The organism is Corynebacterium striatum ATCC 6940 (assembly GCF_000159135.1).
Taxonomy (GTDB): domain Bacteria; phylum Actinomycetota; class Actinomycetes; order Mycobacteriales; family Mycobacteriaceae; genus Corynebacterium; species Corynebacterium striatum.
In genome coordinates this window covers 330,186-374,189 of the sequence record NZ_GG667520.1, presented here as the reverse complement: position 1 = coordinate 374,189, position 44,004 = coordinate 330,186, and the positions used below count along the sequence as shown (strand labels likewise).

Here is a 44,004-nt window from a genome sequence, read left to right as displayed (position 1 = left end):
GACGACCGCCGCGACCGCCACCACGGAAGCCGCCCGGGCCGCCCTGGCCTGGTCCACCCTGGCCACGCCCACCGCGGCCACGGCCACCGCCGCCACCGTTGGAGGACTTAGACGGCATGGCTGCCGGGTTCGGATGCGAAGGCATCATGGCCGGCGATGGACGGCGTCCCCCGCCCTGCCCCTGGCCTTGACGCTGGTTGCCTTCACCCTGGCCGGAGCGTCCGCCGCCCTTGCCACCACGGTTATCGCCTGGCTTGCCGCCAGGACGTGGGCCCTTGGAACCGCCCGGACGCGGTCCTGGGCGGTCGCCACCGGCACCGCCAGTGGAGAACGGGTTGTTGGCCACGCGGCGGGAGCCGCCTGGCTTCGGCATCGGACGAGGCATGGAGTTACCCGGAGTCGGGCGCTCGCCGCCCGGCTTCGGTGCTGACTTAGCCTCTGCGTTTGCCTGGGACTTCTGTGGAGCCTTCGGAGCCGGCTTCGATGCGCCCGGCTTCGGACCTGGCTTAGCTGCAGAAGCGGCAGGCTTCTGGGAAGCCTCGGCCTTTGCAGTCGGTGCAGCTTCCTTTGGCGCGGACTTTGCAGCACCGGACTTGGCAGCTGCTGGCTTCGGCGCACCTGGCTTTGGTGCAGACGCCGCCGCGCCTGGCTTTGCGGAGGTCTTAGCTGCAGGCTTTGCGGCCTTGTCAGCCGCTGCCGCCTTGGCAGGCTGATCGCCGGATGGCTTCTCTCCGCCGGACTGCGCCTCATAGTGGGCGCGCATCTTCTTCACCACTGGGGGTTCAATGGTCGAAGATGCGGTTTTAACGAATTCGCCCTGCTCCTTGAGCGTGGCGAGTAGTTCCTTGCTGGTTACACCGAGCTGCTTTGCGAGCTCGTGAACACGTAGCTTTCCGGGCACTTGTCTCCTTGTGATTGTGACTAGGAGCCAAGGCCAGTGTGGCTTGACCCCTAGTTAATGGCTATGGACTTTCATCGCTGATGCTTCATCGTTGTGCGCTCATCAGTGTTCGGTCTTCCTTTAACTCTGCCTCGTGGAAGCGCGGTGCCTCCACGAATGCACCTAGGTTGCGCCGGCTTTCGCCTGCGTTTCCAGGTACTCACGTACGTGACCTGTATCCACGTCAGTGGATAACCGAAGCGCGCGTCGAAAGGCTCGGGTGCGCTCCGCCAGCTCTAATGCAGTGAGATCCGGGGTAATCCAAGCTCCCCTTCCGGGAAGCCGGCGAAGTGGATCTGCCACGACACGGCGGCCAGTGGGATCGGCGCTATCAACGACGACCCGCAGTAGCTGCGTGTCAGGAAAGCGGCGGCGCGTAGCGATGCACGTACGGAGTCTTGTGTGTGGTTGTCGAGGTGACATCCAACTCCCTACATAAACGATCACTTGAAAAACGCCCCAGCTTTTCTGCATGTGGGCCGCTATCTAGCTTACGCGAAAATGCGGCAAATCCTTAATTAGGTCTTTTAGTCCTGTGCAGCGTCCGAGTGGATGTCGATCTTCCAACCGGTCAGGCGCGCGGCCAGGCGTGCGTTCTGGCCTTCTTTACCGATGGCCAAAGACAGTTGATAGTCCGGCACGGTTACGCGTGCGACCTGCGCATCTGGGTCAACAACCTCGACGCGAACCACCTTCGACGGTGCCAAAGAATTGCCAACGTAAACCGCAGGATCTTCGTTGTAGTCAATGATGTCAATCTTCTCGCCACCAAGTTCACGCATGATGTTGTTGACGCGCTCGCCACGTGGACCAATGCAGGCTCCCTTGGCGTTAAGCCCCTTGGCATGGCCGATGACGGACACCTTCGAACGGTGGCCAGCCTCGCGGGCAATAGCAACGAGCTCCACGGCGCCGTCGCCCACCTCAGGGATTTCAAGCTCGAACAGGCCGCGCACCAACTCCGGGTGGGTACGCGACAAAGTTATCTGCACCTGTGCACCGTTGCGGGTCACGCCGACAACGTAAGCCTTGATGCGGTCACCGTGCTCAAGCTTTTCACCTGGTAGCTGCTCAGCTGGCAGCAGGATGGCATCCTGCGAATCCAGCTCGGTACCCAGCTGAACCACAACCACGCCACGCTCGTTGGCGCGCACGTCACGCTGCACGATGCCAGATACAACACGGCCGGTCAGCTCGGAGTAGGACTCGTAAGTTACCTCAGCCTCTGCCTCACGCAGCTTGCGGATGATTGCCTCACGCACGGCCTGGGCGCCGACGCGGCTGAAGTTTTCTGGAGTGTCATCATATTCGCTGATGACCTCGCCGGTCTCCGGATCAGATTCGGTGACGATGACGGTGACCGCACCGGTGTCTGCATCGATATCAACGCGGGACTTGGTTCCCTCGGATTTACCCGCAGCCGACTGCTCGCGGTAATCCAGGTACGAATACAACAAGGCACCCGCGATTGCTTCAAGCAGGTCCTTTACTTGGATGCCACGCTCAGACTCAATCGTACGGAGTGCCTCTAGATCAATATTCACTTTTCATCCTCTCGGGTTGCCGAGTTCTGCTCGGCGTATTCAAACGTCTGTTGCGCTGCCTCCTGCTCAACGGCAGAAGGTTTAGCAAACTCAATTTCTACCACCGCGCGGGCAATATTTTCCAATCGCTCGATGCGAAAGTACACGTCCTTCTTCACCGTTGTGATGAGCGCTACGGAAGAAGCGTCGTCGGAAAGTGCGCCAATGCGCGCCACTTCGCTCTTGCCTGGGGTCAGCTCGAAAGCGACCAGACGCCCACGGTTGCGGCGCCAATGACGGGGCGCGGTCAGTGGCAGATCGACGCCAGGCGTGGAGACCTCCAGGGTGTATCCGGCACCGAAGTTCAGTTCACCGGACTCCTCCTTGGCGTCGAAGAATTCAGAAATCTGGTTGGAGACTTCCTCCAAAACGTCCGAGCTTGGGCGCTGGTCGCCGTCGATTCGGATAATAACCTGGGACTTCTTACCAGCCTTGGTGGTCTTTACGTCCTCCACATCGAGTCCGCGGGGCTCCAGCAGTGGCTGGAGTAATTCAGTAAGTTGTGCTGCATCTGGAAAAGCCATGCGTTCTAGCCTAACTGCTGCGCCCAGCTGTTGCGTGTAAGGTCTTTTGAGTGAATCACCGCGCCTTGACCCCCGTCGCAACCCTCACCGCACTTGCAGCACTCGTGCCCGCGTTGAGCGGGTGCCAGGCCGTGGACTCCGTCGTGGATTACTTTGGTCCTCGGCCCGACGAGACTCTAGTAGCCCTCGCCCGCAGCGCGGACAATGATGCCCAGAATCTTGCCGATGTCGACGCCAATGCTTCATCCCTGCGCACTGACCAGGCCGACGCACTTTACGCGGAGGTGAAACGTCTGTGCGGCCTCAATAACGAAGGTAACGCTCCCCGCTCGTGCACGGTAGAGCGCACGACTGACGCGCCGCTTTCCGACGTCGATGTGGCTAAAACCCTCAACGAAGCTGCGCATCGCACCCGTGACGCGTTGAGCGAAGTCAGCTCTGAGTCCCGCGCATTAGTGACTAACCAGGCCATTGTTTTGGATGCCTGGGACGGCGCCGAGTTGCCCGCAATCCCGGAGCTCGAGGCAGCAGATCTGGAAAGCGCTACCAGCTTGTTGAACTGGGAGTACGAGCAAGTCTTCGGCCTCGACTTCGCGCGTAGCTATGCATCACCGGAGATAGAAGCAGACATCGACAACCGTTTGTCGCTGCACGAAAAGCGCATTGAGGCCCTGCAAGGCGCAATCGGGGAAGTCGCTAAGGTTCCGCAACCGGCGGTGGCTTATCAACCGACGGCAGTTGCTGGCGTCGCTCTTCCCACCGACGCTTCTTCGGCCCAGAGCTACGTGGACAAATTGGGGTGGAATGACACTCTGAAGTGGGAGGATGCCGCTTCGAAGGCCGCCGCCCCCACCGCCGAAGGCGAGGAGCGCGTGGCATGGCGCAACTGGCTCATCGCCGTCGCCGCTCAATCACGCGGTCTCTAGAGCATCCAAGCACCCTGTCAGCGCGCTATCTTTTAACCCCGTACATTGGGTAGCTCGTAAAGTGGCGTAAGTGAATTCTCAAAAGATGCGCCACTTTCGGTGGCTAGCGCTCGTCCTCGTCATCCTCGCTATCGGGGCTATCGGCCTGGGCGGCCTCGACCAACCTGAGTCCTCGACTGCCTCGCTGCCCAAGGACATGGACTCCACCACGGTGGCCCAGCTACAGGAGGAGATCTCCAAGCAGGAATCCGAGGGCGAGTCAGCGCAAGCTGCCATCGTCTTTTTTGATTCGGATAAGCCACTCGATGTCAATGCCCTGCGTGGTGTGGCAAAGGAACTCGGCGGCCCGCTCATCCCGAGCGAGGATGGGCAGTCTGCCATCGTCCCGGTTCAGGTAGAGGCGGGTACGCCTACCGAGAATGCTGACAAGGTCACGCAGCTACGCGAGGACGCCGCTGCTGATCTTCCAGAGGGCGTGACCTCCCAGGTCACCGGCCCTGCTGCAATCAAGGCGGACCTCGCGGGTGTCTTCCAAGGCGCCAACTTTATGCTTCTGGCAGTAACCGCGGGCATTGTGGCGGTGCTCCTCATTGTTACGTACCGCTCCCCTGTTCTGTGGCTGCTTCCGCTGCTTGTCATCGGTGTCGCTGACCGTGTGGCCGCGACTGTCTACACTTACGTTCTCGACGCATTCGGCGTGACGTGGAACGAGTCCACCTCGGGCATCTTGTCCGTGCTTGTTTTCGGCGCGGGCACCAACTACGCACTACTGCTTATCTCCCGCTATCGCGACGAACTGACCTCTACCTCGGACCGCTACGCGGCCATGGCGCGCGCATGGGTACCGACGCTGAAAACCGTTTCGGCCTCGGCAGGAACCGTGGTGCTGGGCGTTCTCTGCCTCTTGCTTTCCCTCATCCCAACCACGCAGGGGCTCGGTGCGGCCGCTGCGGTGGGCGTCTTCGTGGCTTGGTTGTTCGCTATGTTCGCGCTGCCTGGCGTTCTGGTTGCTTTTGGCCGCTGGATCTTCTGGCCACGCCGTCCGCGGCAAGGCGATACTCCGGATCACAAGCTGTGGGACAAGATTGGCGGACTCGCGGCCAAGGCTCCGAAGCGTATTGCTGCGGTGTCGCTGCTCATCCTGGCTATCTGCTCCATCGGTTACTTTCAGACCTCGACGGGTCTTACGCAGTCGGACCAGTTCATCGATACCCCTGAATCCATCAGCGCAGGCGAGGCCCTCGAGGAGGCCTTCCCTGATCAGTCCTCTACCCCGCCGCTCGTAGCAACCCAGGATCCGGCTGGCACCACCAGGGACATCGAGGCAATGGGTGCTAGTGCGCAGGAACAAGGCAGCGCTGAGGGATGGAGCCTCCTGCAGGTCTCCGGCGCGGACTTCCTACAGCTGCGTGAGAAGTTCGGCGACCACCAAGGTGAGCGCGCCGATGGCGCCGTGCTCGTAGGCGGTGCCGATGCGCAGCTGGTTGATGAGGAATCAGCCGCGGAGCGGGACCGCAAGATTATCTTCCCGCTGGTCTTGGCCCTCATCTTTGGCGCTCTCGTGATCATGCTGCGTTCTTTCCTGGCACCGGTCATCATGGTCGCTTCCGTGTTGCTGACCAACGTGGCGGCCATCGGCCTGGGGTGGTGGCTCTCCCACTACCTGCTGGGCTTCGACCGCTTCGCGTCCAACACCCCGTTGTTCGCTTTCGTGTTCTTGGTTGCATTGGGCATCGACTACACCATCTTCCTCATCACCCGCGCCCGGGAGGACGCCGGTGAGATTGGCACCCGCCGCGGCATCTTGACGGCGCTTTCAGCAACAGGTGGCGTGATTACCTCTGCCGGTATCTTGCTGGCGGCAGTGTTCGCTGCACTCGGCGTGCTGCCGCTGGTGGTTCTGGCCCAGCTGGGCATCACCGTGTTCATCGGCGTGCTTCTGGACACCCTCATCGTCCGCACTGTCTTGGTCCCATCGGTGGTGCAGATCCTCGGCGAGAAGTTCTGGTGGCCTGCGCACCCATTCGCAGAAAAGCACGATGCGGATTAGCTCCCCCCTCCTTGGAATCCCCTGCACGCGGCCAGCAAAACCTCAGGGGATTCTACGGTGCATTTCATTGCATGTGCACCACCGCAGCTTTTACCTTGGACGGTCATGAACTCACCGGAGATACCGCGTGTAGATCGTGTAGATACCGCGTGGATATTCCGGGTGTTCGGCTTGAGACCTTTAGAAGACACAAAGAGAAGGAGTACTTTCTCAATGCGTTCCAAGAAGAAGTTTGCAACCCTATCCGCTGCCGCCGCAATGGGCGTCGCAGCACTCGCTACCCCGGCAGCCAACGCCGCACCGGTCTCCGCGTGGGACCAGGTGGCAGCGTGCGAGTCCGGCGGCAACTGGCTGATTAACACTGGTAACGGCTACTACGGCGGCCTCCAGTTCAGCGCCCAAACCTGGTCAGGATTCGGCGGACAGCAGTACGCACCGACCGCAGACCAAGCAACCAAGGAGCAGCAGATCGCTGTTGCTGAACAGGTGCTTGCCGCCCAGGGCGCTGGCGCTTGGCCCAACTGCGGTGGCCCAGTCGGCGGCTACTAAAGCCACACCCATACGTGCCATAAGGCCCTGCCCTCTAGCAGGCTTCACGAAAGCAGCTAGAGCGCAGGGCCTTAGTGTGTTCCCAGCAACCCACCGCTTTGTATCCCAGCAACGTACTTCTGTATGCAAATAGGCCCCCTAAAACACGGCAAACAGCTGCCCTATTTACACAGAGCGGTACTCGCCCTCTAACGGCTCGCCTCAACCCCGCGCACCGCACCCAGAAGCAGCACCCCACAAACCGCCCCCCACTCGGAAACGCCCCGCGAACCCGCGCAGCCGGTGAGGCCCCAGCTGCCAGGTACCTATATACGCAAATAAGGCCCCCAAATCACAAGATTGGAAGCCTTATTTACATGCAGCGGTACCTGCGCCTTACCAGCACGCGCTAACAGCGCACCCTAACAGCACGCGCTAACAGCGCACCCTAACGGCACGACTCAACCGCGCACGAGCTCGAGGAGCTTGTCTACGATCTCGTCGGCTGGGACCTCAAGGGTCTCGCCGCCGCGGATGCGCAGCTCAATGATTCCGTCCGCGAAGGAACGGCCGAGAATGGCGATGAACGGCATACCGAGGAGCTCAGCATCCTTGAACTTCACGCCTGGGGAAACCTTGGGGCGGTCGTCGAAAAGCACCTCAATGCCCGCAGCATCCAGATCCTCCACCAGCTTCTGACCTGCCTCAAGTGCAGCGGCGTCCTTGTTCGCAACGGCGACGTGTACCTGGAACGGCGCGACGTCGACAGGCCAGCGCAGGCCCTTCTCATCCGCCTGCTGCTCAGCCAGAACAGCCATCATGCGGGAAACACCAATGCCGTAGGAGCCCATGGTCGGAACGGCGCGCTTGCCGTTCTCGTCCAGAATCTGGACGTCGAAAGCCTTGGTGTACTTGCGGCCCAGCTGGAAGATGTGGCCGAGCTCAATGCCGCGCTCCAGGGTCAAGGTACCCATGCCGCCTGGTGCTGGATCGCCTTCCTTTATCTCAGCTGCCTCAATGAACTCGTCGACCTCAAAGTCGCGGCCAGCCACGCAGTTCACCACGTGGTGGTTCTTCTCATCCGCACCGGTGATCCAGGAGGAGCCCTTCACCACGCGCGGATCCGCATAAACCTTGACGCCATTGGCGTTGAGGCCACGCGGGCCTACGTAACCGCGGACCAGGAATGGGTTTGCCTTGAAGTCCTCATCCGTAGCCAGCTCAAACTCGGCAGGCTCCAGGGAAGCTTCCAAACGCTTCTCATCAAGCTCACGGTCACCCGGGATAAGAACTGCAGCCAGCTCCCACTCCTTCTCGGTCTCGCCGTCGTTGACCGTAGGGTGAGCAACCTTGATGACCATGCACTTCAGGGTGTCCGCGCCGGTCACAGCGCGGCTATTAACCTGAATGCCCTCGGAGTTCGCCCACTCCACCAGGGTGTCAATGGTCTCAGAATCCGGAGTCTCGTAAACCTTAGCCTCAGCAAGGCCCTCCAGCGGGGTCTCCTCCGGAGCTGGAGTCACCACTGCCTCAACGTTGGCCGCATAATCGCCCTCGGTGGCGCGCACGAAGGTGTCCTCGCCTGCCGGGGAAACAGCCAGGAACTCTTCGGAAGCAGAGCCGCCCATGGCACCAGACGTTGCCTTACAGATGGCGTAATCAATCTCCAGACGGTTAAAGATGTTCTGGTAAGCCTTGCGGTGGCGCATGTAGGACTCATCCAAACCCTCGTCCGTCATGTCAAAGGAGTAAGAATCCTTCATCACAAACTCGCGGCCGCGCAGGATGCCCGCACGCGGGCGCTCCTCGTCGCGGTACTTGGTCTGGATTTGGTACAGGGTAACTGGGAAGTCCTTGTAGGAGGAGTACATGTCCTTCACGGCACCCGCGAACATCTCCTCGTGGGTTGGGCCGAGGAGCATGTCAGCGCCCTTGCGGTCCTTAAGGCGGAAGAGGTTGTCGCCGTACTCGGTCCAGCGATCCGTCAGCTCATAAGGCTCGCGCGGCAGAAGTGCCGGGAAGAGCATCTCCTGGCCGCCAATGGCGTTCATCTCCTCGCGCACGATGTTTTCAATCTTGGTCAGGGTGCGCAGACCCAGCGGCAGCCAGGTGTACACGCCCGGCGCGGCGCGGCGCACGTATCCTGCACGAACGAGAAGCTTGTGGCTGAGGACTTCGGCATCTGCCGGATCTTCGCGCAGAGTACGAAGGAAGAGATTTGAAAGGCGAGTAATCATGCTTAGCACTCTACATCGCTAGTATTTACCTATGCTCATTCTCCTCCCACCTTCTGAAACAAAGGCCCATGGCGGCACCGGCGCCCCACTGAATTGGGACGAGCTTTCTTTCCCCGCGCTCAATCCTGTCCGCCAGGACATAGCCGCGGACCTGGCACAACTCGACGTCGACAAGGCGCTCGAGGTGCTCGGTATCTCTGAGAAGTTGCGGCCGGAAGCAGAATCCAACACCGAGCTTTTCGCCTCTCCCACGATGCCCGCGATTGAGCGTTTTACGGGCGTGCTTTACGACGCGCTCGATGCCGCCACGTTGCCGCCTGCCGCACGCGCTCGGCTCGCCATTGGCGACGCATTATTTGGCATTACCCGCGCCAGCGACATGATTCCGCATTACCGCCTCTCCGGAGGAACGAAGCTGCCGACCAAGGACGGCGAAACGCCGACGTTGAAATCGCGCTGGGGGAAGGCCATCACGGAGCAACTCGCTGAGGTTGCGCAATCAGGTGAGCTCGTCGTGGACATGCGCTCGGGCACTTACCAACAGCTGGGCAAGTTTAAACAGGCGGTCACCATTCGCGTGGAGTCGGTCCAGGAGGATGGCTCGCGCAAGGTCGTCTCGCACTTCAATAAGCATTACAAGGGCCAGCTGGCACGAATCTTGGCGCTCTCCCCCGCTGATGCCTACGCCGTTGACGACGTCGCAGCAATCGCCTCGGCGGCAGGCCTCACGGTCGAGGGCCCGCAGCCGGGCAAACTCGAACTCACTCTCGTGGTCTAGCTTTTGACAAGCGGTCTAGCTTTGGCGAGATGAGAGATAGCGCAGGCTGTTGCGCTCCAGCCGGCACTCGGTGGCAATCGCGATGCCCGAAGCCAGCTTCCCGCGCTCGCGCAAGCTGTACATTGAGTCAACGATGCGGTCGCGCAGGTCCCACGGAGAAATGGTGTTGATGTAGACCTTGGTACCGCCCTCGAAACCGGCGAGCGTCGACACGCGCAGCTTAATCATGACGCGCCACGGCTGCGCCACATCAACCGAAGGTGCCTTGTGGTGCCATTCCTCATTGCACGCAACATCTGGGCCCACGGCCGCGTGTGCGGCGTGCATGAGGTCTGACATTCCGCGGATCTCACCCGGGGTTTGCTCCCAGGGGGCGCAGTGTCTCGACTTAGAGAAGAGCTCCAGCGTGGGATAGCGGTGACCAAAGCCTGCGAAGAGCACCGCGTAGTCATTCTCAGCGATAACCAGGTTGTGCTGCGCGGCGTACCCCACGGCCCAATCGTTGTACATATTGGGATGCGAGCGCAGGATGTCATTTTCCCGCATGGCAGACATACTGAGGTCATCGATGGCGACGAGCTGCTTGTGCAGGTGCTCGAAGGACGCTCCGGCGGGTGCCAGCCAGTTCTGAAAGGCCACTACGTAATCGGCATAGCGGTTACGGGCGTAGAGATCCCGCATGGAGTCCGCGGTAAAGGTAGTCAGCAAGAAGTGCTCGTCTGGGCTCAGCGTGCCTGAGGACGCCAGCTGCGAGTCATCCGTAGCGCCGTCGACAAAGTGGCGGGAGCCAATGATGACGTCGTGCCCACCGCCGAAGAAGCAGCCGGCCTGCGCGAGCAGTTCCTCCTCGCTCACCGCAGCGTCCTTGCCCGCGGCTTTCAGCTTGGTGCGTACGGTCTTGAGAACGTGTTCGCGGCCTGCGGGGTCGGCGATATAGGCGTGCATTCGCTCGGCCGACTCGTCATCCATCTTGTACTGGTAGTTCGCGGTCCAGTAGTCATAGGAGACGATCTCGAAGAGATTGGGCACTCGACGAAACGCAGGCTCAGTATGGTCCAGGTCCGCTGCGCCCACGCCACGGAGCACCTCGCCGGAGCTTAGGATGCGTGACTTTTCAGGCGGGGTATCAAGTTTGCGGTCGGAGCAAAACGCACACGTGGAGGTATGCGCCCCTACTGCTAGGGGCTCGGGACTCTCCGGGGCGTGGGAGAACGGACGGTTTCCCCTGCCGGGTACGGTCCACACTTCAGTGCCGGAAAAAGGGTTGACCTGTTTGACGGTTCCGTCAGCCATCACTTGGATCGGTTCGATGCGGCTAAAGAGTGCTTCGCTCATGCCTTTTAGGATAGACCCAGACCCGTATGCTGGTGGCCATGCGTCACGAGTACTTCGAAGTAGATGTCTTTGCCACCACTGCCTTTTCTGGCAATCCGCTAGCCGTCATTGCCGGTGCTGATGAGCTCAGCAGCGAACAGATGCAGCACATAGCCAACTGGACCAACTTCTCTGAAACGACCTTTCTGCTACGCCCCACAACCCCCGATGCGGACTACCGCGTCAGGATTTTCACGCCGCACGAAGAGTTTCCTTTTGCTGGGCACCCAACGCTTGGCACAGCCTGCGTCTTCGCTGAGCTCACTGGCAAGGAAGGCGACTTGGTCCAAGAGTGCGGTGTTGGTTTAGTGCGTATCAAGCAAGAGGATCGCGTCTTCTCCTTCGCCACGCCGGAGCTCCAGCGCTCGGGTGCGCTCGGCGAATCAGAACTCGCGGAGACAGCAGATGCACTGGGGGTGAGCAGCGACGACATCGTTGATGCCGCATGGGTGGACAACGGCCCGGGATGGCGCCTCGTGCAGCTCGCCGATGCGGACACCGTGCGCGCGTTGCGTCCCTCTTACTCCCGCGATATCAAAGTCGGCGTGGTGGGCCTTGAGGCCGATCCCACCGAAGGCCAGCCCCTTTACGAAGTTCGTGCCTTCACCCGTGAATTTGAGGACCCAGTCACTGGTTCTTTCAACGGCGGTGCCGCGCAATTCATGCGTGAGCGCGGGCTCGTTCCTGCTCGCTACACCGCACGCCAGGGCAGCCAGTTAGGACGCGATGGCCTGGTGCACATTGCTGACGACGGCGCGAACATCTGGGTGGGCGGATCCATCCACATTCGAGTGCGCGGCGAACTGGAGTCATAGGAATGAAGATTCCTTTCGAGCTTTCCCATACTTTCGCTCGCAGCTTGCCGGGGATGGTCCGCCCAAGCCGCGGCGAGGAACAACCCCAGCCGCAGGTAGTCATCGTGAACGAGGCATTGGCCGCCGAGCTTGGGCTGGACGTCGACTGGCTGCGTTCGCCAGCGGGTATTGAGTTCTTGCTGGGCCGCAGCACCGATGAGCAACCCCACTCCATGGCATATGCGGGCTATCAATTCGGGCAGTTCAACCCCTCGATGGGGGACGGCCGCGCGCTGTTGCTCGGCGAGATAGAAAACGATTCTGGCCGCTGGGACCTCCATGCCAAGGGCACGGGCCCCACCCCGTACTCACGCCTTGGTTCTGATGGACGCGGCACCTTGCGCTCGATGCTGCGCGAATACCTCTTCTCGGAAGCCATGCATGCGCTGGGAATTCCTACGACGCGCTCTCTGGCGGTTATTTCTACCGGCCGCAAGATCCAGCGCCAGATGGTGGAGGAAGCAGGCGTTTTGGTGCGTGTGGCTGCCAGCCACATTCGTATCGGTTCATTCCACTACGCTGCGCAAACCGGCCAGCTGGAGGACCTTGCCAACTACACCATCGCGCGGCATTATCCCGGCAGCGACTACAAAGAGCTGTACTCGCGTGCGATGGACGCACAAATTGCTACCGTTGCCGCGTGGCAGCACGTGGGCTTTATTCACGGCGTGATGAACACCGACAACACCACGCTTTCGGGCCAGACCATCGATTACGGGCCGTGTGCCTTCATGGAGTCCTACGACCCTGACACGTGGTTTAGCTCGATCGATGCGCAGGGACGCTACCGCTTTCGCCATCAGCCAGAAATTCTCGGGTGGAACTTCGCCCGGCTGGCGGAGAGCATGCTGCCGCTTTTCGACGCCTCCTCCGACGCCGCTATCACCTATGCCCAAGAAACCATCAATGGCTTCTACGAGCGCTTCGAGGACCAACGCAAGCGTGACTTCCAGCAGCGCTTTGGCCTCGAAGAGGGTGGCGAGTACTTCGCGGCGCTGGCGCAATCGGGTGCTGACTTCACTCTTGCTAATCAGGGCCTGGCAAAGGCTTTGCATGGTGAGCCTGATGCGTTGGGCCACCTGCTTCGTGATTGCTCAGATGCGCCCGACACTTCTTTCCTCAAGGACTACCGCAAACGCGTCTCAGGCGCCGCGGCGGCTGCGGTGCCTCCGCTGCCGCGCGTCATTCCGCGTCCACACAATGTTGAGGCGGCCCTGCTGGACTTGGATTTGTTCCAAGAGTTCCTCCACGCAGTCACGCATCCAAGGCAGCCGAACGAAAAATTTGAAACTCCCGGTGATACCGAGGGCTACCTGACTTATTGCGGCACTTAAGGCAGCTGGGGCGGAACGCCGCGCACCCCACCAATTACGTTTGTAATGTGGTGGGGTGCGCTTGTGAAGCAGCCGGAATGGCTTACTTTTGGTCGAGCTTCAGGGTCTTCTGGGTGTAGTCCCACATCTCGTTGTAGAGCTTCTTGTCCTTGGACAGCTTGATGCCGTAGGAAGGAATCATTTCCTGGATCTTGTCGCCCCACTGAATCATGTGCTCACCGAAGCAACGCTCCAGCAACTCGACCATGACGGCCGGGGTGATGGAAGCGCCTGGGGAAGCACCGAGCAGACCGGCGATGTTACCCTCTGGGTTGTTGATCAGGGTGGTGCCGAACTCGAGGGAGCCGAAGTGCGGTGCAGCTGCTGGCTTGATGACCTGAACGCGCTGGCCAGCGATGACGGTCTCCCAGTCTGCTGGGTCTGCGGAAGGTACGTATTCCTTCAGGGTCTCGACGCGCTTGTCGAAGTCCTTGAGAACCTCAGAAACCAGGTACTTGGTCAAACCAAACTCTTGAGCTGCAACGCCCAAGTAGGAAGGAATGTTGTCCAAGCGAATGGACTTGAAGAGGTCGAGGTAAGAACCCTTCTTCAAGAACTTCGGGGACCAACCACCGTATGGGCCGAAGAGCAGGCCCTGTTCACCGTCGATAACGCGGGTATCAAGGTGCGGAACCGACATTGGAGGAGCGCCCACAGCAGCCTTGCCGTAAACCTTGGCGTGATGCTGCTTAACCAGCTCAGGGTTCTTAGCGCGCAACCACAGACCGGAAACCGGGAAGCCTGCGAAACCAGAAACCTCGCGAACGCCAGCCTTACGCAGAAGGTCAAGAGCGTATCCACCAGCACCGACGAAGACGAACTTCGCGCGGACAACGCTGTAGTCGCCGGTGTGCAGGTTCTTGGAGTAGACCTTCCAGGTAGAGCCATCGCGCTTAATGTCGACGACCTCATGACCGTAGCGGATCTCGGTGCCGGCGGCCTTAGCAGCGGTGAAGAACTGCTTCGTCAGGGCGCCGAAGTTTACGTCAGTACCTGCTTCAGTCCAAGAGATAGCAACCTTCTGGGAGTTGAAGTCGCGGCCCTTGGACATCAGTGGCAGCATTTCCTGGAAGGTAGCGTCATCGTCAGAGAAATGCATGTTCGGGAACATGTGGTTGTCCTTCAAAGCATCAAAACGACGCTTGAGGTAATCAACCTGGATGGATCCCTGAGCGAAGGAAACGTGCGGAACCGGGTTAATGAAAGCCTTTGGGTCGGTCAGGATGCCGTTGTTGAGCTGGTGTGCCCAGAACTGGCGGGAAACCTGGAACTTCTCGTTAATGCCCAGCGCCTTGGAAACGTCGATGCGACCGTTCTTCTCTGGGGTGTAGTTGAGCTCGCACAGAGCAGAGTGGCCGGTACCAGCGTTGTTCCATGGGGAGGAGGACTCAAGTGCAGGTCCGTCGAGACGCTCGAAAACCATCTGGGTCCAGCTTGGCTCCAGCTCACGGAGCATGGCACCCAGGGTGGCGCTCATGATACCTGCGCCAACGAGGGCTACATCTACCTCATCTACAACTTGTGCTGTCTTCTTGTCGGAGGACACCTTGCTATTACCTCTTCAGATTGAAAATTATCACTCGCTCGAACAGCCCAGAGCCGTCGAACGCAGTCTTCTAGCGTTGCACGTTTTCGCCTACCTTTTACGCTCCGCTGTCTTAAACATGCTGGCTTAAACACAAGCACAGCATCTCTGGCAACGGCACATAACAAGGGACGCGTCACGCATTACCTACCCACCTTACGCCTTTAGCATCAAAATGGGGATTCCGTATGCGGGAAAAAGTCCGGTTTTCACACACGGCTGCCCCCTACGCATCTTGTCTCCTTCGGTGAAATTCTCCCCAGCCACATCACTACGCCACCGCAACACCGGATTTGCATTGTATGCCTAAACTGGTCGGTATGACTGAGTCAACCTTGCAATGGACTGATGACATCCTGGGCCCAGGATTTATGGCCGCGGATCTGCCCTTGGGTGCGGATCCTGACGGCGAAGGCGACGTCCACGCCACATTGATCCGTTACAACCCAGATAACGAGGATCTCAGCGACCGTGTCGCAATGATTTGGGTGCACGGCATGACCGACTACTTCTTCCATAAACACGTAGCGGAGCATTTTCATAACAAAGGTTATGCATTTTACGGAATTGATTTGCGTAAGTGTGGACGCTCTCACGAGCCCCACCAAAAGTGGCACTACATCTCCGACATGCACTTCTACGAGAAGGACCTCAATGCCGCTCTCGATGCCCTGCCGCAGCGAAAGGTCATCATGGTTGCGCATTCAACAGCAGGCATAATCGTGCCGCTGTGGCTCGATGCCTTGCGTCGCACCGACCCCGCTCGACACGAACGAATCGCAGCGCTAGTACTCAACAGCCCATGGCTGGACATGATGGGCATTCCACCCCTCGCCTTCAAGGCCGCGAAGCCTTTGTTCTATTTCTTCGGCAAGGTCACCCCGCATATTGCGCTCCACGGCGGCAATCTCACCGCCTTTGGCGATTCGATCCATGCCAGCCGCTACGGCGAATGGGACTACGACCTTGAAAAGAAGCCGTTGGGCGGTCATAAGAAATACATCGGCTGGGCACGCGCAGTATTCAAGGGGTTCGACATTATTCATTCTGGCCGTGTTGATGTCGGCGTACCGATCCTCACACTCACCTCAACAAAGTCGATGTTCTCAGCTCCATATTCGGAAGAGCTCAACTACGCCGATGCGGTCATTGACGTCAAACAATCACAAAAATGGGCCAAAGAGCTTGGCTCTCATTACACCCTTCGCCCGCTTAAAGGAGCTCGTCATGATGTTTTCCTATCTCGCGAGCCGATCCGGAACGAAGCATTTCGAGCAGTCGACGAATGGCTACCCACGGTGCTCTAACAACTATCCCGCCCACCACAACACCTAATCCAACCCCCTATAAATAAGGAGAACTATGTCTACGACAACGCCGCAGAACGCACAAGCAGAACATTTCGATCTGATCATCATCGGAACTGGTTCAGGAAACTCGATTCCATCCGAGGATTTCGAGAACAAAAAGATAGCCATCGTTGAGGAAGGCACCTTTGGCGGAACGTGTCTTAACGTAGGCTGTATCCCCACTAAGATGTACGTCTACGCAGCAGACCTTGCATACGCCGCCAAGGAAGGTCAGCGCCTCGGAATTGACGCCCAGGTAAACAACGTCGACTGGCAGTCCATCATCGAGCGAGTCTTTGTCAATCGCATCGACAAGATCGCGGAGGGCGGCGAGGCTTATCGCCGTGGCGACGAGACCCCCAACATTACGGTGTTCGACAAGCACGCAACTTTCGTTGGCCCGAAGACCATTGCGGTTGGGGATGACGTCATCACGGGCGATCAAATCGTCATCGCCGCGGGTTCCCGCCCCACCATTCCTGAGGTATATGCAGAATCCGGTGTTAAGTACTACACCAATGAAGACATCATGCGGATGCCTAAGCAGCCAAAGAGCCTCATTATCGTGGGCGGCGGTTACATTGCGATGGAGTTTGCGCACGTGTTTGACGGACTGGGCACCAAGGTTACGGTGGTCAACCGCTCGGAGAAGCTGCTTCGTCATTTGGATGAGGACATCGTTTCTCGGTTCAACGAGATTGCACGCGAACGCTTCGACGTGCGTATCGCGAACGGTACACAGCTGACCCAAAACGACAGTGGCGTGTCCTTGTCTCTCGACGACGGATCTACCGTAGAGGCTGAAGCTATCCTCGTGGCGACTGGCCGCAAACCAAATGCAGACCTCCTAGGCTTGGACTCGGCAGGCATTGAGCTGCGCGAAGACGGACGTATCAAGGTCGACGAGTACGGCCGTACTTCGGTCGCGGGCGTTTGGGCGCTTGGCGACGTCTCCTCCCCCTACATGCTCAAGCATGTGGCCAACGCCGAAACCCGTGCAGTGCAGCACAATCTCCTACATCCTGAGGATCTGCAGAAGATGCCACATGATTTCGTTCCAGCCGCAGTTTTCACCCATCCGCAAATCGCCTCTGTAGGTCTCACTGAAGCAGACGCACGCGAGCAAGGCTTCGACATTGCTGTCAAGGTCCAAAACTACGGCGACGTTGCATACGGTTGGGCTATGGAAGACTCCACGGGGATTTGTAAGCTGGTGGCCGACAGGAAAACTGGACGCCTCCTAGGAGCCCATTACATGGGCCCGCAGGCTTCGACGCTCATCCAGCAGCTCATCACAGCAATGGTATACGGCCTTGACATGCGCGATTTCACGCGTAAGCAGTACTGGATTCACCCCGCGCTCCCTGAAGTGACTGAAAATGCTCTCTTGGGACTGGACTGGTAAAGCAAACATTGACCGCGGTCAAATCCACATTCGTCTTGCCAGGAAACTTTCCGGTTAATAGTTTCACTACTTGAGAGATGGTTTATCCCCGACCAACTGCAATTGACGTAGCATTCGGCCGTACCGCTGTGGCTTCTGCTGAGTCCTCTTTCTCCGGTTCCTCCCCTAGTTCTCGGTAGAAGTTTCTAGAGCTTTTTCATATTGATGGCAGTAAGCCCATCGACCAATGCCACAATGAGTAATAGGGCGCTCCTCCTTACACAGAGGCGCGCCCTATTCTTTTGCTTAGGCCTGTCGCCTTAGGCTTCGTCCGGCAAAGTTAGGATCTCGGCACCATCGTTAGTTATCACAAGGGTGTGCTCGAACTGAGCCGTGAACTTGCCATCGACGTTCTGAACGGTCCAATCGTTGTCCCAGATCTCGTAGTCTAACGAGCCCAGGTTGATCATCGGCTCAATGGTCAAGGTCATTCCTGGTTCTAGGATGTCGCGGTAGGTCGTGGAATCGTAGTGCAAGACAACCAAGCCGTTGTGGAAGGTGGGGCCAACACCATGGCCGGTGAAGTCGCGCACAACGTTGTAGCCGAAGCGGTTGGCGTAAGACTCAATAACGCGGCCGATGACATTAACCTCACGGCCTGGCTTTGCCGCCTTAATGCCGCGCATCATTGCCTCGTGGGTACGCTCAACCAGCAGCTTGTGCTCCTCAGAGACATTCCCGGCCAGGAAGGTCGCATTAGTATCGCCGTGTACACCATTCTTGAACGCAGTGACGTCGATGTTGACGATGTCTCCGTCCTCAATCACGGTGGTGTCCGGAATACCGTGGCAGATGATTTCATTCAAAGAAATACAGCAGGACTTCGGAAAACCCATGTAGCCCAGCGTGGATGGGTATGCACCATGGTCCAGCATGTACTCGTGCGCGATGCGGTCAATCTCATCTGTGGTCACGCCGGGTGCCACAGCCTTACCGGCCTCCTGCAGCGCGTTAGCCGCAATCTTGGATGCCTCGCGCATGGCCTCAATGACCTCAGGGGTCTGGACAAAAGGCTCACCCATTGCTTCCTGGACGGAGTCCTTCCACACGTACTCCGGGCGCTCGATAGAGTCCGGAACGGTGCGGATTGGGGTGGGCTTTTGGGGGGTTAGTTTTGCGCGATTACTCATGGTTGACCATGGTAGTCCCCTCCCCCACGTGGCCGCTAACCAGACCTCTCAGTTGTGAGCTAGCCTTCTTGTCCTGTAGGCGCAGCGGGATGTCCCTGTGCTCGATAGCTATCGAGCTTCTGCAAGAAGTTATCTGTCACTTGCACTGAGGTCTCAGAGCCTCCGCCCAATACCACCAGAGTTGCGAAGGCGATGTCGTCGTCACGGTAGCCGGTAAACCATGCGTGCGAACCACCATTGATCTCCGCCTCACCGGTCTTGCCGTAAATCGTGCCGCCAGCCTGCATTCCGGCTGCGGTACCGCCCGTAACAACTGCGCGCATCATCTCTCGAACATTGTCGAGGACATGCGGGGAAGGCGGCTGCACCTCTTCTGAGGCCTTCGTCTTATGCGTTGAGATCAGTGTAGGAAGCGGGGTCTTACCCGCAGCGACAGTAGCCGAAACCAGCGCCATTCCAAAGGGGCTGACAAGGTCGGTGCCCTGTCCATAGCCGGACTCAGTACGGTCCAACGGAGTCTTGCCCTCCGGGATGGAGCCTGTAATGGTGGTCAAACCAGGGATTTCGTAGTCGAGCCCAAGCCCAAACTCCTTGCCCGTATTCTTCAGCTCGCCTTCCTTCAGATTCGTAGAAACTTCAGCGAAGGTCGTGTTACACGACTGCGCGAACGCCTGACGCATCGGCACCGATCCCAGCGAAAAGCCATTGTAGTTGGTTACGGTTCGGCCGTAAAGGTTCATCGTGCCTGGGCACGGAACAATAGTGCCAGCAGTCGCACCCTGTTTGTCCACAGCCGCCGAAGCCGTGATGATCTTGAATACCGAGCCCGGCGGGAACTGGCCCTGCAACGCGATATCACCCTTCTCATCGGCGCGCTCGGTCTGCGCAACCGCCAAAATCTCTCCGTTAGAGGGGCGAATGGCAACCAGCATCGCCTCCGAGTCGGCGCGCAGGTTCACGGCCTCCTGCGCCGCGCGCTGAACGTTGTAATCCAAGCTAACGCGGATCGAAGGGGATGCCTCCGGCTCGTGGAGCTCGACGTCGCTAAGCGCCGCACCATTTTCGTTAACCACGGACACAGACCATCCGGACTTGCCATCAATCTCATCTGACACCAGGGACCGCACACGCGCCAAAATGTCGGGCGCCAAACCAGTCTCCCGTGTAATCAACGCTGGCTCTTCGTTGAAGCGAACCCCTTGCGGCTCACCAAGGCGGGCACGCACTGCTTCTACCTGCTTTTCATTGAGCATCACCACGGAGTAGTCGCCTTCAACTTTCTCCAGCTCTTTCGCCAACTCGCCGGCTTCTTTCTCCGGCACTGAGTCATCCTGGGTATGTGCTTCGCCCAGAGCGCTGGATATCTTGGCAGCTAATGGACGCACGTCTCCCACCTCAGTGGTATTGACCACCAAGCGATACTGCAAGCCGGGCGACATCAACTCCACTCCATCGGAGGACACCACGCTCGCACGTTTTGCCGCAATCGCGCGCAGCTCCAAGTGCTGGTGGGCTCCAAGGTTCGGATGCACCAAGCTCGGCTGCCAACGTACCTGCCAGTCTTTGTCCTTTTTGGTCAAGGTCATCTCAGTGTCGTAACTGAGCGTGCGGTCCTTCGGAAGGTCCCACGTCACCTTGTACTTCGCGGTGGCATGCGTCTCGTCCTGTGTTACCTCGCCCAGCTCGATGTCGAGTCCTTCGGCCTGCAGACCGGAGAAGGTAGCGTCGAGGGTCGATGTGGTGGCATCGGGGTCGTCGACAAGCTCCGCCAACGCCTCGTTGTTGCGGGACTCCATCTCTGAAATGAATTCTTCCGCAACCGGCTCCGCCGAGACGGGCTTGGGCGTGCACGCCACAAGCGACGACGCCCCTACCGAAGCCGCACACAGCAGCGCCACCATCTTCTTCATGGTTGGGCATCGTAGCAGCCTAGAGACACAAAAAGTCCGCCCCACACCGGAGTGCAGGGCGGACAAAGCTGTGAATTTATGGCAGCGATATTAGCGGGTCACGCGAACCTCAGCCTTGGCGCCTTCGACGGCTTCCAGGCCCTGCTCGTCGGCGATACGCATTGCTTCCTCGATAAGAGTCTCCACGATCTGCGACTCGGGCACGGTCTTGACCACTTCGCCTTTAACGAAGATCTGGCCCTTACCATTACCGGATGCAACACCGAGGTCGGCGTCGCGAGCCTCGCCTGGGCCGTTAACAACGCAGCCCATGACGGCGACACGGAGCGGGAACTCCATGCCCTCGAGGCCTGCGGTTACTTCCTCGGCGAGCTTGTACACGTCGACCTGTGCGCGGCCACAGGACGGGCAGGAGACGATCTCCAGCTTGCGCGGACGCAAGTTGAGAGACTGCAGGATCTGGTCACCGACCTTGATTTCCTCAACCGGATCAGCGGAGAGGGAAACACGGATGGTGTCACCGATGCCCTCGGCCAGAAGTGCGCCGAAGGCAACGGAGGACTTGATGGTGCCCATGAATTTAGGGCCAGCCTCGGTCACACCGAGGTGCAGCGGGTAGTCAGTCTTTGCAGCCAGTTGGCGGTAAGCCTCAACCATCAGGACTGGGTCAGAGTGCTTTACGGAGATGGCAATGTCGCCGAAGCCGTGCTCCTCGAAGAGTCCAGCCTCCCAGATAGCGGACTCAACGAGAGCTTCAGGGGTGGCCTTGCCATACTTCTCCAGCAGTCGCTTATCCAAGGAGCCGCCGTTGACACCGATACGGATCGGGATGCCAGCGTCGCCGGCTGCCTTAGCAACCTCCTTGACGCGGCCATCGAACTCCTTGATGTTGCCTGGGTTCACGCGGACAGCGGCGCAGCCAGCGTCGATAGCCTGGAAGATGTACTTCGGCTGGAAGTGGATATCAGCGATAACCGGGATCGGAGACTTCTTGGCGATGGCCGGAAGTGCCTCGGCATCGACAGGCTTTGGGCAAGCGACACGAACGATGTCGCAGCCGGTGGCCGTCAGCTGTGCAATCTGCTGCAGGGTGGCGTTAATGTCGTGGGTTTTGGTGGTGGTCATCGACTGCACCGAAATCGGGTGCTCGGAACCTACACCGACTGGGCCCACGAAAAGCTGACGGGTTTTGCGACGCGGAGCCAAGGTTGGTGGTGGGCCGTCCGGGATACCGAGACCGATGGGGTTCGACATGTGCGCTCCTTGTTAAAGCATGGAATTAGATGGGGGCTTAACGTCCCCACTCTAGCACCGAGCACCAAATTTCCTCTGCCCTGGCTCCTAGCCGAAGAGGCGAATCGGGTTGACTACGTCAGCCACGATGACGAGCGCGCCAACAGTCATCAAGAGGGCCGCGATGACATAAGTTACCGGCATTAGCGCAGTGTAATCGGCCGGTCCCTTAGGCTCCTTGCCCAAAAGCCTGCGGATACCATCTCGGATTTTCTCGTAGAAAATCACCGCAATGTGACCGCCATCAAAAGGAGGCAGCGGGATGAGGTTGAACAAAGCGAGGAAGAAATTCAGCGTCGCCAGCATCATGAAGAAGGTCGACCACAAACTACGCGCGACGAGCTCACCGCCCACGCGGGAAGCGCCGACCACAGACATCGGGCCATTGACGTCACGCTCGTGGCCAAAGATGGACGCCGCCACCCCAGGAATTTTCGCTGGGAATTGAATGATGCCGTCAACAGTGGCGTCCAGAACGTACGTGGTGTAGCGCGCTGTTGCGGGGAAAGCGCCGATGAAGTCGTGCTTCTCGACGATATCGATGACTTGGTTGCTCAGGCCGATGGATCCAGCGTCGACAAGCTTGCCCTCACCGTTGAGGCGCTTGACCTTGTCGAGTGTGACGTCGAAGTTCTGCACAGCACCATCGCGCTCGACGCGCAACTGGACCGTCTCCCCTGGCCGCGCCATGACTTCCTCGCGCAGCTGGGTGAAGCTCTCCAGCGGCTTGCCGTCGATCGCGAGAACAATGTCGCCCACTTCCACGCCTGCTTCACCAGCTGGCCCCTTACCTTGGCACTTCTCGAGCTCACCCTGCAGGTTCTGGTCAGCGGAGCACACAACTTCGCCCACGCGCGGGCGCACGTCAGCGTCTGGGTTAGGAAGGCCGGTAGTCATGGCAATGAGCAGCAAGATGATAAAGCCCAGAAGAAGGTTCACGGCGATGCCGCCGACCATCACGATGATGCGCTGCCACGCGGGCTTCTTATACATCGCATAAGGCTCTTCTTCCTCGGTGAGGAAATCATCCTGAGCAGTCATTCCAGCGATGTCGCAGAATCCACCCACGGGAAACGCGGCCAGACCATACTCGGTGTGACCGCGGGTAAACGCCGCAATCTTAGGGCCAAAACCAATGTAGAAACGGCGCACGCGCATGCCAAAAGCACGGGCACTAAACATGTGTCCCGCCTCGTGTAAGGCAACGGTAATGCCGATTCCTAGGGCGAACAGGAAAATGCCCAGGATGTTTGCCATGGTGGTGAAAGCTTTCTATTGAGCCAAAGAATCCACCAGCACATTTGCGCGCCGGCGGGCCTCGCCTTCGACGGCGATTACTTCATCGACGCTTGAGGGTACACGAGCAAACTGGGAGGCTTCCCCTAACACCTGCCCAACCACATCAACGATTTCTGGGAAATGAATGCGGCCAGACAAGAAGGCTGCGGCAGCCTCCTCATTGGCGGCGTTGTACACGGCTGGGTGCGTGCCGCCGGCAGCTGCGGCCTCACGGGCGAGCTGGACGGCGGGGAAGGCGACGTCGTCAAGCGGCTCAAAGCGCCAGTCATGAGCCTGGGAGAAGTCCAGTGATGGCTGCGTACCGGGGACGCGATGTGGCCAATCCAGCGCCAACGAAATCGGCAGCTTCATCGAGGGCGGCGATGCCTGCGCAATCGTGCAACCATCGGTGAAGGTGGCCATCGAGTGAACGATGGACTGTGGATGTACTGTGACGTCGATGCGCTCGGGCTCGATATCGAAGAGCAGCGTCGCCTCGATGAGTTCTAGGCCCTTATTAATGAGGGTGGCGGAGTTAAGCGTGTTCATCTGCCCCATAGACCAGGTGGGGTGCTGCGCGGCCTGCTGCGGAGTAACGTCCCACATCTCTTCGCGGGACCAGCTGCGGAAAGGACCGCCGGATGCGGTGAGGACGAGCTTGCCGAGCTCTACGTCCTCACCCGCGCGCAGGCATTGCGCCATGGCGGAGTGCTCGGAATCGACGGGGATAATCTGCCCCGGCTTAGCCAGCTGAGTCACGATGTGACCGCCCGCGACGAGGGATTCCTTATTCGCTAATGCGAGGTACTCCCCCTTTTCTAGCGTCGCAATCGTGGAGCGCAAGCCCATCGAGCCAACTAGTGCATTGAGCACCTTGTCTGCTTCGATGGAGCGCACAAGCTGTTCTGCGGCATCTGCACCGGAGCGAACCTGTCCGCCAAGGGCTTCCGAGACCTGGTGCGCGGCCTGCTCATTCGCCACGGCAACGTGGTCAAACGAAAGGTTGAGGCGCTGCGCTTGCTCGATGACCAGCTGCGGATTAGAACCGCCGGCAGCAATGCCTACGACGGTAAATTTATCCGGGTTATCGGCGATAACTTCCAGTGCCTGGGTGCCGATGGAGCCCGTGGATCCGAGAATAAGAATGCGCTGTGTACTCACCTCTCCAACCCTAGCGGGTGGGTCAGTAATTGCGTGAACGAAATTGCCGGGGGTGTTTCTTCGCTAACGCGGCGAGGATGATTTAAACTACTACACAGAATAAATGGCATTTCATGCGCGCGCGCAGAGTGCGCCATGTACACGCAAAGGAGAGCAAGTGTCTTCCCACAAGCCGGCACCGCAGGTTTTCGACGGCGTTTCCACTGAGGACGTCCCGTCCGCAGGTTTTGGTTGGTCCCGCATCAGCCGCTCTGGAGTTCAGATCGCCGGCTGGATTTCCGTGATCTTCCTGGTTGCTTACAACTTCGGTAACCACAAGGGCCACGTTGAGACCGTGTGGCTCGCTGTACTGGCTATCGTCATTGCTCTCGGCTTGGTGCTCTTCGCGCTTCGCCCGAATCTCTCCCAGGTTCGCACTGTTACCGCTCGCAACCAGCCTGTTGGCCACGTCGAGCCGGACTGGGTATACGACCAGAAGACGGTTTCCGGCGCCTACGCTGAGCTTAACGACGGCGAGCTGCGTGCCCTGAACATCGAGCCTTCCCGCGTTTCCCACCTGCGCGTCGAGCGCGGCACCGCGCGTAAGGCTGTTCGCTAAGTCTTAGGACCCTGAAGCCCCCTTGTCCTTTGGGACGAGGGGGCTTCGTTGTGCTTGAGGGGCGGGGGGAACATGAGCTGGGGCGGCTAGGCGCGAGCCAGTGCCTGAATGCTTAGGCAGACTCGCGTTCGTCGGCAGCCAGCTGGCCACAAGCGGCGGCGATCTCGTCGCCCTTGGTGTCGCGAACGGTGCACGGCACGCCTTGAGCAATGACGCGGCGGACGAACTCGTCCTGGCGAGCCTTTGGCGCGGCGTCCCACTCGGAACCCGGCGTAGGGTTCAGCGGAATGACATTCACGTGGACCTTGGAGCCAAGCGCGCGGTGCAGCTTCTGGCCGAGCATGTCTGCGCGGAAGTCCTGATCGTTCTTGTCACGGATAAGCGCGTACTCAATGGAGACGCGGCGGCCGGACTTGTCGGCGTAGTAGCGGGCAGCATCCAGCACCTCCTCTACCGGCCAGCGGTTGTTGACTGGCACGAGCGAGTCACGGAGTTCGTCGTCCGGGGTGTGCAGCGATACTGCCAGGGTGCAGGACAGGTCTTCGTCGGCAAGCTTGCGAATTGCTGGGGCCAAGCCAACGGTAGACACAGTGACGTTGCGCTGGGAAAGGCCGAAGCCTTCCAGGTCCTGGCCGGTAATCTGGCGCACTGCGTGCACAACGCGCTTGTAGTTAGCCAGCGGCTCACCCATGCCCATGAATACGACGTTGGTCAAGCGGCCGCCCTCGTCCTCCATGAGCTTGGCTGCGAGGCGGAACTGCTCGACGATCTCAGCTGTGGAGAGGTTGCGATCAAGGCCACCCTGGCCGGTGGCACAGAACGGGCATGCCATACCGCAGCCGGCCTGGGAGGAAATGCACAGCGTGGCGCGGCCCGGGTACCGCATGAGCACCGACTCCAGCATGGTGCCGTCGTGCAGGCGCCACAGCGACTTCGTAGTCTCCCCGTCGTCAGTGGAGGTCTGACGGATGGGTTCCATAAGATTTGGGAAAAGCCGTTCCTGCAATTCGGCACGCTTATTCGCCGGGATGTCAGTCATCTCTTCGACGTCTGCGGTGCGGTGTACATAGTAGTGCTTGGCTAATTGGTTGGCGCGGAACTTGGGCAGGCCAAGTTCGGCGAGCACAGCGATGCGCTCGTCCTGAGTCAGATCCGCAAAATGTTTCGGCGGCAAACCGCGCCGAGGGGCGGAGAAATTAAGTTTCAAAGGTTCAGCCATGGTTCCGCCCATTTTTCCACGTTTTCAGTACTTTTACCCAATTGAGACTGGTCTAAAGTGGCGCAACCGACAGCCCACAGGATTAAATGGTTACATGACAAATCAAGAATTTCCCGCCAATGAACCCACCGCCGAGCACACCGGTGATTACGTGACGGAGACTGCCCCGGCAACGCACTCTGAGGTTGAGACTACGTATTCCTCGAGTGAAGACGCCAAGGTCAAGGGCTCCTTTGCAGCCAGCACCTGGGTTGCGCTGATCGTGGGATTCCTGCTGCTCATCGTTCTCATTGTGTTTATCCTGCAGAATCAGCAGAAGGTGCCGATGAACTTCCTCAACTGGTCCGGTGAATTCCCTGCCGGCATTGCCTACCTCATCTTTGCTATTGCAGGCGCGCTCATCATGGCCCTCGTCGGCATGTGGCGCATGTTCGAACTGCGCCGCCAGGTACGCAAGCAAGCCAAGCAGCACCGCTAAAACAACGAATCTCCCTGCCCTCAAGCTTCTTCGCTTGTGCGGTAGGGAGAATATTTGTTTTGGGCTTCGGGGTGACTTCTAGAAACCGTGGAAGTTTGCGAGGAAGTTCACAGCCACCCACGTCACCATGGCTGAGGGAAGCATTCCGTCCAAGCGGTCCATGAGTCCACCATGACCGGGCAGAATTTGGGACATATCTTTGATGCCAAGCTCGCGCTTGAACTGGGACTCCACCAAGTCGCCAAGCGTTGCGCAGAAGACAAGGCCCAAGCCCATGATTGCGCCTACCCAGGCGTCATGATGCAGAAGGAGCTTGACGCTGAGTGCGCCTGTAATGACGCCGAAGATGACGGAGCCGAGGAAGCCCTCCCAGGACTTCTTGGGGCTGACTGCAGGCGCCATCGGGTGCGCGCCAAACATCACGCCTGCCACATAGCCGCCGGTATCGGAAGCCACCACGCACAGCATGAACGCGACAATCGACGCCGCGCCTGACGCAAACGGAGTCTCCACGCGAGACAGCATCGCCGCAAACGTGGCGAAGAGCGGAATCCAGGTCAATACGAACAGACCCACGGACATGTCGCGCAGATAGTTGATTGGCGGGCGATGGCGTCCGTTGTGGAACAGCCTCCCGAACATCAAAACCAACACAGCCACGACGTAGACCGCCACGAGGCCAGGGGCGCCGAGCGGCCACGAAATCCATACCATGGCTTGGCCAAGGATGATAAGCAGGGTGCGCGGAATGAAGAAAGAGTGCTCACGCAGGCGCGTGAGGACCTCCCACATAGCCACTGCCACAGCTCCCGCCACGACGAGGTACCACGCGAAGGGTCCTAGCCACACAGCAAGGACTACGAGCGCACCGAGGCCCACTCCCACGCCCACTGCTGCCGGCAGGTTGCGGCCGGCGCCGTTCTTGGGCTTGGGCAGACGACGATTCGACTCGCTAGTCACGCGCGCTCCTTCCACAGGAAGATGGGATACTCACAAAAAAGCGCCGCCGAGCTGATAGCGCCCGGCGGCCAGGTTCGAGGTGCTTAGACCTCCATCAGCTCGTTTTCCTTGTTGGCAACGAGCTTGTCCACCTGGTCGATGTAACCAGCGGTGGTCTTTTCCATTTCCTTTTCGGCTGCAACGACTTCGTCCTCGCCGGCGTCGCCGTCCTTCTGCAGCTTCTTCAACTGGTCCATGGCCTTGCGGCGAATGTTGCGGATAGCAATCTTTCCGTCTTCGCCCTTGCCCTTGGCCTGCTTCACGAGGTCGCGGCGACGCTCTTCGGTCAGCTGTGGAATGGTGACGCGCAAAACCTGACCGTCGTTGGTCGGGTTAACGCCGAGATCCGAGTTACGGATTGCGTTCTCGATCTCGTGGATCATGGACTGCTCGTAAGGCTTGATGAGCATCATGCGTGGTTCTGGAACCGAGATGGTTGCCATCTGCGTAATCGGGGTTGGCGCACCGTAGTACTCGGCAACAAGGCCATTGAACATTGCTGGGTTTGCGCGACCGGTACGGATGGTGATCAGCTGCTCGCGGGTGTGCTCCACCGAAGCGGTCATGTGCTCTTCTGCTTCGAGCTGGATCTCGTCAATCATTGGGCTATAACTCCCTTTTCGAATATAAAGTAACTGGAAAAGAATCTAGCAGGTAAAGGCGCCCTCTGTGGGAGGACGTGACCTTAATTCCTATTGGAATTCCTATTGCGATTTTACGAGGGTGCCGATCTGCTCACCGTTGACGGCGCGCTTGATATTACCTTCGGTCAGAAGGTTGAACACCAAAATCGGCATATCGTTGTCCATACACAGGCTGAACGCGGTAGCATCTGCGACCTTAAGGCCCTTTTCGATGACCTCTCGTGGGGTGATCTCGGAGTAAAGCTCCGCATCTGGGTTGGTGCGTGGGTCGTCGGAGTAGACGCCGTCGACAGCCTTGGCAAGGAAGAGCACCTCTGCCCCGATCTCGAGGGCACGCTGTGCCGCCGTGGTGTCCGTGCAGAAGTAAGGCATACCCATGCCTGCGCCGAAGATGACCACGCGGCCCTTCTCCAGGTGGCGATCTGCACGCAGCGGCAGGTACGGCTCCGCAATTTGTGCCATGTTGATGGAGGTCTGGACGCGGCAGTCGACGCCCTGCTGCTTGAGGAAGTCCTGTAGCGCAAGGGAGTTCATGACCGTGCCAAGCATGCCCATGTAGTCCGAACGTGCGCGGTCCATGCCGCGCTGGGACAGTTCTGCACCACGGAAGAAGTTTCCGCCACCGATAACCACGGCAACCTCAGTGCCCTGCTTGGCAATGTCTGCGATCTGCTGAGCAACGTTTTCCACGACGTCAGGGTCGATACCGACCTTGCCACCTCCGAACATTTCACCGCCCAGCTTCAGCATCACACGCTTGTATCCGGTTCGCTTGGTGTCAGGGTTAGTCACGGCCTTCATCGTCTCCTTAATGCGGCTGTTTTTGAGTCCGTTCCATCTTACCCACACATGTTCGCTGGCTCATATTCCGTGCTCAAGCAAGCAAAAAGCCCTGCTGCAAACAAGTGCAGCAGGGCTCAAGCGTGAAAGCCGATTAAAGCTTAGGCGCCAACCTCATAACGGACGAAGCCCTTGATGGTGGTGCCAGCTTCCTTGGCAACCTGCTCAACGGTCTTCTTGGAGTCAGACAGAGCAGCCTGCTCGAGAAGAACGACGGACTTGAAGAAGCCGTTCAGGCGACCTTCGACGATCTTCGGCAGAGCAGCCTCCGGCTTGCCCTCCTCACGGGTGGTAGCTTCAGCGATCTCGCGCTCCTTCTCAACGACCTCAGCAGGAACGTCCTCGCGGGTGAGGTACTCAGCGTTCATAGCTGCGATCTGCAGAGCAACAGCGTGTGCGCCCTCTGCATCACCCTCGTAGGAAACGAGAACGCCAACTGCCGGCGGCAGGTCAGCGGAACGCTGGTGCAGGTAGACAGCGACGTTGTCGCCCTCGAGGGTGACTGCACGGCGTGCCTGCAGCTTCTCGCCGGTCTTTGCGGACTCTTCGTCGACGATCTCGGAGACCTTCTTGCCGTCGATCTCGAGGTTGTTCAGCTCCTCACCGGAGTTGATCTTAGCCTCGCCAGCAGCCTCAGCGATCTTGGTAGCGAAAGCCTTGAATGCCTCGTTCTTTGCAACGAAGTCGGTCTCGCAGTTGATTTCGACCATGGTATTGCCGGAAACAGCAACCAGGCCCTCGGTAGCCTCGCGCTCAGCGCGCTTGGAAACGTTCTTTGCGCCCTTGATGCGCAGGAACTCTACGGCCTTGTCGTAGTCACCGTTGGACTCGTCGAGTGCCTTCTTGCAATCAAGCATGCCGGAGCCGGTTGCCTCGCGCAGTGCCTTAACGTCTGCAGCAGTGTAGTTCGCCATAGTTGGGGCGATCCTCCTTGGTTTCAAACAGTATTCGATGGAACAGAGTACTCGACGCAGTAATTTTGCGCCGCCCTTGGGGGTGAGTTTGTGCAGAAGAGTAAACCCCCGCGGCCGTGATCCAACGGTAGCGGGGGCGGACTCTAGAATTTTTTACTCTGCGGACTCAGCAGATGCTGGGTCGGAAGCAGCAGCAGCCTCAGCTGCATCGCGTGCATCCTTCTCAGCGGAGTCGCCGGCAGCTTCCTTAGCTGCAGCCAGCTGACGCTCCTCGCGAGCCTTCTTACCTTCCTCAACTGCGGTGGCAATGATGCCGGAGAGCAGCTTGGTGGCACGGATTGCGTCGTCGTTGCCCGGGATCGGGAAGTCGACCTCATCCGGATCGCAGTTGGTGTCGAGGATTGCGACAACCGGGATGTTCAGCTTGTGAGCTTCCTTGACTGCGATGTGCTCCTTGTTGGTGTCAACGATCCACAGTGCGGACGGAGCCTTGGACATCTCAGAGATGCCGCCGAGGACGCGCTCGAGCTTGATGCGCTCGCGGGTGAGCATGAGGATTTCCTTCTTGGTGCGGCCCTTGTAGCCGTCCTCAGCTGCGTCCATTGCCTGAAGCTCCTTCATGCGCTTCAGACGCTTGGAAACGGTCTGGAAGTTGGTGAGCATGCCGCCCAGCCAACGGTGGTTGACGTAAGGCATTCCAACGCGGGTTGCTTCCTCAGCAACTGCTTCTTGAGCCTGCTTCTTGGTGCCGACGAAGAGGACGCTGCCGCCGTGTGCAACGGTCTCCTTGACGAACTCGAAAGCCTCATCGATGTAGGTCAGGGTCTGCTGCAGGTCGATGATGTAGATGCCGTTACGGTCGGTGAAGATGAAACGCTTCATCTTCGGGTTCCAACGACGGGTCTGGTGGCCGAAGTGCACACCAGCGTCGAGGAGCTCGCGCATGGTTACAACTGCCATGATTCGCTCGCTTTCTATAGCTGATTTAGGTTTTGCATGAAAAATGTGCGGTGTTTTATTCCGCACCCTAGCAACGAAGGCACCGGTCAACACCCCAATTTCTTGGGGACCACGTCGACACGACGCTGTCTCTTCCTTAACCCAGGAAGCGACGACTTCGCCGCGCGTAGTCAATGCGCCTGGCAAGCCGGACACACTGCTGGGCTGAATTCTAGCCACACCCAGGGAAGAAATCCAAAACGACGTGCGAATTCCACAGTTTTAGCGTGACTTCTCCCCTACAACCGCCACATCTTCATCACTATTATCTCGCGTCGCACTTTATTCACAGCGAGATTTCTCGTTCTTCCAACACTGCAAGCGGCGCCTCCATACTGCCATCATGAAAATGTTTCGCTTGCCCAAAGTCCCGCTCATTGCTGGCATTCTCACGCTCTGGTGCGTTGCTCTATCCGCCATGCCAATAGCCTTCGCCTACGTGGACCCCACTACTGGCAGTCCAACCCCCAGCCGGGTTCTGGAGGGGTTTAATCCACCGAAGGAGAAATGGAGCGCCGGTCACCGAGGTGTGGATTTGGATCTACCCATCGGCGGCGAGGTACTGGCCGCAGGCGAAGGCACGGTCTATTTCGTGGGCAAGGTGGCCGGCAAACCGGTAGTCTCGATCTCCCATGCGGATGGTGTACGGACGACGTATCAACCGGTATTCGCGCACGTCAACAAGGGCGATCACGTACTCGAGGGCCAAATCATTGGGAGGCTAGCCCCACCTGTTGACGGTAAGCCGGGTTTGCATTGGGGCGCGCTTATCGACGGCGTGGAAAAGACCTACATCGATCCGCTTTCGCTTCTCGACGCCCCGGTCATCCGGCTCAAGCCCGTGGATGGGCGCGGGAGTAGGCGTCCTTGAGCCGCTTCGCTGATACGTGGGTGTAGACCTGTGTGGTCTGCAGAGAGGAATGCCCCAGCAGCTCCTGGACCACCCTCAAATCCGCACCACCTTCAAGCAGATGCGTTGCGGCAGTATGGCGCAGCCCGTGCGGGGTAAGGCCAGTAGCGCCGGTGATCTGCGCAGCCTTTTCTACCACGCGGCGGACCTGCCGCTGGTCGATACGCCCGCCGCGAGTCCCGACGAACACCGCATCAGTGTCGCCGGCTAGTTGTAGACGCCCCTTTTCAATCCAGGTCGCAAGCGCATCAGACGCCGCGTCGCCAAAGGGTACGACGCGCTGCTTGTTTCCCTTACCCGTGACCAGTGCGGTCCGGCGGTGCAGATCAAGGTCACCGACATCAAGGCCCACCAGTTCCGCAACGCGCATGCCGGTGGCATAGAGGAGCTCGAGCATAGCGCTGTCACGTAGGAAATGAACCTCGTCGTGCGAGGCAGCGTTGCCTACAAGCTCACCAGCCTCGGTTGCAGCAAGAACCTTGGGAAGATGTTTGCCCACCTTCGGGCTAACGAGTCGCGCTGCCACATCAGCCTGCAGATGGCCTTCGCGCACCGCCCAGGTGGAGAACGCTCGGGCGGCAGCAGTTCGGCGCGCGAGGGTAGCTCGCGACTTGCCCTGTGCAACCGCTTCGCCTAGCCAGGCGCGCAGAGCATTCAGGTCAAAGCTTGCGAAGTCCGGTACGCTACGCGCGAGATCGCGCAGGTCCGAGCGGTAGCCCTTGACCGTTGCAGCAGAGCGCCCACGGACTAACAACTGATGTTCGGCAAAATCCTCGATTGCCTCGGCCAGTTGCCCCGTGGGCTCCTCTACTCGCTTACTCATGTCACAGCAGTGTACTCCAGCATCACTCGCTGCGTCTCCAACGCTTTCCCTCGCGCACCACGAGGCCAAGCTTCTGCAAAGCCACCAACAGGTGCACCGTCAGAGCCACACGCATTCCTGCCTCCGCCGCGATGTCTTCTGCGCTCACGCCTTCCTCGTCCAAAGGCGGAGTCGAGTCATAAACCTTGAGCTCATTCCGGGAAAGCTGCTGCACTTTGTCAGGAGCGAAGTCGAGCTCATACTGCCCAGCAGCGTCCACGCCTCCCACAGTTCCAAGTAATCCGCGGATTTCATCGACCGAGGTGACCAGTTGCGCGCGCTGATCCTGAATCCGCATGTGGCAACCCAACGACCCCGAAGTCGTAACCGGGCCGGGGACAGCCATGGCCACACGGCCCATCGACTCCGCCCAGTTCAACGTGTTCAAGGCCCCAGAACGGAAGGCCGCCTCCACCACCACAGTGCCTGCAGAAAGCGCCGCAACCAAGCGGTTGCGCGTCAAGAAACGGTGCCGCTGCGGTGTAGTGCCCAGCGCGAATTCAGAGATGAGGCAACCGCTGCGCGTTATCTGATCAAAGAGTTTGCCGTTACGTGCGGGATAGGCCCGGTCGATGCCGCATGGCGCCACGGCCACGGTGAGCCCGTTGTGCTCCAGCGTCGCCTCGTGGATAGCCGTGTCTACTCCCAGCGCGCCGCCCGACACCGTAGTCCACTGATGGCGCGCCAATCCCGTTGCCAGCATGCGCGAGACCTCCCAGCCATAGCGGCTTATAGCCCGCGTTCCCACCAGCGCAACGGACTGAGCCACCGTCTGGCGCACATTGGCTCCGCGCACCCACAACGCATGAGGTGGGAAAGCCTGACTATCGAATGTAGACGGCGCATCGGAGAACCCCTGATGATAGAAACCAAAGGCCCGAGTGAATTCCTCCTCCGGCCACTCCGCGTCCTCCGGGGTGATAAGGCGTGCTCCTACGACTTCTGCCGTGGCAATGTCCTCTTCTTGCCGCAGCCAATCCCGCCTCCCGGCAGTTTCAGTCTTCAACGGTCCAATCCAGTCGGCCGCGTTGTAGATTCCGTGCGCAATCTCCTCTGCTGGGTACTGCGAAAGCAATCCGTGCAACGTGCGGGATGGGCCCTCCACCACACGGTTGAGATAAACCCAGGTGTGCAGAGGTGTCGATAAGTTCAGCTCGCTCATGCCGCCAGCCTTTCCAATACACCGACGCCGCGCAGCTCGAGCGCTCTGCCCACGTGGTCGATGTCCGGTTGCGGGCTTGCGTCCAGATCCGCCAGGGTCCATGCCAAGCGCAGCACGCGGTCCACACCGCGCTGGCTCAACTCCCCGTCTGCCAAATACGCTGCAAGCATCGCCATGGCAGTTTCCGTAGCTGGGCGGTGTCGCCGCAGATAGGAGGCTGGAACAGCACCGTTATTGAACACCGGCAGCTCGTCGTCACGCCAGCGGGCAGCTGCCCGCTGGCGCGCCTGCGCCACCCGCTGCGCAATCGTGGCGGAGTCTTCTTCACCTTCCGCGCTCAGGGTTGCGGCTTGGCCCGAAACGTTGACCACCATGTCGAGGCGATCCCGCAATGGCCCAGAGAGATTGCTCAGATAGTTGCGTCTGTCCAACGACCGGCACGTGCACTTCGAAGCATCCTCCACAGCACACCTGCAAGGGTTCGCCGCCAGCACCAGCTGGAAGCGCGCCGGGAACGTAATCTCCCTGCGTGCACGAGCAATCCGGACGTGCCCCTCTTCCAGCGGCGCACGCAGGCCATCGAGCACCCGTGCAGAGACCTCACTCGCCTCGTCGAGGAACAACACTCCGTGATGCGCCAGACTCACGGCACCAGGACGGGGATTGCCCGAACCGCCCCCCAGCAAGGCCGCACGCGTTACCGAGGAATGCGGCGCGATAAACGGCGCGCGCACGACGACCGCACCGGGTGTTCCCGCGAGCGAATGGATGGCTGTCGCCTCCACGCACTGATCAGTGCTCAACGCCGGCAAGATAGACGGCAGCCGCGCCGCAATCATCGACTTGCCCGAGCCAGGTGGGCCCACCAACATCAGGTGATGGCCACCGGCCGCAGCGACTTCGGCTGCCCACTTGGCCTCCCGTTGCCCGGCGATGTCGCAGTAGTCGGGAGCGTCACCAAGCGTATGCGCAGGGGCATCTACCGCTCGAGCACTCGGCAGATCGCGCCCACCACAGGCCCATGCAAAAGCATCGGTCAGCGTGGCCGCGACCACCACATCCATATCGGGCACCAGCGTAGCTTCAGCCGCGTTACCTGGCGGGATCACCAGCGTCTCGAAACCTTGTGAGCGCGCCGCCAACAAGGCTGGGATGATTCCAGAGACTGGGCGCACGCTGCCGTCCAGGCCCAACTCCCCCAACACCAACGCACGCTCCAGGCGCTCCGAGGGCGGCATCTGCGCCGCCAGAATCGCCAAGGCCATGGGCAAATCGAAGTGCGCACCTGACTTCGGTAGCGCCGCAGGCGACATCGAAACCACCACGCGCGTCTTTGCCCACGGCAGCCGCGAGTTAACCACCGCAGTGCGAATGCGGTCGCGCGACTCCGAAATGGCCGTATCCGCCAGGCCCACCACGTGCACGCCGGGCAGCCCGGCCCCCACGTTGGCCTCCACCGTGACCACGTGCGCAATCACGCCCTCCAAAGCCGTGGTCATGCATCTACCGAGCGCCATCTTCGACCCCCTCATAGTGCGTGACCTCGAACTCAGCGCCCTGATCCACCAGTGCCAGCACGTCGAAGCGCACATAACACCGCGGCTTTCCCTCAAGCCACCGCAACGCCGCCTTGCGCATGCGCGCCAACTTGCGCGCAGTCACCGCCTCGGCCACCCCGTAAGCATCCGATGCCCGGGTCTTGACCTCGACAAAGACGTACGTGTCATCCTCCCGCACGATGAGGTCGATTTCCCCCACGGCGTAGTTGACGTTCGCTGCGATAATCTCCGCACCGCGCTGGCGATAGAACAAAGCCGCATAAGCCTCGCCCCGCTTGCCCAGCGAGTGCCGTTTATTCATTTTTCCGTACATTTTCTCTCCCCCGAATCCGGTCCATGCAGCACACCTGCACACGCCAGTTCAGCCGAGAGAGGACAAAACGCGCTAGCCCCAAAACGCGCACAGCGCCCCTTTTGTGGATAACTCATCGCGATGGATGAAGAAATCCCGCATGGGGCGCGGCTTTAGGGCGAATTTCTGGCGGAGGTGTGGCCGCTCCGCGGAGGCTTCTACTCCGGCAGGACGAAGTCTGGCTTGTCCAGCTCTTCGATGTTGACGTCTTTGTAGGTGATCACGCGAACGTAGCGCACGAATCGCGCGGAACGGTACATGTCCCATACCCAGGCATCGGACATGCGTACTTCGTAGTAGACGTCAGGACCCGAAGTATGCGGAATAAGCTCCACTGCATTGGCGAGGTAGAAACGACGCTCGGTCTCCACCACGTAGGAGAACTGGCTGACGACGTCCCGATATTCACGGTAGAGGGAGAGTTCTACTTCTGCCTCGTAGTTGTCGAGTTCCTCTGCGCTCACTAGCTTTCCTCCAATGTCAGGGTCAACGTGAATCAGCTTAACGCGGAAACTTCGTAATCAGATTCAGGCGCGCGCGAGAAATTCCGCATGAGCGTTCGCCACGTTGGCATAACCCATCCGGTGCTCTGGGGTTGCGCCTAATTTCACAATCGCAGCCTGATGCGCCGCGGTGCCGTATCCCTTGTGCCCCGCCAATCCATAGCCTGGGTAGGCCACGTCGAGTTCATCCATGATGTGGTCGCGGGAGACTTTGGCCAGCACGCTCGCCGCGGCAATGCAGCGCGCTGCCGCATCACCACCAATAATCGGCAGCTGGGGTGCAGGCATGCCGGGAACTTTCAGGGCGTCGCTAAGCACGTAATGCGGGCGAACATCAAGCCGCGCTACCGCCCGCCGCATCCCTGAAACGTTGGCGTGCTGGATGCCGCGCTTGTCGATGTCCCGGGCGTCAATATGCACCACGGACCAGGCCACAGCCTTGTCCTTGATAATGGGAAAGAGTCTTTCGCGCGTGGCCGGGCTGAGCTTTTTGGAGTCCGTCAGCTTGTCGAGCTCCGGGATGATTTTGTCAGGGAGGATGCAGGCGGCAATAGTAATCGGCCCGCAGCAGGCTCCGCGCCCAGCCTCATCAACGCCGGCGACAGGACCCAAACCTGCCTTGCTCAGCGCCACCTCGTAGGTGCGTTGTTGTTTAAGACGCCGCATTTTGAATGTCAGGGTCATCGACCAGGTGAGCACGCGGAATAGGAAGAACAACGGCTTCTACCTTGCCACGGACGTTGTCCACGGGGATGGTGCCCTGCAGATGATCGCCCAAATGCGCACGCGAGTCGAGCGAGTTAGTGCGATTGTCTCCCATGACCCAAATGTTGCCTTCCGGGACGGTCACGGGACCAAAGTAAGCACCGCCGCAAGCATCCGAGCCTACGGCTTCATCGACGGGCATTTCGGCGGGTGTTTTCAAGTAGGACTGGTCGATGGGTAAACCATCGACCATGACGGCGGGATCCCCTGCTTCGCAGGACACCGTCTGGCCTTCTGTGGCTATGACGCGTTTGACCAAAATGTTCTCACCGTTGGGCAGCAAGCCGATTGCGGCACCTGCATTTTCCAGCCCGCGTACCAACACGTTGTCGGAGCGCTGAACCTGGAAAGAGGCGTTCCAGGAATCCTCACCGGCAAAGACCACGACATCGCCAGGGCGTGGATCGGAGAAGTAGTAGCTGAGCTTTTGGACCACAATGCGGTCATTCTTACACCCCGCACAGCCATGCAACGTGGGTTCCATGGAGGCCGAGGGAATGAGATACATCCGGCCCACGAAAGTCTGCGTCAGAGCCAAGAACACGAACACCGCCACAACCGTGGGCAGCAAATCGCGCATACGGACGCGCTCTTCCTCCGCCCGCCGCGGCTTTGCAGCACGAATGCGGGGACTGTTAGCCCCAGACCCCCTAGGCTTGGATGTCTGGGTCATCGATCCCACCGATGCGGCTAAACGGGAACAGCACAAACATGACCTTGCCGCGAACGTTTTCTACGGGAATCGTGCCATGGTACCGATCTTGCATGTGGTAGCGGGAATCCGCGGAGGCAGTGCGGTTGTCACCCATGACCCAAATGTTGCCTTCTGGAACGGTGATTGGGCCAAAGTATGCGCCACCGCATGCCTCGGAACCGGTGGTTTTATCCACAGGGTACGTTGGCGGATCCATGACATAGTCCTGCTTGATGGGCTTACCGTCAACCATGACTGCTGGATCACCTTCCTGGCAGGAAACGGTCTGGCCACCAGTAGCAATGACACGCTTGACCAGAGTGTTCTCATCTGGCGGGGTCAAAGACACATAGCTTAGTGCGTCCTGGATTGCGTGGATCACGCTATTGTTCGAGCGCGGGGACACGTAGTTACGGTTCCAGTCTTCGGTGCCCTCAAAGACCACGACGTCGCCAGGCTCTGGGCCCTTGTCGCCGTAGTAAGAAATCTTCTCGGTGAAGATGCGGTCATTGGTGCAGCCATCGCAGCCGTGGAGGGTTGGTTCCATAGAACCAGAAGGAATGACATATTGGCGGCCAATGAAGGTCTGTACCAAACCGACGACCGCAAGCACACACACGATAACGAGGAGCGTTTCCAGAATCCAGGGCATCTCTTTCTTCTCGCCCTTGTCAGAGTCTTTCTCTACCGGCGTGACCTTCTCGGCAGCGACCCGGCGGCCAGTGACTTCTTCGTTTGCACCGGAGTTACCTGGCCAAGCAGAATTATCACTGTTTTGATTTTCGAATTCCTTCTCGTTATTCACGCGCTAAATCCTAGCAACAAAACCTCTCAACTCCCGCACCACACCGAGCACCAAGCTGCTGTTCCCATCCAACTCTTATCAGCGGATTCCTTGCAATCGCAGCGAGAGGACATAAGAAAAGGCCTCCCTTTCGCCGAAGCGAAGGAGGAGGCCTGAACGCCTAAAATTAGCGGCGCTCCTTGATGCGAGCCTTCTTGCCGCGCAGGTCGCGCAGGTAGTACAGCTTTGCACGGCGGACGCGGCCGCGGCGTACAACCTGGATGGACTCGATGTTCGGGGAGTGAACCGGGAAGGTACGCTCAACGCCGATACCGAAGGAGACCTTACGGACGGTGAAGGTCTCACGGATGCCAGCGCCCTGACGGCGGATGCAAACGCCCTTAAAGAGCTGAACACGCTGGGTCTTACCCTCGATGACCTTGACGTTTACGTCGAGGGTATCGCCTGGGCGGAAGTCTGGGACATCGTCGCGCAGCTGTGCTGCATCTACCTTATCAATGAGGTTAGCCATTGTTTTTCCTTTTCAGTTTAAGACAGAGGACCCTAGCGCCCCTTCAACCTTGAAGAAGCTGACCGGTTCGTGCCTGTTACATAGAACAAGAGGATTCTTCCATACCCACCGCGCGAACAGCAAATTCTTGCAATTCCAAGACAGACGCGCATCACAGGGCTTATGGTGTGTAATGCAAGTACCCCACGGGTGCCCATGAAGAAGTGGGCTGAGATAGGCGCAGATACCGCACCTAGACCGTTTGAACCTGTCTGGTTAGCACCAGCGAAGGAAGAGAGGAAGGCGCCATGACGGCTACCCCTAATGAGATCCACCCCAAGCATTCTTACTCCCCTATCCGCGCAAACGGACTGGAAGTTCCGGAGACCGAGATCGCTCTAGATGATTCCCCGACGGGGCCCAACGAACCTTTCCGCGTCTACCGCACCCGCGGCCCCGAGTGCGAGCCGGAGGTGGGCCTGCCGGGTCTGCGCAGCGAGTGGATCGCGCAGCGCGACGACGTTGAGGAGTACGCCGGCCGCGAACGCAATCTGGCCGACGACGGCAAGTCCGCGCAGCGCCGCGGCGCTGCCTCCCAGGAATGGCGCGGGCAAAAGCGCACTCCTTTGCGCGCCAAGCCGGGCAAGCGAGTCACCCAGATGCACTATGCACGCCAGGGAATCATCACCAAGGAAATGAAGTTCGTGGCGCTGCGCGAGCACTGCGATCCCGAGTTCGTGCGCGCCGAGGTCGCCCGCGGACGTGCGATTATCCCGAATAACATCAACCACCCTGAGTCCGAGCCGATGATCATCGGCCGAAAGTTCTTGACCAAGATCAACGCCAACATCGGCAACTCCGCCGTGACTTCTTCTATCGCAGAAGAAGTGTCCAAACTGCGCTGGGCCACCCGCTGGGGAGCCGATACCGTGATGGATCTTTCCACCGGCGATGACATCCACACCACCCGCGAGTGGATTCTGCGCAACTCCCCTGTGCCAATTGGCACCGTGCCCATCTACCAGGCGCTGGAGAAGGTAAACGGCGTGGCCGAAGACCTTACCTGGGAGATCTTCCGCGATACCGTCATCGAGCAGTGTGAGCAGGGCGTGGACTACATGACCATCCACGCCGGCGTTCTGCTCCCATTTATCCCGTTGACCACCAAGCGCGTCACCGGAATTGTCTCCCGCGGCGGTTCCATCATGGCGGGCTGGTGCTTGGCTCACCACAAGGAGTCCTTCCTCTACGAGAACTTCGACGAGCTATGCGAGATTTTTGCGCAATACGACGTCGCTTTCTCCTTGGGCGATGGCCTGCGCCCTGGCAGCCTGGCCGATGCCAACGACACCGCGCAGTTCGCTGAGCTCAAGACCATCGGCGAGCTCACCCGCCGTGCCTGGGAGTACGACGTGCAGGTCATGGTGGAGGGCCCCGGCCACGTTCCGCTGAACATGATCCAGGAGAACAACGAGTTGGAGCAGGACTGGGCTTCCGACGCCCCGTTCTACACGCTCGGCCCCTTGGTCACCGACATCGCGCCTGGTTACGACCACATCACCTCCGCCATCGGCGCCGCACACATCGCCATGGGCGGCACCGCGATGCTGTGCTACGTCACCCCGAAGGAGCACCTGGGCCTTCCCAACCGCGACGACGTCAAGACCGGTGTCATCACCTACAAGCTCGCCGCGCATGCCGCCGACGTAGCAAAGGGCCACCCCGGCGCGCGGGCGTGGGATGACGCGATGAGCAAGGCCCGCTTCGAGTTCCGGTGGCACGATCAGTTCGCGCTTTCGCTCGACCCGGAAACCGCACAGGAATACCACGACGAGACCCTGCCGGCTGAGCCCGCCAAGACCGCGCACTTCTGCTCGATGTGCGGCCCGAAGTTCTGCTCCATGCGGATTAGCCAGGATATTCGCGATACTTTCTCAGATTCCCTGGGCATGCCGAGCTTCCCTGTCGATGCCAAGGCGGGCGAGGCAATGATGTCGGCAGAGTTCAAGGCGCAAGGCTCCCAGCTCTATCAAACGGCAGACAAGGAGCCAGCCGGCCGTGCTTGATCTGCGTTGTTACTTCGTCACCGGCACCAATATGACACCGGAGATTGCCGCGGCCGCCGTGCGTGGCGGCGCGGGCGTGGTCCAGGTGCGCTCAAAGCCTATTTCTGCCCGCGCGCTCTATGATTTGGGCGCCCGCGTGGCCGAGACGGTGCACGAGGTAAATCCGCGCGCGCACGTGCTTATCGACGACCGCGTCGACGTCGCCCTAGCTCTGCGTTGCGCGGGCGCGCCCGTACACGGCGTGCACATCGGCCAGGACGATCTCTGCCCACGTGCCGCGCGTGAGCTGCTCGGCCCCGATGCCATAATTGGCCTGACCACGGGAACGCTTGAGTTAATTAGGGACGCGAACCAGTACGCGGACGTCCTCGACTACGTCGGCTGCGGTCCCTTCCGCGCTACCCCGACGAAGGATTCCGGGCGCACCCCGCTGGGGCTCCAGGGCTACCCAGAGATCGTCGCCGCCTCGCAGCTGCCCGTAGTCGCCATCGGCGACGTCACCGCGGACGATGCCGCCGAGCTCGCTGCAACCGGCGTCGACGGCCTGGCCGTAGTGCGCGGAATCATGAATGCCCCGGACCCGGCTGCCTACTGCGAGCGTCTCCTGAGCGAATTCGAGAAAGGTCGCGCATGAGCACTGCCAGCTCAAGCGTTGCCATCGTCGGCGCCGGGGTCATCGGCCTTGCCACCGCAGTAGAGATGGCGCAGTCAGGGATCAATGTCGATGTCTTCGACCCAGCGCCGGCATCCGGCGCCACGCACCATGCCGGCGGCATGCTGGCTCCCGCCGCGGAGGTGGTCTATCAACAAGACCCGCTCTTTCCGCTGATGCAGGCCTCAGGCAAGTGGTATCCGGAGCTTATCGCGGCCGTCGCCAAGCACAGCGACCTCGATACCGGCTACCGCGACGAAGGCACGCTCGTGGTAGCCGCGGACCGCGCCGATTCCCAGCATTTGTCAGAGCTCATGGACTACCAGAATGCGCACGGCATGCAGGTCGAGCGCATCACCGTGCGGCAGGCGCGCTCCCTCGAACCGGGGCTGAGCCCACGCCTGGCCGGCGCCGTCTCAATTCCTGGGGATACGCAGGTCTTCCCCCGGCAATGGGCGCTCGCGCTATATGACGCCGCGGAAAACTTAGGCGTGCGCTTTCACCGCACAAAGGTCACACACATCGACGATGGAGTCGACGGCGGAATGGTACACACCGAAGAAGGTACCTTCGCCGCAGACCAGGTGGTGCTGGCCGCCGGACTGGGGGCGAATGGTCTTAGCGGATGGTCGCAACCGCTGCGCCCAGTCTATGGCGACATCCTGCGCCTACGTGTGCCAGAGCAACGCCGCCCGCTACTAAACCGCGTGGTGCGCGGATTCGTGGAAGACCGCCCTATCTATCTGATTCCACGCGGCGACGGAACCATCGCCGTGGGCGCGACCAGCCGCGAGGATAGCCTCCATGCCCCGCTGGCCGGCGGTGTCTATGACTTGCTGCGCGATGCCATCCGGGTGCTGCCGGGCATCGAGGATTGCGAGTTCCTAGAAGCCACCACCGGCGCCCGCCCGGGCACGCCTGATGATCTTCCCTACTTGGGGCGCGTGAGTGACAGGCTCATTGTCTCCACTGGGTATTTCCGCCATGGCATCCTGCTGGCCGCCTTCGGCGCACGGTGTACGCGCGAGCTCGTCCTCGGCGAGGACCCCAGCATCGACCTTTCGGCCTGTGACCCGCTGCGCTTTGCGCGCTAGAGCCGAAGTACAGACAGCTATATCAAGACAGGTATAAGGAACACGATGACAATCACCTACAACGGGCAGAAGATGGATACCACCGCAGCAACAGTGGCAGCACTGATTGCCGAGGTCAATGCACCAGAAGCGGGCACTGCGGTGGCCATAAATGGCGCGGTGGTTCCGCGCTCGGCGTGGGAAGACACCCGCCTCGAAGAAAGCGCGGTCATCGATGTTCTTACTGCAATCCAGGGAGGCTAGTAAAGTGCTGACAATCGCGGATAAGAGCTTTGAATCCCGGCTCATCATGGGCACAGGAGGCGCAAGCAGCCAGGACGCGCTGGAAAAAGCGCTGGTAGCCTCCGGCACGCAGCTGACCACCGTGGCGATGCGCCGCCACAGCGCGCAGGCAGGTGGCGAGAGCGTCTTTGACTTGCTGCGCCGGCTTAACATCGAGCCGCTGCCGAATACCGCGGGCTGCCGCACCGCGCGCGATGCCGTGCTCACGGCGCAGCTGGCACGCGAGGCGCTAGGCACCAATTGGGTCAAGGTAGAAGTCATCGCGGATGAACACACGCTGCTTCCCGATGTCGTAGAAACCATCGACGCCACCGAGCTCCTCGTGGCAGAGGGGTTTACGGTCTTGGCCTATACCAGCGATGACCCAGTGGCGGCGCTGCGCTTGGAGGATGCGGGCGCTTCCGCCGTGATGCCGCTGGGCGCGCCGATCGGCACGGGGCTGGGTATCTTAAATCCCCACAACATCGAGCTCATCGCCGCGCGCGCCAGTGTGCCCGTGCTTGTCGACGCCGGCATCGGCACCGCCTCCGACGCCGCCCTCGCGATGGAGCTAGGCTGTGACGGGGTTCTGCTGGCCAGCGCTATCAACCGCTGCCAAGACCCCGTGGCCATGGCCCACGCTATGCGTCATGCGGTGGCCGCCGGGCACTATGCCCGCCAAGCAGGACGCATCCCGCGCCGCGAGCATGCCCAAGCCTCTTCAACCTTTGAAGGCCTTGCCAGCTGGGCCAATGAGGTGCTCTAGTGGGCCTTAGCGAACTCGAGTCTGCCCGCACCGCGCGCCAACAGGTGCTAATCGG

Annotated in this window: 44 protein-coding genes and 1 riboswitch (1 of these 45 cut by a window edge); of the genes, 17 read left to right on the top strand and 27 right to left on the bottom strand. The window is 59.8% G+C overall.

Annotation, left to right across the window (positions count from 1 at the left end):
* The 4 genes from HMPREF0308_RS04000 to rimP form a co-directional block, all read right to left on the bottom strand.
* Positions 1–901, bottom strand: a 901-nt coding sequence (locus HMPREF0308_RS04000; protein ID WP_005528963.1) for a translation initiation factor IF-2 N-terminal domain-containing protein, incomplete at its 3' end; no start/stop codon positions are given.
* A 162-nt stretch (positions 902–1,063) separates the two neighbouring features.
* On the bottom strand, positions 1,064–1,363 hold the full coding sequence (locus HMPREF0308_RS13190) for a YlxR family protein (protein WP_005528961.1): 300 nt from the start codon (positions 1,361–1,363) through the stop codon (positions 1,064–1,066).
* 104 nt (positions 1,364–1,467) lie between these two features.
* Entirely contained in the window at positions 1,468–2,484 is a 1,017-nt protein-coding gene (nusA, locus tag HMPREF0308_RS03995) for a transcription termination factor NusA (RefSeq protein ID WP_005528959.1), read from the bottom strand.
* Positions 2,481–3,047 carry a ribosome maturation factor RimP gene (gene rimP, locus HMPREF0308_RS03990; RefSeq protein ID WP_005528957.1) on the bottom strand — a complete coding sequence of 189 codons (567 nt, stop codon included), beginning with the start codon at positions 3,045–3,047 and terminating at the stop codon, positions 2,481–2,483. Before rimP ends, nusA begins: the two co-directional genes overlap by 4 nt.
* A 50-nt stretch (positions 3,048–3,097) precedes the next feature.
* Between rimP and HMPREF0308_RS03985 the strand changes: the two genes are divergently transcribed.
* The 3 genes from HMPREF0308_RS03985 (at position 3,098) to HMPREF0308_RS03975 (ending at position 6,572) form a co-directional block, all read left to right on the top strand.
* The gene (locus tag HMPREF0308_RS03985) at positions 3,098–3,973 is read left to right on the top strand and encodes a hypothetical protein (protein ID WP_005528955.1); all 876 of its coding nucleotides are present in this window, start codon (positions 3,098–3,100) and stop codon (positions 3,971–3,973) included.
* Between the two features lie 70 nt (positions 3,974–4,043).
* The gene (locus tag HMPREF0308_RS03980; RefSeq protein WP_005528953.1) at positions 4,044–6,023 is read left to right on the top strand and encodes an MMPL family transporter; all 1,980 of its coding nucleotides are present in this window, start codon (positions 4,044–4,046) and stop codon (positions 6,021–6,023) included.
* A gap of 213 nt (positions 6,024–6,236) precedes the next feature.
* Entirely contained in the window at positions 6,237–6,572 is a 336-nt protein-coding gene (locus HMPREF0308_RS03975; protein WP_005528951.1) for a transglycosylase family protein, read from the top strand.
* Between the two features lie 440 nt (positions 6,573–7,012).
* Here the strand turns inward: HMPREF0308_RS03975 and HMPREF0308_RS03970 are convergent, their stop codons facing one another.
* Positions 7,013–8,788 carry a proline--tRNA ligase gene (locus HMPREF0308_RS03970; RefSeq protein ID WP_005528949.1) on the bottom strand — a complete coding sequence of 592 codons (1,776 nt, stop codon included), beginning with the start codon at positions 8,786–8,788 and terminating at the stop codon, positions 7,013–7,015.
* 31 nt (positions 8,789–8,819) lie between these two features.
* Between HMPREF0308_RS03970 and yaaA the strand changes: the two genes are divergently transcribed.
* Complete coding sequence (gene yaaA / locus HMPREF0308_RS03965; RefSeq protein ID WP_005528947.1) at positions 8,820–9,566, top strand: peroxide stress protein YaaA; 747 nt, start codon at positions 8,820–8,822, stop codon at positions 9,564–9,566.
* A gap of 15 nt (positions 9,567–9,581) precedes the next feature.
* Here the strand turns inward: yaaA and HMPREF0308_RS03960 are convergent, their stop codons facing one another.
* The gene (locus HMPREF0308_RS03960; RefSeq protein ID WP_005528946.1) at positions 9,582–10,901 is read right to left on the bottom strand and encodes a DUF4921 family protein; all 1,320 of its coding nucleotides are present in this window, start codon (positions 10,899–10,901) and stop codon (positions 9,582–9,584) included.
* Positions 10,902–10,939: 38 nt separating this feature from the next.
* On the opposite strand from HMPREF0308_RS03960, the gene HMPREF0308_RS03955 reads away from it, so the two are divergent.
* Both HMPREF0308_RS03955 and HMPREF0308_RS03950 read left to right on the top strand, forming a co-directional pair.
* On the top strand, positions 10,940–11,755 hold the full coding sequence (locus HMPREF0308_RS03955; protein ID WP_034656965.1) for a PhzF family phenazine biosynthesis protein: 816 nt from the start codon (positions 10,940–10,942) through the stop codon (positions 11,753–11,755).
* Between the two features lie 2 nt (positions 11,756–11,757).
* Complete coding sequence (locus tag HMPREF0308_RS03950; RefSeq protein ID WP_005528940.1) at positions 11,758–13,128, top strand: protein adenylyltransferase SelO family protein; 1,371 nt, start codon at positions 11,758–11,760, stop codon at positions 13,126–13,128.
* Between the two features lie 82 nt (positions 13,129–13,210).
* Here the strand turns inward: HMPREF0308_RS03950 and mqo are convergent, their stop codons facing one another.
* Positions 13,211–14,713, bottom strand: a complete 1,503-nt coding sequence (mqo, locus tag HMPREF0308_RS03945; protein ID WP_005528938.1) for a malate dehydrogenase (quinone) — start codon at positions 14,711–14,713, stop codon at positions 13,211–13,213.
* A 359-nt stretch (positions 14,714–15,072) separates the two neighbouring features.
* Here mqo and HMPREF0308_RS03940 point away from each other — a divergent pair, with 359 nt between their 5' ends.
* Positions 15,073–16,059 carry an alpha/beta hydrolase gene (locus HMPREF0308_RS03940; RefSeq protein ID WP_034656964.1) on the top strand — a complete coding sequence of 329 codons (987 nt, stop codon included), beginning with the start codon at positions 15,073–15,075 and terminating at the stop codon, positions 16,057–16,059.
* Positions 16,060–16,114: 55 nt separating this feature from the next.
* Complete coding sequence (mtr, locus tag HMPREF0308_RS03935; protein ID WP_005528935.1) at positions 16,115–17,506, top strand: mycothione reductase; 1,392 nt, start codon at positions 16,115–16,117, stop codon at positions 17,504–17,506.
* A 299-nt stretch (positions 17,507–17,805) separates the two neighbouring features.
* Here mtr and map read toward each other — a convergent pair whose 3' ends face one another.
* The 5 genes from map to dxr form a co-directional block, all read right to left on the bottom strand.
* A complete protein-coding gene (gene map / locus HMPREF0308_RS03930; RefSeq protein WP_005528933.1) occupies positions 17,806–18,675 on the bottom strand; it encodes a type I methionyl aminopeptidase in 870 nt (289 codons plus the stop codon).
* Positions 18,676–18,734: 59 nt separating this feature from the next.
* A complete protein-coding gene (locus HMPREF0308_RS03925; RefSeq protein WP_005528930.1) occupies positions 18,735–20,585 on the bottom strand; it encodes a penicillin-binding transpeptidase domain-containing protein in 1,851 nt (616 codons plus the stop codon).
* A gap of 90 nt (positions 20,586–20,675) precedes the next feature.
* The gene (gene ispG / locus HMPREF0308_RS03920; protein ID WP_034656826.1) at positions 20,676–21,839 is read right to left on the bottom strand and encodes a flavodoxin-dependent (E)-4-hydroxy-3-methylbut-2-enyl-diphosphate synthase; all 1,164 of its coding nucleotides are present in this window, start codon (positions 21,837–21,839) and stop codon (positions 20,676–20,678) included.
* An 87-nt stretch (positions 21,840–21,926) separates the two neighbouring features.
* Positions 21,927–23,135: a M50 family metallopeptidase gene (locus tag HMPREF0308_RS03915; protein WP_005528926.1), complete on the bottom strand. Its 1,209-nt coding sequence runs from the start codon at positions 23,133–23,135 to the stop codon at positions 21,927–21,929.
* Positions 23,136–23,150: 15 nt separating this feature from the next.
* Positions 23,151–24,317 carry a 1-deoxy-D-xylulose-5-phosphate reductoisomerase gene (gene dxr, locus HMPREF0308_RS03910; RefSeq protein ID WP_005528923.1) on the bottom strand — a complete coding sequence of 389 codons (1,167 nt, stop codon included), beginning with the start codon at positions 24,315–24,317 and terminating at the stop codon, positions 23,151–23,153.
* 157 nt (positions 24,318–24,474) lie between these two features.
* Here dxr and HMPREF0308_RS03905 point away from each other — a divergent pair, with 157 nt between their 5' ends.
* The gene (locus tag HMPREF0308_RS03905; RefSeq protein ID WP_034656824.1) at positions 24,475–24,915 is read left to right on the top strand and encodes a DUF2631 domain-containing protein; all 441 of its coding nucleotides are present in this window, start codon (positions 24,475–24,477) and stop codon (positions 24,913–24,915) included.
* A 112-nt stretch (positions 24,916–25,027) separates the two neighbouring features.
* On the opposite strand, the gene rlmN is transcribed toward HMPREF0308_RS03905, so the two are convergent.
* Positions 25,028–26,134 carry a dual-specificity RNA methyltransferase RlmN gene (gene rlmN, locus HMPREF0308_RS03900; protein ID WP_034656963.1) on the bottom strand — a complete coding sequence of 369 codons (1,107 nt, stop codon included), beginning with the start codon at positions 26,132–26,134 and terminating at the stop codon, positions 25,028–25,030.
* 94 nt (positions 26,135–26,228) lie between these two features.
* Here rlmN and HMPREF0308_RS03895 point away from each other — a divergent pair, with 94 nt between their 5' ends.
* Entirely contained in the window at positions 26,229–26,612 is a 384-nt protein-coding gene (locus HMPREF0308_RS03895; protein ID WP_005528917.1) for a LapA family protein, read from the top strand.
* 78 nt (positions 26,613–26,690) lie between these two features.
* On the opposite strand, the gene HMPREF0308_RS03890 is transcribed toward HMPREF0308_RS03895, so the two are convergent.
* From HMPREF0308_RS03890 to rpsB, 5 genes are all read right to left on the bottom strand, one after another.
* Positions 26,691–27,572, bottom strand: a complete 882-nt coding sequence (locus tag HMPREF0308_RS03890) for a phosphatidate cytidylyltransferase (protein ID WP_172453512.1) — start codon at positions 27,570–27,572, stop codon at positions 26,691–26,693.
* 83 nt (positions 27,573–27,655) lie between these two features.
* Positions 27,656–28,213 carry a ribosome recycling factor gene (frr, locus tag HMPREF0308_RS03885; RefSeq protein ID WP_005528913.1) on the bottom strand — a complete coding sequence of 186 codons (558 nt, stop codon included), beginning with the start codon at positions 28,211–28,213 and terminating at the stop codon, positions 27,656–27,658.
* 102 nt (positions 28,214–28,315) lie between these two features.
* Complete coding sequence (pyrH, locus tag HMPREF0308_RS03880; RefSeq protein ID WP_005528912.1) at positions 28,316–29,056, bottom strand: UMP kinase; 741 nt, start codon at positions 29,054–29,056, stop codon at positions 28,316–28,318.
* Positions 29,057–29,196: 140 nt separating this feature from the next.
* The gene (tsf, locus tag HMPREF0308_RS03875; protein WP_005528911.1) at positions 29,197–30,009 is read right to left on the bottom strand and encodes a translation elongation factor Ts; all 813 of its coding nucleotides are present in this window, start codon (positions 30,007–30,009) and stop codon (positions 29,197–29,199) included.
* Between the two features lie 153 nt (positions 30,010–30,162).
* Positions 30,163–30,969, bottom strand: coding sequence for a 30S ribosomal protein S2 (gene rpsB, locus HMPREF0308_RS03870; protein WP_005528910.1), 807 nt, complete (start codon positions 30,967–30,969; stop codon positions 30,163–30,165).
* Positions 30,970–31,351: 382 nt separating this feature from the next.
* On the opposite strand from rpsB, the gene HMPREF0308_RS03865 reads away from it, so the two are divergent.
* A complete protein-coding gene (locus HMPREF0308_RS03865) occupies positions 31,352–31,879 on the top strand; it encodes a M23 family metallopeptidase (protein ID WP_005528907.1) in 528 nt (175 codons plus the stop codon).
* Here the strand turns inward: HMPREF0308_RS03865 and HMPREF0308_RS03860 are convergent.
* The 9 genes from HMPREF0308_RS03860 to rplS all read right to left on the bottom strand — a co-directional run bounded on the left by HMPREF0308_RS03860 (position 31,842) and on the right by rplS (position 39,131).
* The gene (locus HMPREF0308_RS03860) at positions 31,842–32,741 is read right to left on the bottom strand and encodes a tyrosine recombinase XerC (RefSeq protein ID WP_005528905.1); all 900 of its coding nucleotides are present in this window, start codon (positions 32,739–32,741) and stop codon (positions 31,842–31,844) included. The two genes, HMPREF0308_RS03865 and HMPREF0308_RS03860, sit on opposite strands and share 38 nt — an antisense overlap.
* Before the next feature lie 22 nt (positions 32,742–32,763).
* Positions 32,764–33,942, bottom strand: a complete 1,179-nt coding sequence (dprA, locus tag HMPREF0308_RS03855) for a DNA-processing protein DprA (protein WP_005528904.1) — start codon at positions 33,940–33,942, stop codon at positions 32,764–32,766.
* Positions 33,939–35,459 carry a YifB family Mg chelatase-like AAA ATPase gene (locus tag HMPREF0308_RS03850; RefSeq protein WP_005528903.1) on the bottom strand — a complete coding sequence of 507 codons (1,521 nt, stop codon included), beginning with the start codon at positions 35,457–35,459 and terminating at the stop codon, positions 33,939–33,941. Before HMPREF0308_RS03850 ends, dprA begins: the two co-directional genes overlap by 4 nt.
* Positions 35,446–35,814, bottom strand: coding sequence for a YraN family protein (locus HMPREF0308_RS03845; protein ID WP_005528901.1), 369 nt, complete (start codon positions 35,812–35,814; stop codon positions 35,446–35,448). The genes HMPREF0308_RS03850 and HMPREF0308_RS03845 overlap by 14 nt, the downstream gene beginning before the upstream one ends.
* A gap of 197 nt (positions 35,815–36,011) precedes the next feature.
* Positions 36,012–36,317, bottom strand: coding sequence for a DUF2469 domain-containing protein (locus tag HMPREF0308_RS03840; RefSeq protein WP_005528899.1), 306 nt, complete (start codon positions 36,315–36,317; stop codon positions 36,012–36,014).
* 63 nt (positions 36,318–36,380) lie between these two features.
* Positions 36,381–37,022 carry a ribonuclease HII gene (locus HMPREF0308_RS03835; protein WP_005528896.1) on the bottom strand — a complete coding sequence of 214 codons (642 nt, stop codon included), beginning with the start codon at positions 37,020–37,022 and terminating at the stop codon, positions 36,381–36,383.
* Positions 37,009–37,701 carry a signal peptidase I gene (gene lepB / locus HMPREF0308_RS03830; RefSeq protein ID WP_005528894.1) on the bottom strand — a complete coding sequence of 231 codons (693 nt, stop codon included), beginning with the start codon at positions 37,699–37,701 and terminating at the stop codon, positions 37,009–37,011. Before lepB (HMPREF0308_RS03830) ends, HMPREF0308_RS03835 begins: the two co-directional genes overlap by 14 nt.
* 70 nt (positions 37,702–37,771) lie before the next feature.
* Positions 37,772–38,467, bottom strand: a complete 696-nt coding sequence (lepB, locus tag HMPREF0308_RS03825; protein ID WP_046645404.1) for a signal peptidase I — start codon at positions 38,465–38,467, stop codon at positions 37,772–37,774.
* A gap of 319 nt (positions 38,468–38,786) precedes the next feature.
* Complete coding sequence (rplS, locus tag HMPREF0308_RS03820) at positions 38,787–39,131, bottom strand: 50S ribosomal protein L19 (protein WP_005528888.1); 345 nt, start codon at positions 39,129–39,131, stop codon at positions 38,787–38,789.
* Between the two features lie 175 nt (positions 39,132–39,306).
* Positions 39,307–39,422, top strand: a riboswitch (TPP riboswitch).
* On the opposite strand from rplS, the gene thiC reads away from it, so the two are divergent.
* The 6 genes from thiC to HMPREF0308_RS03790 form a co-directional block, all read left to right on the top strand.
* Entirely contained in the window at positions 39,419–41,176 is a 1,758-nt protein-coding gene (thiC, locus tag HMPREF0308_RS03815) for a phosphomethylpyrimidine synthase ThiC (RefSeq protein WP_005528887.1), read from the top strand. Its footprint overlaps the riboswitch before it by 4 nt.
* Positions 41,169–41,810, top strand: a complete 642-nt coding sequence (locus HMPREF0308_RS03810) for a thiamine phosphate synthase (protein ID WP_005528885.1) — start codon at positions 41,169–41,171, stop codon at positions 41,808–41,810. The genes thiC and HMPREF0308_RS03810 overlap by 8 nt, the downstream gene beginning before the upstream one ends.
* Positions 41,807–42,922, top strand: coding sequence for a glycine oxidase ThiO (thiO, locus tag HMPREF0308_RS03805; RefSeq protein WP_005528883.1), 1,116 nt, complete (start codon positions 41,807–41,809; stop codon positions 42,920–42,922). The genes HMPREF0308_RS03810 and thiO overlap by 4 nt, the downstream gene beginning before the upstream one ends.
* Positions 42,923–42,967: 45 nt before the next feature.
* A complete protein-coding gene (gene thiS / locus HMPREF0308_RS03800) occupies positions 42,968–43,165 on the top strand; it encodes a sulfur carrier protein ThiS (protein ID WP_005528881.1) in 198 nt (65 codons plus the stop codon).
* A 4-nt stretch (positions 43,166–43,169) separates the two neighbouring features.
* Positions 43,170–43,949 (top strand): thiazole synthase, encoded by a 780-nt coding sequence (locus tag HMPREF0308_RS03795; RefSeq protein ID WP_034656818.1) that lies wholly within the window; start codon positions 43,170–43,172, stop codon positions 43,947–43,949.
* Positions 43,949–44,004, top strand: the 5' end (the start) of a protein-coding gene (locus HMPREF0308_RS03790; RefSeq protein ID WP_005528878.1) for a ThiF family adenylyltransferase. Its footprint extends 1,099 nt past the window's final position; the window shows 56 of its 1,155 coding nt (coding positions 1–56); its start codon is at positions 43,949–43,951; its stop codon lies off the right edge, out of view. The genes HMPREF0308_RS03795 and HMPREF0308_RS03790 overlap by 1 nt, the downstream gene beginning before the upstream one ends.

Bases quoted from the DNA above. Each gene is read 5' to 3' on its own strand.
- pyrH (WP_005528912.1), bottom strand. From the start codon at position 29,056: ATGAAGGCCGTGACTAACCCTGACACCAAGCGAACCGGATACAAGCGT.
- HMPREF0308_RS03960 (WP_005528946.1), bottom strand. From the start codon at position 10,901: ATGAGCGAAGCACTCTTTAGCCGCATCGAACCGATCCAAGTGATGGCT.
- HMPREF0308_RS03955 (WP_034656965.1), top strand. From the start codon at position 10,940: ATGCGTCACGAGTACTTCGAAGTAGATGTCTTTGCCACCACTGCCTTT.
- HMPREF0308_RS03915 (WP_005528926.1), bottom strand. From the start codon at position 23,135: ATGGCAAACATCCTGGGCATTTTCCTGTTCGCCCTAGGAATCGGCATT.
- HMPREF0308_RS03865 (WP_005528907.1), top strand. From the start codon at position 31,352: ATGAAAATGTTTCGCTTGCCCAAAGTCCCGCTCATTGCTGGCATTCTC.
- HMPREF0308_RS03975 (WP_005528951.1), top strand. From the start codon at position 6,237: ATGCGTTCCAAGAAGAAGTTTGCAACCCTATCCGCTGCCGCCGCAATG.
- HMPREF0308_RS03895 (WP_005528917.1), top strand. From the start codon at position 26,229: ATGACAAATCAAGAATTTCCCGCCAATGAACCCACCGCCGAGCACACC.
- rlmN (WP_034656963.1), bottom strand. From the start codon at position 26,134: ATGGCTGAACCTTTGAAACTTAATTTCTCCGCCCCTCGGCGCGGTTTG.
- rimP (WP_005528957.1), bottom strand. From the start codon at position 3,047: ATGGCTTTTCCAGATGCAGCACAACTTACTGAATTACTCCAGCCACTG.
- HMPREF0308_RS03940 (WP_034656964.1), top strand. From the start codon at position 15,073: ATGACTGAGTCAACCTTGCAATGGACTGATGACATCCTGGGCCCAGGA.
- dprA (WP_005528904.1), bottom strand. From the start codon at position 33,942: ATGAGCGAGCTGAACTTATCGACACCTCTGCACACCTGGGTTTATCTC.
- HMPREF0308_RS03925 (WP_005528930.1), bottom strand. From the start codon at position 20,585: ATGAAGAAGATGGTGGCGCTGCTGTGTGCGGCTTCGGTAGGGGCGTCG.
- lepB (WP_046645404.1), bottom strand. From the start codon at position 38,467: ATGCCCTGGATTCTGGAAACGCTCCTCGTTATCGTGTGTGTGCTTGCG.
- HMPREF0308_RS03860 (WP_005528905.1), bottom strand. From the start codon at position 32,741: ATGAGTAAGCGAGTAGAGGAGCCCACGGGGCAACTGGCCGAGGCAATC.
- HMPREF0308_RS03950 (WP_005528940.1), top strand. From the start codon at position 11,758: ATGAAGATTCCTTTCGAGCTTTCCCATACTTTCGCTCGCAGCTTGCCG.
- thiO (WP_005528883.1), top strand. From the start codon at position 41,807: ATGAGCACTGCCAGCTCAAGCGTTGCCATCGTCGGCGCCGGGGTCATC.
- HMPREF0308_RS03835 (WP_005528896.1), bottom strand. From the start codon at position 37,022: ATGCGGCGTCTTAAACAACAACGCACCTACGAGGTGGCGCTGAGCAAG.
- thiC (WP_005528887.1), top strand. From the start codon at position 39,419: ATGACGGCTACCCCTAATGAGATCCACCCCAAGCATTCTTACTCCCCT.
- ispG (WP_034656826.1), bottom strand. From the start codon at position 21,839: ATGTCGAACCCCATCGGTCTCGGTATCCCGGACGGCCCACCACCAACC.
- HMPREF0308_RS03970 (WP_005528949.1), bottom strand. From the start codon at position 8,788: ATGATTACTCGCCTTTCAAATCTCTTCCTTCGTACTCTGCGCGAAGAT.
- HMPREF0308_RS03845 (WP_005528901.1), bottom strand. From the start codon at position 35,814: ATGTACGGAAAAATGAATAAACGGCACTCGCTGGGCAAGCGGGGCGAG.
- HMPREF0308_RS13190 (WP_005528961.1), bottom strand. From the start codon at position 1,363: ATGTCACCTCGACAACCACACACAAGACTCCGTACGTGCATCGCTACG.
- map (WP_005528933.1), bottom strand. From the start codon at position 18,675: ATGAGTAATCGCGCAAAACTAACCCCCCAAAAGCCCACCCCAATCCGC.
- tsf (WP_005528911.1), bottom strand. From the start codon at position 30,009: ATGGCGAACTACACTGCTGCAGACGTTAAGGCACTGCGCGAGGCAACC.
- mtr (WP_005528935.1), top strand. From the start codon at position 16,115: ATGTCTACGACAACGCCGCAGAACGCACAAGCAGAACATTTCGATCTG.
- frr (WP_005528913.1), bottom strand. From the start codon at position 28,213: ATGATTGACGAGATCCAGCTCGAAGCAGAAGAGCACATGACCGCTTCG.
- HMPREF0308_RS03850 (WP_005528903.1), bottom strand. From the start codon at position 35,459: ATGGCGCTCGGTAGATGCATGACCACGGCTTTGGAGGGCGTGATTGCG.
- lepB (WP_005528894.1), bottom strand. From the start codon at position 37,701: ATGCGCGATTTGCTGCCCACGGTTGTGGCGGTGTTCGTGTTCTTGGCT.
- yaaA (WP_005528947.1), top strand. From the start codon at position 8,820: ATGCTCATTCTCCTCCCACCTTCTGAAACAAAGGCCCATGGCGGCACC.
- thiS (WP_005528881.1), top strand. From the start codon at position 42,968: ATGACAATCACCTACAACGGGCAGAAGATGGATACCACCGCAGCAACA.
- rplS (WP_005528888.1), bottom strand. From the start codon at position 39,131: ATGGCTAACCTCATTGATAAGGTAGATGCAGCACAGCTGCGCGACGAT.
- rpsB (WP_005528910.1), bottom strand. From the start codon at position 30,969: ATGGCAGTTGTAACCATGCGCGAGCTCCTCGACGCTGGTGTGCACTTC.